Source organism: Bacillus sp. GMa5/1 (assembly GCF_050172015.1).
GTDB lineage: Bacteria > Bacillota > Bacilli > Bacillales > Bacillaceae_G > Bacillus_A > Bacillus_A cereus.
Map to the genome: position 1 here is coordinate 1 of NZ_JBNLYC010000024.1, position 48,104 is coordinate 48,104.

Here is a 48,104-nt window from a genome sequence, read left to right on the forward strand (position 1 = left end):
AAAATCAGTGGTCTTTTAAATGATTAAGCAGCTTTCTGTTCAGTTTGAGGAACAGGTTTTTGAAGCGAGTTATAAACTCCTGTTCCGATAACGTCTAATGCCATTCTCATTCGTTCAGGTGAAATGTTTTCTAATACGTTATCTTGAGGTGTATGGTATACCTTCTCAATATGATAGATTAATGGATTCCAACTATCGATACCCATCCAAATGAATAGAGCAGCAGGAATACCAGCTTCAGCAAATGGAACATGATCACTAGAACCGAATTTACCTTGTAGGATGAGGTTATTATTTAGTTGTTTACCTGCTTGCAAGGCAGCGTCTGTTACAAAGTTTGTAGAGCCATCAGGTGTCATAGCATATAAATTCTTTGCTTTATCATAATTTGTTGCAACCATGTCGGCGTTAAAGACACCTAAAATACGGTCGCGTTCTTTTTGGGATAGACTATTCACGTAATAATCCGAACCAAGTAATCCAGTTTCTTCAGAACCAAAGGTAATAAAGCGAATTTCTTTATCAGTTTCTACATTTTGAAAAGCACGAGCTAGTTCTAATACTAATCCAGTTCCAGAAGCATTATCATTTGCGCCAGGTGCTCCGACAACACTATCATAGTGCGAGCTTACAACGACTGCTTTTTCATTACCTGTACTCTTCTTTGGTTTCTTTTTGGCGATAACATTTAGAGATGTTAATTTAGATTCATGTCTCGCTTTTAGGGAAAGAATTGTTGTCCCTTTTTTAGCGATTTCTTCTTTAAATGCATTTCCTTGCGCATAAGCAAGACCAAAGACAGGGATAGATTGCTTTTTCATTAGGCGGGGATTGAAGGTTTGTCCATAATTTCCGCGTCCGCCAATTAAACTGTATAAAAGAACACCTTTTGCACCTTTGCTAACAGCATTTTCAACTTGTTTATTATAGTCGGTAACTGTCGTTCCTCTTTCAAATAAAACAATTTTACCGTTTACTTCATTTGGAATATCTTCTAATTTTGTCCCACCTTGAACAAAGATAAGGGGAGCTGTAACAGCTTCTGTAGAAATTAGTGCATTAGGAGCAGCACCAGCTTGCCAATTACGTTTTGTTGATAGGGGTGATTCAATGAATCCAACGTATTGATCGGGCACCTGAAATGGTTGATATTCTACTTCATAGCCCATTGATTTAAGCTGCATACCAATGTAACGAGAAGCCCATTCTTCGGATTTTGTTCCACCGGGGCGAGGACCAATTGTTTCAGATAAGAAACGAACATGTTCAATCGCGCGGTTTGGATCAATCTGTTTTGTAATAGATGGAGTTTGTGTAACCTCTGACGTGGAATCCGCTTTTGCTTGCCCAATTGGAGCTAAGCTAACAGCAAGTGATACAGCAAGCAAAGAGCTTACTATTTTTTGTTTCAATGATTTTCTCATTTTTTCCTCTCCTATTCTTCTATTCTCTCTGACTGACAAAAGAAGACGGATAATGACTTTATTTTACCTTCACACCTTTTGTTTTTCAATATTCTGACATTGAGAAATAAAAAAACGATATATGCATATTTGCATATTTTTGAGGGAGATATGTATGCTATCATTTTAAACGAAGGTTCGCTTTCTACTCTGAAAGCTCCTACATTGCATGAATCTAGTGTACCCAAACTTTAGATTATGTAGAGGAATGGAACCACTGTAGGGTTTCATTTCTCATGTTTGAATCAGTTGATGGTAATTATGTTTCCGCATTTCATAATTATTATCAGTGATATATGTAAGGCATCCATATGAAAATAAGAGGCTGTTCAAAGGTTTTCCGTACTTTTGGGCAGCCTCACCCCGTTAAAAGGACGATACTTTATGTATCGTCCTTTTTGTATAAAAAAACATCCAATCAATTGAGAGATTGATTGGATGTGAAAAAATTATTAATAATTTTTTTTGCGTTTTGTAGCTAAAATACTTAATAATCCAGCTAGTAGAAGAACAATACCTACTGTTTGTGTAGGGTCTTCTTTATGACCTGTATTTGGAAGGTGCTTATCCGTATTTCGATCATCTTGCTGTTTGTTATCTGTTTTATTCGATGTTTCTTCGGAAGTTCCGTTTTCGTGTTTCTCAGGTGTTTCATTATTTTGTTCTTCAGAAGTTCCGTTTTCGTGTTTCTCAGATGTTTCATTGCCTTTGTTATCTTCTTTATTTGGAGGAGTAATTGGCTTGTCATCTCCACCTGAAGAAGATTCAATTTTTTTATTTGAAACTGTAATTTGTAGTGGCTTAGCTTGGGCTTTATCAATTGTAAAGTTTATTGGTGATGCATCTAATTGATAGCCTTTAGGAGCCTTTGTTTCTACTAATTGATAATTACCAGGTTTCAAATCATTTACGATTACTTTTCCGTGTTGATCTGTTTTTAAACCTTCTCGGATGACTTTTCCATCTTGGTCTAAAATATTGAAAATGGCACCTTCAAGTGTTCCATGGTGATCAATATCAACTTTAGTTAACTCAATTGAACCTGTTGTTAAACTATTTAAGGCTGTAACAGAGGTAACCTGAGATTGTCCTTTCGTAATTGTGAAAGGAATTGGTTTAACGTTTAAATCATAGCCAGTTGGAGCTTTCGTTTCAATGAACTGATAATCTCCCGGACGTAAATCAGAAACTGAAATCTTCCCATCTTTATCAGTAGTTAAATCAGTGCGAACAATTTTACCTTTCGCATCGATGATGTTAAACACTGCATCAGAAAGTTTTGTATCTGGATTTATATCATCCACTTTTATTAATTCTACAGCACCCTCAGTTAAGCTATTTGTAGCAGTAACTTGGAGCTTTTCTTTTTGGCTTTTCTTAATTGTAAACTTAATAGGTGTACTATCTAATTTATAGTGTTCAGGAGCTTTCGTTTCAATAAACTGATAGTCCCCAGGACGTAAATCAGAAACAGAAATTTTTCCATGTACATCTGTTGTAAGTTCAGTGCGAATGCCGTTACCATTCATATCAGTAATTTTAAATATCGCATCTTTAAGAGCAGTACCATCTACATCATCTACTTTAGAAAGTTCCACAGTGCCTTTCGTTAAGCTATTTGTAGCTGTAACGGAGATAGGATCAGCTTGGCTCTTTGTGATTGTGAATGGAATTGGCTCTTTGTTTAAATCATAGTGTTTCGGAGCCGTTGTCTCGATGAATTGATAATCACCAGGACGTAGGTCAGAAACGCTAATTTTACCTTGTTGATTCGTAACAAGATCTTTGCGAATTACAGTGCCATTCATATCCACAATTTTAAATACTGCGCCTTCAAGAGTAGTGCCATCGACGTCATCCACTTTAGAAAGTTCCACGCCGCCTTTTGTTAAACTATTTTTCATAGTAACGGTAGCAATATCTTTTTGGCTTTTTTCAATTGTAAATATAATTGGTTTTTTGTCTAAATCATAGTGTTCAGGAGCCGTTATTTCAACGAATTGATACGTACCAGGACGTAAGTTTTCGATAACGATTTTACCTTCACTGTTTGTTTTTAAATCTGTTTTAAGTACTTTGCCATCTTGATCTAGTAAATTAAATACCGCATCGGCAAGTTTTGTTTGAGTGTTTAAATCATCAACTTTAAGTAATTCGATACTACCTTGTTTTAAGCTATTTGTAGCAGTTAAAGAAATAACTTTCTTCTGTCCTTTTTCAATAGTGAATTTGATTGGTGTTTCATCTAAAACGTAATGCTTAGGAGCTTTCGTTTCGATGAATTGGTAATCACCAGGACGTAGGTCGTTAATTTCGATTATTCCTTGTTCATTTGTAACAAGGTCTTTATGAACTACATCACCGTTCATATTAACAATTTTAAATACTGCATCTTTAAGAACAGTGCCATCAATATCGTCTACTTTAGAAAGTTTAACTGCACCCTTTGTTAAAGCATTTGTAGCAGTGATATGAAGAGTTTCAGTTTGGCTCTTTTTAATTGTAAATACGATAGGTTTTTTATCTAAATCGTAATGTTCAGGAGCAATTGTTTCAACGAATTGATACGTACCAGGACGTAGATTTTCAACAACAATTTTACCTTCAGCATTTGTTTTTAAGCCTTCTTCAACTAGCTCACCGTCTGCATCTAATAAATTAAATACGGCGTTAGAAAGTTTTGTATTTATATCAATATCGTCAATCTTTGTTAGTTCAACGCTACCTTTTTTCAAAGCATTTTTGCCTGTAACATTGATCTCTTTCGTTTGACTTCTTTCAATTGTAAATGGAATCGTTGTTTCATCTAATACATAGTGCTCAGGAGCTTTTGTTTCAATGAACTGATAGTCTCCAGGGCGTAAATCAGAAACAGAAATTTTTCCGTTTTTATCTGTAACAAGATTCGTATGAACTTCCTTACCATTCATATCCACAATCTTAAAGATTGCACCTTCGAGCATCGTACGATCGATGTCATCAATTTTTGTTAATGTTACTGCGCCTTTCTTTAAACTGTTAGTAGCGGTAACAGTAATATTCTCTTTTTGACTTTTTTCGATAGTGAACGGAATAGGGTCTTTGCTTAAGGTATAGTCTTTTGGAGCTTTTACTTCAATAAATTGATAGTCTCCAGGACGTAAATCAGAAGCAGTAATTTTACCGTTTTTATTAGTCGTTAAACCTTTTCGAATTACCTTTTTAGTATCATGAGCGTCAACGATTATAAATTCTGCACCTTCAAGAGTAGTGCCATCAACATCATCCACTTTTGTTAAAGTGACGCCACCTGTAAGTAAACTATTTTTTACAGTAACAGGGATAGGAAGATCTTCCTTACTACCTTTTTTAATTGTGAACTTAATAGGTGTTTTGTCTAATTTATAATGTTCAGGGGCTTTTGTTTCGATAAATTGATAATCCCCTAGTGCTAAATCAGGAATAACTAATACTCCGTGATCATCTGTTGTTAAATCTTTCATAATTTCTTTGCCAGTTGCGTCTTGCAATGTAAATACAGCGCCGGCAAGAGCTTTACTACTTTCCACATCATCTTCTTTAATAAGTTTAACTTTTCCTTTCGTTAAACTATTTTTAAATGTAAGTGGAAGGAGTTTTTGTTGTCCTTTTTCGATTGTAAATTCAATTGGTTCTACATTTACATCGTAATAAGTTGGAGCCTTTGTTTCGATAAGTTTATAGTTACCAGGACGTAAGTCATCTACAACTAGCCTTCCTTTACTATTCGTAACAAGGTCCGTACGAACATCTTCATTAGTATCTCTATTAACGATTTTAAATACTGCACCTTCAAGTGTTTCCTTTTCATCTGCAGCATTCACTTTTGTTAACTCAATACCGCCTTTTGTTAAGCTGTTTTTAGCGGTAACAGTAGCCTGAGTTGTTTGACTTTCTGTAATCGTAAATTTAATTGGTTTTGTATTTTTGTCGTAATACTTCGGTGCTGTTACTTCGATAAATTTATAATCGCCAGGGCGTAAGCCAGTAGCGATAGCTTTACCATCCGCACCAGTTTTTACATTTTCGCGAATGACTTTCTTTTCATCATTAGCATCAACAATTTTAAATACAGCACCTTCAAGAGCTGTACCATCGATATCATCAACTTTTGTTAATTCAACATCTCCTGGTTTTAAAGTATTTTCAGCTTTCACAAGTAGAGTTTCTTTCTGACTTCTATCGATTGTAAATTCAATAGGTTCTGCTCGTAAAACGTAATGTTCAGGAGCAGCTATTTCAATAAATTTATACGTACCAGGACGTAGGTTACTAACTTTAACTTTACCGTGTTTATCAGTAGTTAAGTTAGTGTAAGGGGAAACGTCATTATTATTTGTATCGACAAGCTTGAATACTGCACCTTCAAGGGGTTTTTTCTCACCAAACTCATCAACTTTTAATAATTCAACTTCGCCCGTTTTTAAGCTGTTATTTGCCGTAACAGTAGCAAGAGCTTGTTGGCTTTTATCAATTGTAAACTCGATAGGGTTTGTACTTAACGTATAATCCTTAGGAGCTTCTGTTTCGATAAATTTATAAACACCAGGCTCTAGATCTTTAATGGTAACTTTTCCATCTGAACCTGTTTTTATATTTTCACGAATTACTTGTTTCTCGTCATTCGCATCGACAATTTTAAATACAGCACCTTCAAGGGCAGTGCCATCGACATCATCGACTTTCGTTAAAGTGACACCACCTTTAATGAGGTGATTTGTCGCGGTAACAGTAAGTGCTTTCTGTTGGCTTTTTTCAATTGTAAATTTAAGCGGTTTTTTATCTATTTCATAATGTTCAGGTGCTTTCTCTTCAACAAACTGGTACTCTCCAGGAAGTAAATTTTTCGCTTCGATTTGTCCGTTACCATTTGTCGTTAATTTGGTATAACCAGGAATTCTTTTGTTATTTTGGTCCCGTACACTAAATACAGCACCTTCTAAAGTATTACCCTCTTTATCAACTTTTGTTAGGATAGCTGAGCCTCTAATTAAGCTGTTTTGGGCCGTTTTATTGATTACTGTTGTTTGATCTTCCTCGATTGTAAATTCAATAAGTCGATCATCTAATTGATAATGCTCAGGAGCCTTTATTTCTTTTAAATAGTAAGTTCCTGGTTTTAAATTATCTACAGTAATTTGTCCTTTATCATTTGTTGTTAATTTTTCGTGTTCTGAAATTATTTTTTTATCTTTATCAAGTAGTGTGAAAACGGCACCTTGCAGTGTGACGTTTTTATTCAGGTCATCAGACTTTGTTAAAACTACTTTACCGACAAACTTCTTATTTGCAAGTTTATATGTTGTAGTCTCTTGTGTACCAAGTTCAACAATTTTTCCTTGTTTTAAATCCCAGCTAATTACATAGCCTTCAGGAGCCTTTGTTTCTTTTAATAAATATTTATCCCGTTTTAAATTATTAAATTTAGCGATACCGTCTTTGTCTGTTGTAATTTTACGGATAACAGTTTTACCTGTACGATCGTATAAAGTAAATTCTGCCCCAGCTAATAGTGCGTTTTTATTGTCGTTATCTACCTTTATAATTTCAAGGTTTCCACGGCCTTTAGTAGCAGATCCTCCGCCTGAACCAGAAGACATTCTCACTTCAATCGTTTCAGTAGTTTCTGTGTTTTTAACTGTCAACTTATTGCCTGTGATTTTCGCTTTATTACTTACTTTTTCTTTATCGTCTGCATTAATAAGTGAGCGATATTCTAAAATATAAGCTCGATCAATTTTTTTCAAGAAGGCAATTTCGAAATGTTGCTTTCCGGTATTATTGTCTGTTGTTATTTTGAGTTTATAGTCTGTTCCTTCTTTTAATTCGTTTACTGTATCTTTTGTTAAATTTCCATATGGATCAACAGTTGTAGGATATAAGTGGAATGAATCTTCCACAATTACCTGATTTTCGGTTGGGTCATCTGTTACAACGGCATCTGCAATGGTTGATTGGCTTTCGTTAATTGCGATACTCCAATTAATATAGTTGTCGTCTTGCACAGCTTTTTTAGTAACGAAGCTGCCACCTTTATTTACTTGAGTGTCACCTGTAAGGGTGTTTACGATTTTAGAGCCATCTTTTAAATCTGCCTCGTTTTTGTAGGTGCCTTGGATAAGTTCACCATCAAGGCTTGTTTTAAAGATAATATAGTAAGGTGAATTAATTGATTGTTTGAAATGAACCTTTAGGGTGTTTTTATTTTCCTCTGTAGGTTCTTCAAGTTCATATTTCTCAGTTGGTACAGCATTACCAGGTTGTGCATTATCAGGATTTCCATTTAAAATCATATCGCGCACTTCAATGGATCCAGGCACTAACTTTTGTTTATCTTGTATGACGTCTATAACATAAGGATCTTTAATCTCAACATTATTATAGTTAAAGCCTATTATCCAAGTGATTTCCTTCGTTTGGGCGTTATAAGAACCGTATTTATAACCATTTGCCTTTGTGAAAGTATCAGGATCAAAATTAGCTTCAACTTTATTTGATTGTGGATTAGAATCCGTATCTATCCAAGAAAGATTACCTGTATTTTTAAATGAAGTTTTACCACTTTCTAGCTTTGTATAATCAAAGTCTGTCGTATATTTTACGACTAATGTCTTTGTCATATTAGACTGATACGTACCTATAAGAGTGATTTTGAAGCCTTTATCTGTTACATCTAAAACATAGTCAGTCCCAGCTTGAAGGGTATAATTTCCGTCTTTAATTTCTAGTTTCTTATCTTTTAATTGTAATCCACCATGATCAAAGGTGTCCGTAATAATCGCGTTGTTTAATGGATAGTTGTTATTATTTACTATAATTGTCCAAGTTGTTGTTTTGTCTTTATAATTTGTTTCAGCTTTATTATTAGATTTAATGATATTTTGCTGCTTGAAGCTAGCTTCATTTTCTTTACTTGAATCATTATCAGCTGTAACTTTATTTTTTACTTTTCCATCTTCTATAACTTTATTAGTTGGCTTGGTTTTATAGGTAATCACATAAGCACTATTAATATCATCATTAAACTGTAAATCGAAGCCATTCTTCTTGTTACTTACAGTGTAATTATTAACAGCGTCTCCTGTTACAAGCGTTCCTTTTTCATTATATGAAGCGTTTTTTACAACAATAGAATTTGCATCTAGTTCGTGTGTATCGTCAAAAATATCTTTTAAAATCGCATCTGCTTTTTTGATCTCTCTTTGATCACCATTGTAAGTAATTGTCCACTCAATTGTTTGCGTCTTTGGATCATATTTACTTGTTTTATTTAAGTGTGTACCACGAGAAACCGTTACAGTAGAGCTTGCGTTTTGTTGCTTTTGATTATCACTCGTTATCGTAACGTTATTTCGGAAACTTTTAATATTTTCATCAGTAATTTTTGTGGCATATTCGATTTGATATGCTTTATTGATAGAATCTTTAAAAGCAATCTCCAATTTTGAGCCATCTGATGAAATAATATTGTAATCTGTTGGCTCAGCTTCTGCACCACGCGTTACATTCCCATTAACATCAACTTCTAAATAATAAACTTTAATAGAATCTTTATTTAAGTTTGTACCTTGTGGAATGTTATCTTTAAAAATAGCGTTTTTAAGGGTGTCTTGCGTTTTGTTCATCTCTACTTTCCAATTAATTTCATTTGTATTAATTGGTCTATCAGGTAATCCTTTTTTATTCGTAGCTGTTTGTACATTAGGCTTAAAGTCAACTGTAATAGAAACATCCTTATCTTTAATCGGGAAAGGAATTTCTTGTGTTGTTGTACCTTTAATTTCAGCTTTATTAAATTCTGTCTTTAATTGTAGGTTACCAGCAACATCTGGATGCTCTTCAACATAATCGTTGAATGTCATCGTGACTTTTCCATCTTTTGTAACAGTAAAATTACCAATTTGATGGTTTTCACTATCATATAAAGGACTGTTAATTGTATTGTAAATCTTAAAATGTTTAGGAAGATCAAAAATATAGTAATCTCCATTTTTCACATTCATTGACTTTAAAAGTTCCCATGTAAACTCAATATTGGCAGGGGAATCTGTACTTGGACGGTTATCCTCTGTAAATGGTTTTTCGTCTTTATCCGTCAACTTTACACCGGTTAAAATGTTTGTTGTTATTTGCTTTGGACCTGAATTTGTATTCTCAGCAGGGTCGCTTGATAGCTTTTGTTCTGGATTGTCAGTAGCAATTTTAGCTGCTAGGTTTTGTTCCGGATTATCAGTGGCAGTTTTAGCTGCTGGGTTTTGTTCCGGATTATCAGTGGCAGTTTTAGCTGCTGGGTTTTGTTCCGGATTATCGGTAACAGTTTTAGTTGCTGGGTTTTGTTCCGGATTATCAGTAACAGTTTTAGTTGCTGGATCTTGCTCCGGATTGTCAGTAACAGGTTTAGCTACTGGATCTTGCGCTTGTTTATTAGTATCCTGTTTGGTGCCATCTTCTTTAGAGTTTTCTACTTGAACAGGAACTGATATAGGCTGAACCATTGTTCCTAAAGGAAAAGCGATTTGAACTGATTTTTCCCCAGTTTTTAAAGTTGAGTTAAACACGGTATCAACTTTAATTTTTCCTTTAGCGTCTTTCAAATTTTCTACTTGATCATTAAATATTAATTTTAGTTTATTATCTTTAGCTGTTATAAAATATTGACCAATATTTTTTTGATCTGTTACTAAATCCCCTTGCAAATCTTTAGATACTTTTAATGCAAGTGGTATTTGAACTACTGCTGTATCATTTGCGTGTGCAACTTGTTGATCCTTTATTGACCAAGCGTATTCTACTTGAATGGTTGATCCTATCTTTATTAAATTGTTAGGATTTTTTGCTTCGTCAATAATATGATTCGTCGCATCTTTCATTTCAACAGTGTCAAATAAGGAATCTCCTGTTAAGGTTTCCGCTTTTACTTGATTGTATGGAAAACTAGCAAGTTGCGAAAATAGTACGAATACAATTAAACATACATTAAAAAGTTTTTTCATTTTTCCTCCTCTGAACATTCATTTGTCCATTGGGGACTTATTCCACATGAACAAATGGAATATTAAAAGTATTTGTTATAAGCTATTTATTTTTGTTATCCCTCCGTTTCTATACGCGTTCTCAGACAAACAGAATTATGTTCAAAGCAATATTATTTAACGTAAAACAAAATGTATATTTACACAGTTCTATGGAAATATACACAATTCGACAAAAAATGTCGAAAAAAATACTGATATAAATAATGATATCAGACCTTTATATGTGAGATAGTTTTCATGTATATCTAGTAAAAAAGAATGGTTATAAAGGTAAGTTTTACGATACATACTAACCAATGTAGTGTATCCCTTTGTGAAGGCTTATTTTTGCCTTAAAGTTATGTGGAAATAAAAATCTAGATAGGGTTGGTTTTGGTCAGAATGAAGACAATATGTACTTTGAAAATAGTCATTTATTTTGTCTAAAGAGAGTTGTGCGATTAGTGGACCGAAGTTGAAAGGTGATAGTTTCTTACATTGTTAGAGAAATATAAGGATTACAGAATATTCGACTAACACGTTACTACGGTCATTTTTGAGCCTGTTTAAACAATAGGAAAGAAGGTGTTTTACTCCTTAGTTACAATATCTTTTTAGTAAAGATAAGCTTAAGTAACCTCCGCTAAAGATTATATACTTAAATGATAAAGAGTTCAACACTAGTTCACATATTTTCCCAAAAATAAAAAACGGCTGTTTTATGTGGAATAAATCTACAAAACAGCCGTTTTTGGTATTAGATTTCTGTTAAGATTATTGGTTCACCGCGTGTTACGACAACGGTATGTTCACATTGTGCAACAAGACTTTTATCTGGTGTAACGAATGTCCAACCATCGTCACCACGTTCAATAATATGATCAGCTTTCATAGAGATGAACGGTTCTACAGCGATAACAAGACCGTCTTTTAGAAGCGCATTATCCATTGGGTCATAGTAACTTAAAATGTGATTTGGTGCTTCATGTAAGCTAAGACCAATGCCGTGACCAGTTAAGTTTTGGATAACATTGTATCCACTTTTATGTGCGAAGTTTGAAACAGCACGACCAATTTGATTTTGTTTTGAGCCAGCTCTAACCTTTTTCATTGCTGCCCAAAATGCATCAACCGCTGCTTGGCAAAGTTTTTCTTTTGCCTCGTCTTCTCCAAGAACAAATGAAATGCCTGTATCTGCATAATAGCCATCAAGTGCAGCGGATACATCGACGTTTACTAAGTCGCCTTCTTTTAATACACGATCTCCTGGAATACCATGAGCAACTTCTTCATTTACACTAATGCAAGTTACACCTGGAAAATCATATTCTTTTTCAGGTGCAGAAATAGCACCATGCTCATCTAATACTTTTTTACCGATCAAATCAAGCTCTTTCGTTGTCATACCTGGCTTCGCTTGTTTTTTCATTTCTTCACGTGCAAGCGCAACGATGCGGCCGATTTTTCGTAAGCCTTCTAAATCTTGTTCATTACGAATAATCATGAAAACCACTGTCCTTCCTCGAATATATATCTTATCCGATTGTATCATGTTTATTTTCGTCCTGCTACTCGCTTGCGGTATGGGGGCTGATTCCTCTCATAAAGAATACATGACAATTGTCATATCGATGTCATGACGCATCATACTGTTTCCTAAGTTTTCCAAGGAATACAATGTAAATATAAGAAACAGCGGGGGTGGAGAGATGGAAAAGATTATTGAAGTAAATGATGTTTCTAAAACATTTAAACATAAAAACGCAGTAAATAATGTTTCATTTCATGTAAATAAAGGGGAAATAGTAGCGTTGCTTGGTCCAAATGGTGCGGGGAAAACAACGACGATGTCGATGATGCTTGGATTAAAGGAACCAACGGAAGGTAAGGTCTCTATATTTGGAAAGAGTCCAAAGCATAGAGATGTTCGTAATAGCCTCGGTGCGATGCTGCAAGAAGTAAGTGTCATTGATAGTATTACGGTGGAAGAGGCAATTGAGTTATTCCGTAGTTATTATACGAATCCTATAGAGAAAGAAACGTTACTGCAGTTAGCAAATTTAGAATCAGAGCGAAAGCAAAGATGTGAGAAATTATCAGGTGGGCAAAAAAGAAGGTTAAACTTTGCGCTTGCACTTGCGGGAAATCCGGATTTGTTATTTTTAGATGAGCCGACAGTCGGAATGGATATTACGTCTCGAAGAACGTTTTGGGAAACGATTCGAAAGTTAGCAAGTGAAGGGAAAACGATTATTTTAACGACGCATTATTTAGAAGAAGCAGATGCTTTAGCAAATCGTATCTTATTATTTGCGAACGGAAAGATTATCTCAGATGGTACACCAGACGAAATGAAAGCAACGATTTCGAGAAAAACAATCACATTTTACTCAAAGGAAAGCATTCCTACAAAATTACTAAAGGAATTACCAAATGTAATAGAAGTAAAGTCAAACGAAGGCCGCTTCATTTTAACAACGGAGGATACGGATGCAACTTTAAAAGCCATTTATCAAAGGAGTTTACCTGTAACAGATGTTTCAGTTGAACGTGGAAGCCTTGATGAGGCATTTGAACAGTTTGTCGCAAATCAGAAGGAGGAAATCGCATGAGAGCGTTATGGATGCAGTGCAAAATAGAAATTTTACGTACATTCCGCAATAAATTATTTATCTTTTTCTCATTATTAATGCCTGTTATGTTTTACTACATTTTTACAAATGTTGTTCAAGTACCACAAAACGGAGATGCGTGGAAAGCACATTATTTAATTTCGATGGCAACTTTCAGTATTGTAGGGACTGCACTCTTTAGTTTCGGTGTGAGACTTTCTCAGGAAAAAGGGCAAGGATGGACACATCTTTTAAAAATTACACCGCTTCCAGAGGGAGCATATTTAACAGCGAAAATTATCGCTCAAACAGTAGTAAATGCTTTTTCAATATTAGTTATCTTTATTGCAGGGATACTAATTAATCATGTTGAGTTAACGGTAGGGCAATGGATTGGTGCGGGGTTATGGTTATTGTTAGGGGTAACACCATTTTTAGCGTTAGGAACAGTAATAGGTTCCATTAAGAAGGCGGACGCAGCTGCTGGCTTAGCAAATATTTTAAATATGAGTTTAGCTATAGTTGGCGGGTTATGGATGCCGATTGAAGTATTCCCCAAAATATTAAGAACGATTGGTGAATGGACACCAACATACCATTTCGGAAGTGGTGCGTGGGATATTGTAGCTGGAAAATCAATTGGATGGGAAAATATCGCGGTATTAGGAGGTTATTTCCTTATATTTGTTGTAGTATCAATATATATAAGAAAAAGACAGGAAGCGGTATAAATGATAGAGAAGAAGAGGATTGAGATTTTTCCGAAACATATGGGATTTTTTCCGTACATGTGGCTTGTGTATTTATTATTTCCAATTTACCATTTAGCACAAGCATCAGGATGGAAGCTTGTGCTAGGAAGCGGTATGTTGATACTTTTTATTATCACATACCGTCAGCTATATTTTGTTCAGAAGACGTTTATTTTATGGGCATGCATTCAAATGATACTCATCTTTTTATTTGCTTTATTTTATAATCCCTTCATGATATTCTTTGGCTTTTTCACGGCAAGTGCGATGGGATTTGCACCAAGTAAGAAAGTATTTCGGGTATTACTCTGTTTGTTAGCTGTAATGCTTGGAGCATTTGTATTTGTAAATATGAATCAACTAACACCAACAAGTTTAGTAAATATCGTCCCGATGTTTATTTTAATGCTTCTTACGCCATTTGGTATGCGTAATTTTAATCAGAAAAAGATGTTAAGAAATCAATTAGATGAGGCGAACGAGCAAATTAAAGACTTAGTAAAACGTGAAGAACGGCAGCGGATTGCAAGAGATCTTCATGACACATTAGGGCATACGTTATCTCTTATTACTTTGAAAAGCCAGCTTGTAGAGAAGTTAATTGTGAAAAATCCGGAGCGTGCAAGTGCGGAAGCGAAGGAAATTACACAAACGTCTCGTACAGCCTTAAAACAGCTGAGAGAATTAATTTCTGATATGCGTATGATTACGGTAGAAGAAGAGCTAGAGCAAATAAAAGCAATCTTACAAGCAGCTAATATTGAATTAGAAGTGAGGCAAGAAGCAAGATCGAGCTCGTTATCACCAATTGAACAAAATATTGTCGGGATGTGTTTACGTGAGGCCGTTACAAATGTTGTAAAACATAGTAAGGCGACGCGGTGCGCAGTTTCTGTATTAGAATCACAAGGTGAACTAATTTTGAAAGTAGAAGATAACGGAATTGGTTTAACAGATCAAAATCATGATGGAAATGGTATTCGCGGCATGAAAGAACGAATTGCTCTTATTGATGGATTTGTTGAACTAGGTACAATCAATCCAGGGACGTTGTTAACAGTAAAAGTTCCAGTTGTTATTAGAACAGGAAAAGATGAGGTGAGGGCATGATCCGAATTATTATTGCAGAAGATCAGCGGATGCTTCGTGGTGCGTTAGGGGCTCTGCTTGATCTAGAAGATGATATCGAAGTAATTGGACAAGCGGCAAACGGGGAAGAGGCGCTAAAATTAATTGAATCGTTAAAACCGGATATAAGTATTATGGATATTGAAATGCCGATTCAAAGTGGATTAGATGTTGCTGAAGCGTTAAAGAAAGAAAAATCATCATGCAAAGTAATGATTTTAACAACATTTGCACGGCCGGGATATTTTGAAAGAGCAATGAAAGCTGGTGTGCACGGCTATTTATTAAAGGATAGCCCAAGTGAAGATTTAGCGGCAGCAATTCGTAATGTAATGAAGGGAAAACGAGAGGTCTCCCAAGATTTAATGTTCGGCCTATGGCAGGAGCAAAATCCGTTGTCAGATCGCGAAAAGGAAGTATTGTTGCTTGCGAAAGAAGGAAAGACGGCAAACGAAATTGCGAAGGCACTTTATCTTTCGCCGGGTACAGTGCGTAATTATATTTCTGAAGTATTAACGAAGCTCGATGCGAAAAATAGAATTGAGGCAATTACAATTGCGGAAGAAAAGGGTTGGATATGAAAAGAAGTTTACCTATGATTGGTAAACTTCTTTTTTATTATTGTACCGCTATTACTTTATTTATTTTTTGTAACGGTTTGTAACCGTGTGCTTCAAATGCCTTTGCAAATTCATTTGATACGGCAGTGCCATATAAATCTTTTGCAGCTTGTACAATATGAGATTGAAGTGATTCAAAGTCTTCAGCGGAAGTTGCATAATTTTGCAATGTACGCATAACAACTTTACTTACTTTTTCATTTCCTTGCTTTTGAACAGCAACACCGTTATATGTTTTACCTTCAGCTAATTGATATAATACGTGACTGATAATACCAGAATTCACGTGTGATTCTTGATTATTACCATCGTTATAGAAATCTTGTAAATTTGTATATAATTTATGACCGCCGTCACCAATTTCCCTTGGGATATCACGAATTGTTAGGCCACCTAATGTATCGCCCATAATCCAGTTTCCTTTATCTTTCTTTACGTAATATTCGATTTGTGTACCCCAGAAATCCGCTAATCCCTCGTTTAGTGCAGATGTTTCAGCGCTTGGATATCTCACGACTTTATTTTTCGTCGTGCCACTAAATACAGCATGTCCAAATTCATGAGCTGTTACATCAAGAGCGGATGTTAGTTTTCCGTCTAAACCATCACCAAATACCATTTGGTTCCAAGCGGGATGCCAAAATGCATTTACATAGTCTTCTTTTACACCATCACTAACTTCAGTAGAATCAAAACCGTGTACACTAGCGACAACTTTTGAATCTTTATTGTCGTAACTTTTTAGATTATGTTCTTTCTTAAAGTAATCGTAAATATCACTCATGTTCTTCATAGCGCCCGCGGCTTCTTTATCTGCAAAATTAGGAGTACTACTTGAAATTAGTGTCCCTGGATAACCAGCTTGACTATATCCCCCGAGGGAATCGGCGTAGTTTGCATTATAAATATAAATACCATTTCCGCGTGATAAATCCGCTAAATAAAATTTTCCATCAGTTCCTTTGGCAATATTGAAAGAGATGTTTTCTTGAAGTGCATTTTTCCCAGTTCCTTGCTCACTTGCGGGGGATAATCTAGGTGATGTTACTTGATTTATAGTCTTATTCTCTTTGTTTTTAATGAATTTTTCTTGGAAAAGTACTTCGCCAGTTTTTAAATCAACTATAGCATTGCCGTTTATAATTTGTTCATTGTTTTCATAAGTAAATGTAATAACAGTTGCGAATGTATAATAGCCATCTTTTTTCTTATAAACAACGGTTTCGCTAGAGAATTCTGTCTCAACTGCATCACTTGGAATTTGAACTATATCGCGTAATTTAGATTTTACTTCATTTTTCGACAAAAAATTTGTTATAGTAAGATTAGGTTGTTGATTTAAATTTTGAACAACTTTACCACTAACAGTTGTGATTACTCCATTTTTATCTACTTTTACAATGAGATCTTGGCCATATACTTTATAGTTTTTATATGTTTGTGCAAGGCGAACTTCGGTTTGATTTTCTTTGGTTTCTTTATTTGTAGGTTGGAAATCTACATTTTTTTCAGTAGTGACTTGTTCTTGTTGAGCTTTCGCCCCATTTACCTCACCTTTTAAATACTTTTTAGCAATATTTTCTTTCGTATCATTTTGAGGTTGTGTTAATTTACCGATTGTTAAACCAGGCTGAGCAATTTCAACTTTGACTGCACCTTTGTCTAATTCTTGAGCATGAATAGCTTCTGTTGATAAAGGGCAAAGAAGACCGAATGTAACGAAAGCACTAGCAAGTTTTCTATAATTCATCTATAACACTCCTAATCTATTATTGTATGTGAGATGAATTGTATGAAAAATTTGCCGAATTTTATATATATTATGCATTATTTCATATCAAAAATTGTCGAATTCACATTATTGTAGTGGTATGACAACTCAAAAAATTAGATTGTTCTAATGGGATGGTGAGTAAGTATGCACGCAGAAAAATTAGGAAGTGAAATTAAGAAAATTAGGGTGATGAGAGGATTAACACAGAAACAGTTATCCGAGAACATATGTCATCAATCGGAAGTGAGCAGGATTGAATCGGGCGCGGTATACCCAAGTATGGATATATTGCAAGGTATCGCAGCAAAATTACAAGTTCCCATTATTCATTTTTATGAGGTACTCATTTATTCTGATATTGAAAGAAAAAAACAGTTTAAAGATCAAATCATTATGCTTTGTAAGCAAAAAAGATATAAAGAAATTTATAATAAAGTATGGAATGAGCTGAAAAAGGAAGAATATCATCCTGAATTTCAGCAGTTTCTTCAATGGCAATATCATGTAGCAGCTTACATATTAAAGAAAATCGATTACGAATATTGTATTTTAGAATTGAAAAAATTGTTAAATCAACAGTTAGCTGGAATAGACGTATACCAAAATCTTTATATAGAAAATGCGATTGCAAATATTTATGCTGAAAATAGCTATTTTAAGAAGAGTATTGAGTTATTTGAAGATATATTAAAACAATTAGATGTATTGCATGATAATGAAGAATTTGAAGTGAAGGTAAGATATAATCATGCAAAAGCATTATATTTAGATAATCAATATGAAGAGTCACTTTATCAAGTAAATAAAGCGATTGAAATATCATGCCGAATTAATAGTATGGCATTAATTGGACAGCTATATTATCAAAGAGGTGAATGCCTAGGGAAGTTGGAGTACGATGAGGCAGAGGTTGAAGATGCATATAAAAAGGCAAGTTTCTTTTTTGATATATTAGAAATGCATGCATATAAAGAAGCGCTCGTAAATAAAATCAGTAGATAAATATCCTAAAAAATGGGTATGCATAATTGCATATAATAGGGATAAATTTTCATGATATATTAAAATAAAAAATGTGGGTGATGGAATATGAAGAAATTACTTATTGGTAGTTTATTAACGTTAGCGATGGCATGGGGTATTTCATTAGGCGATACGGCATTAGAGAAAAGCCATATAATTTCTCATAACGATCAAGAGGTACAATTAGCTAAAGATTTACCTTTTGAATATTAAAAAACAACCGTCTTACTTAGGCGGTTGTTTTTTTATGGAGTAACATCCAAACGTCTTTACTAGAAACAGGTTTGCTAATAAAGAATCCTTGAATGTGATCACAATTTTGTTTATGTAAAAATTCCCATTCTTCTGCTGTTTCTACACCTTCTGCAATCACTTTTAAATTTAGTTCTTTTGATAGTGTAATAATGGAAGAGACAATTGCTTCTTCTAAAGGACTAGTTGTAATTCCACAAATAAACTCTCGAGCGATTTTTAATGTGTTGATTGGATATTTTGTTAAATAAGCTAAAGAACTATAACCAGTACCAAAGTCGTCGATTGAAATTTGAATACCGAGATTTTGAAGTTGTTCTAGTTTTGCAACTACAGATTGATTTTGATTAATTGCGATGCTTTCCGTAATTTCAATATCTAGTGCTTCTGGTTTCAGTTCTGTCTCTTCCAACACCTTTGAAATAGTTGGGATTAAATCTGCATGGTTAAATTGAACAACAGATAAATTCACACCAACCTTTAAGTGAGAAAAACCTTGATTATGCCATCTTTTTGCTTCTAAACAGGCAGTACGTAAAATCCAATTGCCAAGTTCAATAATAAAACCAGTTTCCTCTGCTAGAGGGATAAATTGGGCAGGAGATACGATACCGAGTTTTGGATGCTTCCAACGTATTAATGCTTCAAAACCGATAATTTGCTTTGTTTTTGTGCTTACTTGTGGCTGGTATTCAAGGAAAAATTCATTTTGTTGTAATGCTTTTGAAAGTTCACCTTCTAAGAATTGAATTTCATTTTGAGCGATACTCATTTCTTTTGAGAAGAAAACAAATCTGTTTTTTCCATTTGCTTTCGCACGATACATAGCCATATCAGCATTTTTCATTAACTCATTTACATCAGTTCCATAATCAGGGTACATCGCAATTCCGATACTTGGTGTAATAGAGAGTTCTTCGCCTTGAATGAAGAATGGTTTGTTTAAAATAGTTAAAATCTGTTCAGCTATAAAAATTGCACTTTTTTCTGAGTACATTTCTGGTAATAGAATTGTAAACTCATCTCCACCTTGACGAGCGACGATATCTTTTGAACGCAAGCAACCGCGTAATCTTTTTGCTACTTCAATTAATAATAAATCTCCGACGTCATGACCAAGTCTATCGTTAATTTTTTTAAATCGATCTAAATCAAGGAATATGACGGCGACATCATTTGCGTTAGTTTGAGCTGTATTTAAAATGGCTTTTAAATCTTTTTCGAACTTTCGGCGATTTGGTAATCCAGTAAGTGCATCGTGAAAGGCTAAATGTTCTACTTGTTTTTGTTTTTCATATAAGGTGGTAATATCACGTGCTATCCCAAACATTCCGACCACTTCTTTGTTTATAAAAGTAGGGATAAGTGTAATATGAAGATAATAATAATAGCCTTCTTGTTCTTTTGTCCGAACTTCTAACGTTTGTGGCCTACCTTCCTTTGTAATTTGTAAAGCCTTCTTTAGTAGTTCGTGGTCTTTTGAATCAATGAAGTGTACCAGAGAATAGCTTGCCACTTGGCAATAATAGGCAGTAAATAAGCTTTCGCAAGCCTTATTAGATTGTTGAAAAATGCCATTCATATTTAAAGAGAAAACGGCATCGGGATGATCTTCGAATAAAGACTTATAGCGTTGTTCACTTTTTGATAATGCAAATGCACCTTCTTCAACTTCATCCTCTAGTTGTGTAGTCAACTGTTCATATGTAAGGATTAGTGCTTGATTATCTTTCCACATGTAAAGTTGCCGCAAGAATAACAAAATAAGTGATAATACGAGACCAATTAACATAAATTTATCATCCCAAGGTTGAATGATAATAAAGGAAAAAGTAATAATTATACTAAAATAAGGTAGTATAAAACGTACATAATCGAATCGATAATATTTTGCTTTCGTTTCATGTTGCATTGGTTTATCCAAGATATATAGTATGGAAGAAAGTCCAATTAATAAAATAGAAGCAGTGTGTATTAAATAATTAAATTCAGGAGAAGTTTTCATCCCAAAATTTAATTGAAACAGATGAATGTAACCGTATACGAGTATAATAGTGAAACCGATAATTAATGCGATTCTACTAGAAGAATATTGTTCTCTTCTATAAAGACTAATAACGGCGTAAATTACTAATGATTGTGCAATAAAATAGCCAATTAAAATCCAAGTTTCCTTTGTTAACATACGGAAGCTTGAAAGGTCCAAGATAAAAGTTAAAGTGAAATAAATGTTCATAATAACAATAAAGATGCTATCGAATGAAAATTGAGCAAGACCCTTAATAGAGTAAATTTTTATAAACTTTATAGCAAATCCAACAAAGAGTAAAACATATTGTATGATAAAAAAAGGTAATGCTTTATATGAGAATATAACTTGCTTATGAATAGAAAGTGAAGGAAGAAATAAAGTTATCTCCATAGCTAACCCGCATAGACAAGTACATAATAATAAAATCCAAAATAATTTATCACCATGCGTCATTTTTCTAATCGCTTTACATAAGCAATAGCAAGAAAAAAGTGCAGCGAAACAGAATAAGAAAAGAATCCCGATTTCTTTTATATTCGACTCATTTGGTATAAGGAATATCCAAAGAGCAAATATAAATATGTATATTATGACAGATTGTATATACTTTTGTTGATTAATCATATTGTGACTCCGTTTCAATAAAGTTGAATCTCGGGGAGAAAATGCTAATTTAAATAATAGCATATAAAATAGAGTATTTTTTACTATAAAAATTACTTTTTTGAAAAAATGGTGCAAAGTTACAATTTACCACTGTAACTTTGCACCACCTATTCTTTTCATTCCTCTTATAGCAGAAAGTTCATCTATTAATTGGAATAGTGCTAAGTCTTTTTGTTTACTTTCAATCATAATATCGAAATTATGATTGTTTTTTTTCGCAATGTGTAAGAAGGGCTTAATAAACTCTAAATCGATATATTCAGCATGGGCCCTAAATTCTTTTTCCGATCTCGGGGAGGAAATGTGAACTTTAGGAGAGATATTTGTATGTGACCAAGTTTCAAAAATTGCAGGAAGCAACTCTTCTAGTGGTTCTTCGCAAAGATTGGCCATATGATGATGATAATCAAATACAAATGGGATATTTTCTTTTTGGCAAATTGATAAAGTTTCAGCGGTTGTATAGGTTTTATCATCGTTTTCAAGAGTCATTTGTTTTTTTATATGTGTAGGAAGTTTTTTTATGTTTTCATGGAAGCGCTCAATTGCCTTTTCTTTATTTCCATAGGCTCCACCTACATGAATATTAATGTAAGAAGAATCTGCAATGCCTATAGCATCCAATATTTTATAATGATAAGTCATATCCGTAATAGCGTTAGTAGTAATATGTGGTTTGTCGCTTGTAAATAGCGTAAATTGATTCGGATGAAAACTTATTCGTAAATTGTGTTCTTTAATTAAAGCCCCTATTTTATGCCAAAGTGGTGTGAATACCCCAATATAGTCAAACTCGACTTCGGGATGTGTTGCAAGTGGGACGATGGAAGACGATAGGCGATATAGTGGGATTTCATGTGCTATATTGTAATGAAGGATACGTATTGTGTGCTCTAAATTTTGCCTTATAACATGGTACAGTTTGTCTTCTCGTTCTTGCTTGCTAAGTTTCTTAAAGCTTGTAAACGTCATTGTTTTGGCAGGAGAACAGTCCCAGAGTGCCATTGCATGTGAGACATATCCAAACCGTATAATCATATGAGATACACCTCTTTTATTCATTGTCTTTCCTATAAAAAGAAAGCAAACATTGTTCCAATCCATTCCTTTCCTCTATCGATAAGAGAAGGCGGGTTTACATCGCTATAGGAAAGTACGGATGCATTCTCTAGATCTTCATGGAATTTATTTTTTACTGTTTGAATGAAATGTTTATTATATAACAGGCAGTTTATTTCATGATTAATATATAAACTTCTCATATCAAAGTTTGCCGTTCCGATATCACAAATATCATCGTCTACTATAATAATTTTGGCGTGAAAAAACCCTTGTTGAAATGCATAAATATTGCAACCAGCCTGTATTAATTTTCGGCAGTACGGGAATTTTGCTTCCCGAACGAGAGGGTGATCAGCTTTTTCTGGAACAAGAATTGTGATTTGAACCCCTCTTTCTCTTGCTTTTAATAAGGCATTCATAATTTTTTTTCCAGGAATGAAATATGGTGTACCGATACAGATTTCTTTTTTTGCCGCGTTAATTAAATGTAAAAAAGTATGCTGTAAATAAGCACCATCAGTCGGAATAAATTGATGCAGGATGGTACCTGGTTGTTGTTTTGGAAAATAAAGAGAAGCATCCAATAAATTCTGTTTCGTATCATCAAACCAATCATGCAAAAATTGCTTTTGTAAATCTTGAACCCCTTCTCCTGTAAGACGTAAATGATAGTCTCGCCATAATCCTAAGTGTTCATTATGCCCTAGATACTCTTCGCCAATATTAAATCCCCCGATATAGCCGGTTTTCCCATCAATCACTGTAATTTTTCTATGATTTCTCTGATTAGCAGAAAAGAAAGGCAGAGGAAATTTTACCTTATGACAAAATGAAAAAGATATACCATGTTTTTGCAGGGAGCGAATAGCTTCGTTTGATAAAGAATGGCTGCCAAATCGATCAAGTAAAAGTCGTACTTCAATTCCTTCCTGAGCCTTATCAATCAGCAATTTTAAAAATTCACGACTGATTTTATCATTTTTTACAATGAAGAATAAAATATGAATGTGATGCTGTGCTTGTTTTATATCAGTAAATAAAGCGTCATATAAATCTTTCCCGTATGTATAAAGGTGAAAATCACTTTGACGTAAAGGGAAAGTGCGAGAGCTTACTCGTTTTAAATGAAGAAGTCGCCCGTATGAAAGGTCAATTGTAATCCAAAGAGCAACGGATATTAACAAAAGAGATAAGTAGAGCATCAGTGAATTCCCTCCTTTGCATTCTTTTCACCTTCAGTGTGTTACAAATGATATGGGTAGTACGGCTGTTATTATAAATTTCATTAGAGGATAGTATGTTGCACTGATTAAAGTTTCACTTTATCCCGCTTTAACGGGCAGTAAGCTTCCCACCTCAAAAACTGTTGGATAAGTAGAAGTTAGTTTGGAAATCAACTGCCCGTAAAAGCCCGATTGGTTCAACTAATAATCAGCGGGGGAACAACCGCCCCTACTGATTAAAGTTTCACTTTATAGTTTCACCGAAATAAACAGCTTTATGAAAAAATGTGTTGTTCTATAACAAAAAACTGTTGACTGAATGCTCACTCATTATATAATGGGGATAGGGGATATAATTCAGAAAATTATATATTTTTGAAGATTCAAAAAGAAAGAGGGCTTACAAAGAGAGGGGTAGCATAAAAATGAATAGCTTACTGATTATTAATTGGCTGGCTGCCATTGCTGTTATTGCTTATGCAGGATATTTGTTTGTATATCTTATACGGACGAGAATGGCCTACATACAATTAGGAAAAAAAATTGAGTTTGACCGTCGTTTTAAAGAGCGTTGGGATCTCCTTAAGGTCAATGTTTTCGGTCAGAAAAAGCTGCTGAAAGATAAGAAAAGCGGCATCATTCACGTTATGTTCTTTTACGGGTTTATTCTTGTCCAATTTGGAGCAATTGACTTCGTTTGGAAAGGACTCGCACCAGGATCACATCTTCCACTTGGACCACTATACCCTGCATTTACATTCTTCCAGGAAATTGTCACACTTGTTATTTTAATTGCAGTATTTTGGGCTTTTCATAGACGTTATGTAGAAAAGCTTGTTCGTTTAAAACGTAACTTCAAATCAGGTCTTGTTCTTATTTTTATCGGTGGTTTAATGATTTCTGTGCTACTTGGTAACGGTATGGGACTTATATGGCATGGCGAGGAGCTTTCATGGAGTGAACCAATTGCTTCTGCAATCGCTTACGTTTTTAGCGGGATAAATGAAACCGTAGCCATTTCAGTGTTCTATTTTTCTTGGTGGGTGCATTTACTAATTTTGTTAACGTTTTTAGTGTATGTTCCACAATCTAAACATGCGCATTTAATTGCAGGACCAGCTAATGTATTCTTCGGTCGTCTTTCAAACCCAGGGAAGCTTGAAAAGATTGATTTTGAAGATGAAACGCAAGAAACATTTGGTGTTGGTAAAATTGAAGACTTTAGACAAAATCAACTTATTGACTTATACGCTTGTGTAGAGTGTGGCCGTTGTACAAATATGTGTCCGGCAACAGGAACAGGAAAAATGTTATCACCGATGGACTTAATTTTAAAACTTCGCGATCATTTAACTGATAAAGGAGCTGCGGTAACATCAAAAGCACCTTGGGTTCCAGTAGTTGCCTTCAATAATACACAAGGAAATCAGTTAGCGATGATGGCAGCTGGAAAAGGGCAACAAGAATCAGCGTCTACAACGCTCGCTTACGATCCGAGTTTAATCGGAGATGTTATTACAGAAGAAGAGATTTGGGCATGTACAACGTGTCGTAACTGTGAAGATCAATGCCCAGTTATGAATGAGCATGTTGACAAAATTATTGACTTACGTCGATATCTCGTTTTGACTGAAGGGAAAATGGACGCGGAAGCACAACGCGCGATGACAAATATCGAGCGTCAAGGAAATCCGTGGGGGCTGAACCGTAAAGAGCGTGAAACATGGCGCCAAGGTGATGACGAAGTAACAGTTCCAACTGTAAAAGAAAAATCAAAAGCTGGGGAGGAATTCGAGTATTTATTCTGGGTTGGTTCAATGGGATCATACGACAATCGTAGTCAGAAGATTGCGATATCGTTTGCGAAGTTAATGAACGAAGCAGGCATTTCATTCGCAATTCTCGGTAATAAAGAAAAGAATTCTGGAGATACACCACGCCGCCTTGGAAATGAATTTGTATTCCAAGAGATGGCGACAAAGAATATCGAAGAATTTGAAAAGGCAGGAGTGAAGAAAATCGTTACGATTGATCCTCATGCTTATAACACATTTAAAAATGAGTATCCGGACTTTGGCTTGCAAGCAGAAGTCTATCATCATACAGAATTGTTAGCTCAGTGGGTGAAAGAAGGGCGCTTAAAGCCTGTTCACGCTATTGAAGAAACAGTTACGTACCATGATTCCTGTTATTTAGGAAGATACAACGAAGTGTATGAAGCGCCACGTGACATTTTGAAAGCGATTCCTGGAGTGAATCTTGTAGAAATGGCACGTAACCGTGAAACGGGAATGTGCTGTGGCGCAGGTGGTGGCTTAATGTGGATGGAAGAAACAACAGGTTCACGTATTAACGTTGCTCGTACAGAACAAGCATTAGCTGTACAGCCATCCATTATCGGTACAGGTTGTCCATATTGCTTAACGATGATCAGTGATGGAACGAAAGCGAAAGAGGTAGAAGAGAAGGTTCAAACTCTTGATGTGACAGAGATTTTAGAACGATCTGTTATCGGACAGAAAAAAGAAGCGATGTAGTTTGTAAGAATGTATACAACTTTAGAAAGAGGTGCAATGATTGCACCTCTTCTCAACGTAGGGATACCGAGCGAGCGCTCAGTGTTAAAAAATGAAATGGGGGAAAGAAACATGAGTAAAACAGTTATTTTAAGTGCTGCAAGAACACCAGTTGGAAAATTTGGAGGATCTTTAAAAGATGTAAAAGCGGCGGAACTTGGAGGAATTGCAATTAAAGCAGCGCTTGAAAGAGCAAATGTTGCGGCTAGTGATGTTGAAGAAGTTATATTTGGAACGGTTATTCAAGGTGGACAGGGGCAAATTCCATCGCGCCAAGCTGCAAGGGCTGCTGGAATCCCATGGGAAGTGCAGACGGAAACAGTGAATAAAGTTTGTGCATCAGGACTTCGTGCGGTTACGTTGGCGGATCAGATTATTCGTACTGGCGATCAATCACTAATTGTAGCTGGCGGTATGGAGTCGATGAGTAACAGTCCTTACATTTTACGCGGAGCAAGATGGGGATACAGAATGGGCAATAACGAAGTTGTTGATTTAAACGTTGCTGACGGTTTAACATGTGCATTTTCAGGTACACACATGGGCGTTTATGGCGGAGAAGTTGCGAAGGAAGATGGAATTTCTCGCGAAGCGCAAGATGAATGGGCATATCGTAGCCATCAGCGTGCGGTTTCAGCGCATAAAGAAGGGCGTTTTGAAGAGGAAATCGTGCCAGTAACGATTCCGCAAAGAAAAGGCGATCCTATTGTCGTTGCAAAGGATGAGGCGCCACGTGAAGATACAACGATTGAAAAGTTAGCAAAGTTAAAACCTGTATTTGATAAGACAGCGACGGTGACAGCTGGTAATGCGCCGGGACTAAATGATGGTGGTGCCGCACTTGTATTAATGAGCGAAGACAGAGCGAAGCAAGAAGGAAGAAAGCCATTAGCGACAATTTTGGCGCATACAGCAATTGCAGTGGAATCTAAAGATTTCCCAAGAACGCCAGGTTATGCAATTAACGCATTGCTTGAAAAAACAGGCAAGAAAATTGAAGACATCGATTTATTCGAGATTAATGAAGCATTTGCAGCGGTAGCAATTGCAAGTACAGAAATCGCAGGAATTGATCCGGAAAAATTGAATGTAAATGGCGGCGCGGTAGCGATGGGACATCCAATTGGAGCAAGCGGAGCGCGCATTATCGTTACACTAATCCATGCACTTAAGCAGCGCGGCGGCGGAATTGGAATTGCTTCGATTTGTAGCGGTGGCGGTCAAGGGGACGCAGTGATGATTGAAGTCCACTAATTAAAGTTCGAGGGTATAAAATTTATTAACAATTAAGGGGGAAGAAAAAATGGGTGTACAAAACATTGTTGTAATTGGTGCAGGGCAAATGGGATCAGGAATTGCACAAGTATGTGCAATGGCAGGATATGACGTGAAGGTACAAGATTTAAAGCAAGAGCAATTAGATAGAGGAATGGCTATCATTACGAAAAACTTAGCGCGCCAAGTAGAAAAAGGACGCATGAAGGAAGAAGAGAACGAAGCGACATTAAATCGTCTTACAGTAACGCTTGATTTAGATTGTGTGAAAGAAGCGGATCTTATTATTGAAGCAGCTGTTGAGAAAATGGATATTAAAAAGAAAATCTTTGCGAATCTAGATGAAATTGCTCCAGAACACGCAATTTTAGCGACGAATACGTCATCTCTGCCAATTACAGAAATTGCAGCGGTAACGAAGCGTCCGGAAAAAGTAATCGGTATGCACTTTATGAATCCAGTTCCAGTTATGAAGCTTGTTGAGATTATTCGTGGTTTGGCTACCGATGATGCGGTATATGAAGCAATTGAAGATATTACGAAAAAAATTGGGAAAGTACCAGTTGAAGTGAATGATTTCCCAGGTTTTGTATCAAACCGCATTTTACTACCGATGATTAACGAAGCAATTTATACGTTATATGAAGGTGTAGCGACGAAAGAAGCAATTGATGAAGTCATGAAGCTTGGTATGAACCATCCGATGGGGCCTTTGACACTCGCTGATTTTATCGGTTTAGATACGTGTTTATACATTATGGAAGTGTTGCATGAAGGATTAGGAGATAGTAAATATCGCCCATGTCCATTATTACGTAAGTATGTGAATGCAGGATGGTTAGGGCGTAAAACAGGTCGTGGATTCTACGTTTACGAATAAATGCCCCCTTTGTTACAACATAGTGGTCTTACCAAATTATTTAAAGGATATATAGCAAATGGAGGCGGAATATATGAACTTTCGTTTTAATGAAGAGCAGCAAATGATGAGGAAAATGGTTCGGGATTTTGCACAGAAGGAAATAGCTCCCTTTGTTCCTAGTATGGAACAAGGGGTGTTCCCGAAAGAGATTTTGCAAAAGATGGGTGAGCTTGGATTAATGGGTATTCCAGCGCCTGCAAAATACGGCGGGGCAGAAATGGACTTTATTTCTTACATTCTAGCAATTGAGGAAATCTCAAAGGTAAGTGCAACAGTTGGTGTAATTTTAGCTGTACATACGTCAGTTGGAATGAATCCGATTTTATATTTTGGAACAGAAGAACAGAAGAAAAAATATGTTTCTAAACTTGCAACCGGGGAATATTTAGGTGCATTTGCTTTAACAGAGCCAAATGCAGGATCAGATGCAGGGAGTTTGAAATCAAGAGCTGTGAAAAAAGGTGATCATTATATTATTAATGGATCGAAAGTGTTTATTACAAATGGTGGTGAAGCAAGTACATACATTGTATTCGCTTCTACAAATCCAGAGGCAGGAAAAAGTGGTATTTCTGCATTTATAGTAGAGAAAGATACACCTGGTTTAATCATTGGAAAAGATGAACATAAGATGGGACTTCTCGGTTCTCGTACAGTACAACTTACTTTTGAAGATATGAAAGTGCCAGCTGAGAATTTACTTGGGGAAGAAGGACAAGGATTCAAAGTGGCGATGGCGAATTTAGATGTTGGGCGAATTGGAATCGGTGCGCAGGCTTTAGGAATTGCTGAAGCGGCGCTTGGCTGTGCAATTGATTATGCAAAAGAAAGAGAGCAATTCGGGAAGCCAATTGCGGCGCAGCAAGGGATTGGCTTCAAGCTTGCAGATATGGCAACAAGTGTCGAGGCAGCAAGGTTACTCGTATATAGAGCGGCATCTCTTAGGGCACAAGAATTACCATGCGGTAAAGAAGCATCTATTGCGAAATTATTTGCTTCTAAGACAGCGGTTGAAGTCGCGATTGAGGCGGTGCAAGTATTTGGTGGTTACGGTTATACGAAAGACTATCCAGTAGAACGATTTTTCCGTGATGCGAAAATTACGCAAATATATGAAGGAACAAGTGAAATACAGAAACTTGTTATTAGCCGTGCTTTATAAAAGGGCGAGGGGGAGACGGAGATGCATTTTAAACTATCAGAAGAACATGAAATGATAAGAAAAATGGTTCGAGATTTTGCTAAAAATGAAGTGGCACCAACAGCAGCTGAGCGTGATGAAGAAGAGCGATTTGATCGAGAGTTATTTGATCAAATGGCAGAGCTTGGTTTAACTGGTATTCCATGGCCTGAAGAGTACGGTGGAATTGGAAGCGATTACTTAGCATACGTAATCGCTATTGAAGAATTATCTCGCGTTTGTGCTTCAACAGGTGTAACACTGTCTGCGCATACTTCACTTGCGGGATGGCCAATTTTTAAATTTGGGACGGAAGAGCAAAAGCAAAAGTTTTTACGGCCGATGGCTGAAGGGAAGAAAATTGGTGCATACGGCTTAACGGAACCAGGATCTGGATCGGATGCTGGTGGAATGAAGACAATCGCAAAGAGAGATGGCGATCATTATATTTTAAATGGATCAAAAATTTTCATTACAAATGGCGGTATTGCTGATATTTATGTTGTTTTTGCGCTAACTGATCTTGAATCGAAGCAGCGCGGTACGAGTGCATTTATTGTAGAAAGTGATACACCGGGATTTTCAGTTGGGAAGAAGGAGAGCAAGCTAGGGATTCGCTCTTCACCAACGACTGAAATTATGTTTGAAGATTGCCGTATTCCTGTAGAGAATCTACTTGGAGGAGAGGGGCAAGGGTTTAAAGTTGCGATGCAAACATTAGATGGAGGTCGTAACGGTATTGCGGCGCAAGCTGTTGGGATTGCACAAGGGGCTTTAGATGCTTCTGTAGAATATGCAAGGGAGCGCCATCAGTTTGGAAAACCAATTGCGGCGCAGCAAGGGATTGGCTTTAAACTTGCGGATATGGCAACAGATGTAGAAGCAGCACGCCTTTTAACATATCAAGCGGCTTGGCTTGAATCAGAAGGGCTTCCGTATGGAAAAGAATCAGCGATGTCAAAAGTATTTGCAGGCGATGCAGCGATGAAGGTGACGACTGAAGCGGTGCAAGTATTTGGTGGTTACGGTTATACGAAAGATTATCCAGTAGAGCGTTATATGCGAGATGCAAAGATTACACAAATATATGAAGGAACACAAGAGATTCAGAGGCTTGTAATTTCTCGTATGTTAACGAAGTAGGAACGAAAGCGTAGGTATTTTCCTACGCTTTTTCCTTCCAAAAAATAATAGAGAGAGGTGAAGGGAATGGTTAAACATAATGTGCATGCATCGGTGAAAGATGAAAAATTAGTTGCGTTAAGACGTGAACAAATGATTAAAGGTGCGGTGCAACTGTTTAAACAAAAAGGATTTCCGCGTACAACAACGAGAGAGATTGCAAAAGCGGCTGGGTTTAGTATAGGGACACTTTATGAGTACATTCGTACCAAAGATGATGTTTTATATTTAGTTTGTGATAGTATATATGAACATGTAAAAGAAAGATTAGAGGAAGTAGTGTGTACAGAAAAAGGGAGTATAGAAAGTTTAAAGATAGCAATAACGAATTACTTTAAAGTGATGGACGAATTACAGGAAGAAGTATTGATAATGTATCAAGAGGTACGCTTTTTACCGAAAGAATCACTTCCGTATGTATTAGAAAAGGAGTTTCAAATGGTAGGAATGTTCGAGAATATTTTAGAACAGTGTACGGAAAATGGAACATTTACATTAAATAAAAAAGAAATACAGCTTCTTGCGCATAATATTTTTATACAAGGACAGATGTGGGGATTTAGACGCTGGGCGCTGCAAAAACTGTATACGCTCGAAGAATATACAGAAATGCAAATTAGGTATGTATTGCAAGGGGCCCATATGCTTCCGAAATAAGGAACAGACAAATTATAATTTTACTACCCTATAAAAGTTTCCCGTTTTTTTTGTAGCATATTTGTGCGACTTTTGTTTATAATGAATAGTATGGATTTTTTTAAGCAGGCCGTTATATATAAGGTTATATTTGATGAAAGGAAGTGCCGCATAAGTGGATTTTAAGCAATATTCACCAGAAGAGCTAAAAGAATGTTCAATGATTGAAGTTGTACATAGCGTTTTAGGGGATAAAAAACAAGCAACGACATTCAACGAGTTGGTTCAAGAAATCGCTCAAGTGCTGGGACTATCTCAAGAGCAAGTTAATGCGAAAATCGCACAATTTTATACAGACTTAAACATCGATGGACGTTTCATTAATTTAGGAGAAAATCGTTGGGGACTACGCAGCTGGTACCCATATGAGCAAATTGATGAAGAAATCTTGCCTCAACCAAAACCGAAGAAGAAACGTAAAGTTGAAGAAGACGGTTTTGACGACTACATTGAAGAAGACGAAGATGACTTCGACGATGCAGACGTAAGTGAAGATGAAGACGATGTAGAAGATTTGGACAAGGTTCTTGAAGAAGAAGACGGAGATGACGACGATCTTGATGATTTAGACGAAGATGACGACGACTTCGCTGAAGAAGAACTTGAGTATGATGAAACTGAAGAAGAAGAAGAGGAAGAACTGTAGTTCTTGACTTTTCATTATCGTCCATGTAGAATCATTTTTGGGCTCTTTAAAAAAGGACGATAATGCTTTTAAAGTGTAAATATAAAAGAAAATTGCTCCCTACTTATTACTTTTTGTGATGAGGGGAGCAATTTTCTTTTTTGTTTTTTGTTTAGAAAATAAAAAGAGTCTAACAATAAGATGGATACAGTGTTATCTACATACGTTGCGCTTTGCAACGGTGATTATATAACAACAGAGTAGAAGGGAGCTTTTTCATGACTAAGTATATTTTTGTAACAGGCGGTGTAGTATCGTCTTTAGGAAAAGGTATTACAGCAGCATCTCTTGGAAGACTTTTAAAAAATCGTGGTTTAAACGTAACGATTCAAAAGTTTGATCCATACATTAACGTAGACCCAGGGACTATGAGCCCATACCAACACGGTGAGGTATTCGTAACAGATGATGGCGCAGAAACTGACTTAGACCTTGGTCACTATGAGCGTTTCATCGACATTAACTTAAACAAATACAGCAACGTAACAACAGGTAAAATTTACTCTTCAGTTCTTCAAAAAGAGCGTCGCGGTGAATATTTAGGAGGAACAGTTCAAGTTATTCCTCATATTACTAACGAAATTAAAGAACGCGTATATCGTTCTGGTCGTGAAACAAATGCGGATGTTGTTATTACAGAAATCGGTGGAACTGTTGGTGACATCGAGTCTCTACCATTCTTAGAAGCAATCCGTCAAATTAAGAGCGACATCGGTCGTGACAATGTAATGTACATTCACTGTACGTTAATCCCGTACTTAAAAGCAGCGGGTGAAATGAAGACAAAACCAACACAACATAGTGTTAAAGAACTTCGTAGCTTAGGTATTCAACCAAACATTATCGTTGTTCGTACAGAAATGCCTGTTTCTCAAGATATGAAAGACAAGCTTGCATTATTCTGTGACATCGATACAAAAGCAGTTATCGAAGCTCGCGATGCAGATACTTTATATGCGGTTCCATTATCTCTTCAAGAACAAAACATGGACCAAATCGTTTGTGACCACTTAAAATTAGACAATCCAGCTGCAGATATGACAGAGTGGACCGCGCTAGTTAACAAAGTGCGTAATCTTTCTAAGAAAACAAAAATCGCTCTTGTTGGTAAATATGTAGAACTTCAAGATGCTTATATTTCTGTTGTAGAAGCACTTCGTCATGCTGGTTACTCATTCGACACAGATGTAGAAGTAAAATGGGTAAATGCTGAGCACGTAACAGCAGAAAACGTAAAAGAATTAGTTGGCGATACAGATGGTATCCTTGTACCAGGTGGCTTCGGCGATCGTGGTGTAGAAGGTAAAATCGTTGCGATTCAATATGCTCGTGAAAACAAAGTTCCATTCTTAGGAATTTGCTTAGGTATGCAACTTGCATCAATCGAATTCGCACGTAATGTATTAGGTTTAGAAGGTGCTAACTCTTCTGAAATCAACCCTGACACACCATATGCAATCATCGACTTATTACCAGAACAAAAAGATGTAGAGGACCTAGGTGGTACACTTCGTCTTGGTCTATACCCATGTAAGCTTGCTGAAGAAACAAATGCTTACAATGCTTATAATGAGCCGGTTGTATATGAGCGTCATCGTCATCGTTATGAGTTCAACAACCAGTTCCGTCCTGATATGGAAAAAGAAGGATTTGTATTCTCTGGTACAAGCCCAGACGGCCGTCTAGTTGAAATCATTGAATTAAAAGACCACCCTTGGTTCGTGGCAGCACAGTTCCACCCAGAACTTGTTTCTCGTCCAAACCGTCCACAACCATTGTTCCATGACTTCGTAAGAGCTTCTATTACGAATAAAGAGAGCAAGTAATAAAAAAAGCGCCTGAAATAAGGCGCTTTTTTTTAATATTCATTTAACATTTCATCGATTGTAAATTTGATTCCGTGATAAGCAAATAAAGCTACTATTAAACTTGGGAATCCGTAGCGATTACCTTCATCGTCTGGAATAAGACCTTTTAACAGTTTTGTATCAATATGTACGTCTGTATATCGTTCGAGTGATTCCGTACCTTCTTGAAGAGCAGAAATGCCGACAATAGAGTGTCCCTCTTCTTGTAGTTTTTTTGCAATTTCTACAACCGCTTCATCTGTTGAAAAACGGCTAATAAGAAGTACACGATCCGCAGAGGTTACTTCTGCTTCTTTACCATTTTCAAATAAGCGTTTTGCTTGCTTCATTGGTTCAGCACCGAATAGTGCCTCGGCAACAACGCCTTCCATTTCATTTGTACCATGTAAATAAATGAAACCATCGCCAACTAGTGCTTGAGCAAGTAAACGAGCACTATCTTCTATATTCATTTCTTCTTTTTGAGAAACTCTGGAGAAATAACCACTTAATTGAGTTGAAAAAATTTTTAACATAATGTTACTCCCTTCGTACGTGTTTGCCGGCTTTCATTATAGTTTATTTTTTTAGAAAGGTGAAATCGTAGGGTAGCATAACAAAATAGGAAACGGTAAAATAAGAAAGAATAGGAAGGAATTTGCCAAAGAATAGCGAAAATAAATCGTTAAGATATAAGAAGCTTTAAATCTTGTACTTACACAGAAAGGTTGGGAATTATGGAAGGTAAAATTTTAATCGTTGATGATCAATATGGGATTCGTGTGCTATTACATGAAGTGTTCCAAAAAGAAGGTTATCAGACATTCCAAGCAGCAAATGGATTTCAAGCTTTAGATATCGTGAAAAAAGATAATCCAGATTTAGTAGTGTTAGATATGAAAATTCCAGGCATGGATGGTATAGAGATTTTAAAGCATGTAAAAGAAATTGATGAGAGTATTAAAGTAATTTTAATGACTGCTTATGGAGAGCTTGATATGATCCAAGAAGCAAAAGATTTAGGTGCTTTAATGCATTTTGCTAAACCATTTGATATTGATGAAATTCGTCAAGCTGTGAGAAATGAGCTCGCTGTAGAGGCGTAAAAATGAATTTTTTATAAAAAATATGGAAAAAAGCGTTTACATGGACTATTGTGCAGGTGAATACGGTTGAGTTTTTGAGTACAAGTTGTTATCCTATTGAGTGTAGAAAAAAGTCCGGTATGTAGATATACATATTTTACCTTATTCTGGTCATACTACCAGCGATAAGAACTTATCGGATACAAAAAACGTTTTTTAGGAGGATTCACCATGCCTTTAGTTTCTATGAAAGAAATGCTAAACAAAGCACTAGAAGGAAAATACGCAGTTGGTCAATTCAACATGAACAACTTAGAGTGGACTCAAGCTATCTTAGCTGCTGCGGAAGAAGAAAAATCTCCTGTAATCCTAGGTGTATCTGAGGGTGCAGCTCGTCATATGACTGGTTTCAAAACAGTTGTAGCTATGGTTAAAGCTTTAATCGAAGAAATGAACATCACTGTTCCTGTAGCGATTCACCTTGATCATGGTTCAAGCTTCGAAAAATGTAAAGAAGCAATCGATGCAGGTTTCACATCTGTAATGATCGACGCTTCTCACCACCCATTCGAAGAAAACGTTGAAACTACTAAACAAGTAGTAGAATACGCACACGCTCGTAACGTATCTGTTGAAGCTGAGCTTGGAACAGTTGGCGGACAAGAAGACGACGTAATCGCTGAAGGCGTAATTTACGCTGACCCAGCAGAGTGTAAGCACCTTGTTGAAGCAACAGGTATCGATTGCCTAGCTCCAGCTTTAGGTTCTGTACACGGTCCTTACAAAGGTGAGCCTAACTTAGGATTCGCTGAAATGGAACAAGTTCGTGACTTCACTGGCGTACCTTTAGTATTACATGGTGGTACTGGTATCCCAACTGCTGATATCGAAAAAGCTATCTCTTTAGGTACTTCAAAAATCAACGTAAACACTGAGAACCAAATCGAGTTTACAAAAGCTGTTCGTGAAGTATTAAACAAAGACCAAGAAGTTTACGATCCTCGTAAATTTATCGGACCTGGCCGCGACGCTATCAAAGCAACTGTTATTGGTAAAATTCGCGAATTCGGTTCTAACGGTAAAGCGTAAGAATAAAATTCCGTTTTGGAAACCGTCTAGTCTTTTAGACGGTTTCCTTTCGTTGTATAATGAAAGCGTGAACAAGTCTAAAGATTTTATCATTTTTGTCTTTAAATAGAAAATAATGTGCATAGTCCTATTAATAAATGTGATAACGTATCTAAATTGATAAAGTACATTCGATGAATAGTTGATCTTTATCTATTCGTGCTACAGGAGAAATGAAGATAATGGTTTCCTATTTATTGAGTTTTGGGATGGAAAGAGTAATTGAGATTCTTAAGGGGAGCTTTCTATAAAAAGATAGAAAGTAAATACATTCACAAGAAGGGAGCTCAATATGGAAAAATTGCTAATTGAAGGCGGAAGAGCTTTAAATGGAACAATTCGAGTAAGTGGTGCAAAGAACAGTGCCGTTGCATTAATTCCAGCGACAATTTTAGCAGATACTCCAGTAACTATTGGTGGTGTCCCTAATATTTCGGACGTGAAAATGTTAGGAGACTTACTAGAGGAAATTGGAGGGAAAGTAACTTATGGACAGGAGGAGGAGATGGTAGTCGATCCTTCTAACATGGTTGCAATGCCTTTGCCAAATGGAAAAGTGAAAAAATTGCGCGCTTCTTATTATTTAATGGGTGCAATGCTTGGCCGTTTTAAAAAAGCTGTTATTGGGCTTCCGGGTGGATGTCATTTAGGACCGAGGCCGATTGATCAGCATATTAAAGGGTTTGAAGCGCTAGGTGCACATGTTACGAATGAACAAGGTGCCATCTATTTAAGAGCAGATGAGCTACGCGGGGCACGTATTTATTTAGATGTTGTTAGTGTAGGAGCTACGATTAATATTATGCTAGCAGCTGTACGAGCAAAAGGTAGAACTGTTATTGAAAATGCAGCGAAAGAGCCCGAGATTATTGATGTAGCTACATTGTTAACAAGCATGGGGGCACGTATTAAAGGTGCTGGTACAGATGTAATCCGAATAGATGGTGTGGACTCTTTACATGGTTGTCACCATACTATCATCCCAGATCGTATTGAAGCTGGTACGTATATGATTCTAGGAGCTGCATCAGGAGGAGAAGTAACGGTTGATAACGTTATTCCTCAGCATTTAGAATCAGTTACTGCAAAGCTAAGAGAAGCTGGTGTTCAAGTTGAAACGAACGATGATCAAATTACGGTGAACGGTAATAGAAAGTTAAAAGTAGTTGATATCAAAACGCTTGTATATCCAGGTTTTCCAACGGATTTACAACAGCCGTTTACGACGCTTTTAACAAAGGCGCACGGGACGGGAGTTGTAACAGATACAATTTACGGTGCCCGTTTCAAACACATTGATGAATTACGTCGTATGAATGCTCAAATTAAAGTAGAGGGTCGTTCGGCAATTGTAACTGGTCCTGTGTTACTGCAAGGTGCAAAAGTGAAGGCGAGTGATTTACGAGCGGGAGCGGCACTTGTTATTGCAGGTTTAATGGCAGATGGAATTACAGAAGTAACAGGACTTGAGCATATTGATCGAGGTTATGAGAATATAGTGGACAAGCTTAAAGGGCTTGGAGCAAACATTTGGCGAGAACAAATGACAAAGCAAGAAATTGAAGAAATGAAGAACGCATAAGTGATACTTCCGCAAGGGGGAAGCGAAGCATCACTACTTGCGGAAGTACACTTTATAGAAAAACACGGTTCACAAAATACGGCAGAAATATAAAGACTTAAAGGAGAGGGATTATCGTGGAAAGAAGTTTATCTATGGAGTTAGTACGTGTAACAGAGGCTGCAGCTTTATCATCAGCGCGTTGGATGGGGCGCGGGAAAAAGGATGAGGCAGACGGTGCAGCAACATCAGCTATGCGTGATGTATTTGATACAATTCCGATGAAAGGTACAGTTGTAATTGGTGAAGGTGAGATGGATGAAGCACCAATGCTATATATCGGAGAGAAATTAGGTACAGGATATGGACCACGTGTAGACGTTGCGGTTGATCCTTTAGAAGGGACAAACATCGTAGCAGCTGGTGGCTGGAATGCTCTTGCTGTTATTGCAATTGCAGACCACGGTAATTTGTTACATGCCCCTGACATGTACATGGATAAAATCGCGGTTGGCCCAGAAGCAGTCGGGGCGGTCGACATTGATGCGCCTATTATTGATAACTTACGTGCAGTTGCGAAAGCAAAAAATAAAGATATTGAAGATGTTGTAGCGACAGTTTTAAATCGTCCACGTCATCAAGAAATTATCGAAGAAATTCGTAAAGCTGGTGCTCGCATTAAATTAATTAATGATGGAGATGTAGCTGGAGCGATTAATACAGCGTTTGATCGTACAGGTGTAGATATTTTATTTGGATCTGGTGGAGCACCTGAAGGTGTATTAGCAGCAGTTGCTTTAAAATGTTTAGGTGGAGAAATTCACGGAAAACTATTGCCACAAAACGAAGCTGAATTAGCACGTTGTAAAAAAATGGGCATAGAAGACATTAATCGTATCCTTCGTATGGAGGACTTAGTAAAAGGTGACGATGCAATCTTTGCAGCAACAGGCGTAACAGATGGAGAACTATTACGCGGTGTTCAATTTAAAGGTAGCGTAGGAACAACGCAATCCCTTGTTATGCGCGCAAAATCAGGCACAGTTCGCTTCGTGGATGGACGTCATAGCTTGAATAAAAAACCAAACTTGGTTATTAAATAAAAAGCGTAAGCAGCTCGTTCAGAATGGGAGGGGGATGGAGCTTCTGACATAGAGGCGCTTTTTGCCTCGTAGGAAGAAGTGAAGCCACCGACCATTCTAGCTGCTGAAGCTGGATTAAGTAAAAAGCGGAGGTGGCTCGCTCAGAAAGGTTAAAATGGTCGACTTTTCTAACTATCGGAGCTGGAACTAAATTAAATAAGAAGCGAAGACAAATTTTCTTGTCTTCGCTTCTTGTATTTGTGTTCCAACGTATTGATTAAAACTAGATAAAAGGGTTACAATAGTGAATATTACCCTACTTGAACTTATTGCCTTTCATTATTAATTATTTGCCTTCCGTATTTTTTCCCTTTACCCATGAAAAAAGAGAATAACGTTAAAGTGTGGTGTCTGAATGAATTTGTCAATTGCAGCATTAGAAAACATGAAATTAAAAGAGTTATACGAGCTTGCGAAAGAATTTAAGATTTCGTATTATAGCAAATTAACGAAAAAAGAGTTAATTTTTTCTATTTTGAAAGCTCGAGCAGAAAAAGAAGGTTTCTTTTTCATGGAAGGCGTATTAGAAATTATTCAATCAGAAGGATTTGGATTCCTACGTCCTATCAACTATTCTCCAAGCTCAGAAGATATTTATATCTCAGCTTCGCAAATTCGTCGTTTCGATTTACGTAATGGAGATAAGGTTTCTGGTAAAGTACGACCTCCGAAAGAAAATGAACGCTATTTTGGGTTATTACAAGTTGAAGCTGTAAACGGAGATGATCCAGATTCAGCAAAAGAGCGTGTGCATTTCCCTGCATTAACACCATTATACCCAGATCGCCAAATGAAATTGGAAACGGAACCTAAAAAGTTACCGACACGCATCATGGATTTAATCGCACCAGTTGGATTTGGACAACGTGGTTTAATTGTTGCGCCTCCAAAGGCTGGTAAAACAAGTCTATTAAAAGAAATCGCGCATAGTGTTACAACAAATCATCCGGAAGCAGAATTAATTGTACTTTTAATTGATGAGCGTCCAGAGGAAGTAACAGACATTGAACGTTCTGTTAAAGGAGATGTTGTAAGTTCTACTTTTGATGAAGTGCCAGAAAATCATATTAAAGTAGCTGAGCTTGTGTTAGAACGTGCGATGCGTCTTGTAGAGCACAAGAAAGATGTTATCATTTTAATGGATAGTATTACCCGTTTAGCTCGAGCTTACAACCTCGTTATTCCACCAAGTGGTAGAACATTATCAGGTGGTATCGATCCAGCTGCCTTCCATAGACCGAAGCGTTTCTTTGGAGCTGCGCGTAATATTGAAGAAGGCGGTAGCTTAACAATTTTAGCGACAGCCCTTGTTGATACAGGATCACGTATGGACGATGTTATTTACGAGGAATTTAAAGGAACTGGAAATATGGAACTTCACTTAGATCGTTCATTAGCTGAACGTCGTATCTTCCCGGCGATCGATATTCGTCGTTCTGGTACACGTAAAGAAGATCTATTAATTCCAAAAGAACATTTAGACAAGTTATGGGGCATTCGTAAAACAATGCGTGATACACCAGACTTCGTTGAAAGTTTCTTACGTAAGCTTCGTCAAACGAAGACAAATGAAGAGTTTTTACAAAACATTGTTGCAGACTCAAAAAGGTATGTAACAACTAAGTAAAGGGAAAAAATCAGGACTCGCTTATTTTATAGTAAGCGAGTTTTTTATGCTGTTTAGGTGATATTAAAGAGAGAAATAAGTGAGAGAACCTTAGCCAGTCAGAGCTAAACGAGCCGTCTCCACTTTAAGATAATATCCAGTTCCGGTGGCTAGCTCTTCGCATCTAAGAACCTTCCGCCCGAAAGGTAAAAAGCACCTTTTGGGCGAAAGAACCTTAGCTGGTCAGAGCTGAGCGAGCCACCTCCACTTTCAATTTAATATCCAGCTCCAGCGGCTAGAATGGTCGGTGGCTTCGCGTCTTCCTACGAGGCAAAAAGCGCCTCTACGTCAGAAACTCCATCCCCCTCCCATTCTGAACGAGCCGCTTGCGCTTTTAAAATTAAAAAGACAAAAACAGGTAGTTGCAAAATGAAGTTAGCCTTGTTATAATTTCATCATATGTGTTTCATCAATATAGTTGTGTATGCAGCTGAAGATGAAAAACTCTGTTTCGAAAATGATTCAGGGCGGAAGGAGATGAAAAGAATGAAAGCAGGAATTCACCCAGATTACAAGAAAGTTGTATTCATGGACACAAACACAGGCTTCAAATTCTTAAGCGGATCTACTAAAGGATCTAACGAAACTGTTGAGTGGGAAGATGGTAACACTTATCCATTACTAAAAGTTGAGATCAGTTCTGATTCTCACCCATTCTACACTGGACGTCAGAAGTTTGCTACTGCAGACGGACGCGTTGACCGCTTCAATAAGAAATACGGTCTTAAGTAATAAAAACATAAAACAGGCAAGTGTATGTATTCGCTTGTCTGTTTTTTTTGCGAAAATATTATACCTTTACCCTACTTTTAACTGAAAAGTAGATGAAAGGAGAGCTTCATGTACTTAATAAATCAAAATGGCTGGATTGAAGTGATTTGCGGTAGTATGTTTTCTGGCAAGTCAGAAGAGCTAATCCGCCGTGTGCGCCGTACGCAATTTGCAAAACAACATGCAATTGTATTTAAACCATGTATTGATAATCGATATAGTGAAGAAGATGTAGTATCACATAACGGATTAAAGGTAAAAGCAGTTCCTGTTTCAGCTTCAAAGGATATATTTGAACATATTACAGAAGAGCTGGATGTTATTGCAATCGATGAGGTGCAATTTTTTGATGGGGACATTGTGGAAGTGGTGCAAGTATTGGCAAATCGTGGCTATCGTGTCATTGTAGCTGGTTTAGACCAAGATTTCCGTGGTCTACCATTTGGACAAGTTCCTCAGCTGATGGCGATTGCTGAACATGTGACAAAACTACAAGCAGTATGTTCTGTATGTGGATCTCCAGCAAGTCGTACACAACGATTAATTGATGGAGAACCAGCGGCATTTGATGATCCAATTATTTTAGTTGGAGCTTCAGAAACGTATGAACCGCGTTGTCGTCATTGTCATGCAGTACCTGCAAACAAAGATAAGTAAAACTCGCTGCGCAAGGCGGGTTTTTTTCAAAATAGAGAGAATGAGCGGTGTGAGCCGCTTACGCTTTTAAATATATCTAGTTCTGGTGGCTAGCTCTTCGCATCTAAGAACCTTCCGCCCAAAAGGTAAAAAGCACCTTTAGGTCGAAAGAACCTTAGCTGGTCAGAGCTGAAAGAGCCACCGCCACTTTTAAATATAATTTGCGTTTTTTTGAGTAAGTACCATATACTATTTGTATTAGATACTAGGATGTAGAGGTGAATGATGTGTTAGATCGTTTGCAAGCTGTAGAAAATCGTTATGAGAAGTTAAATGAATTGTTAAGTGATCCAGCGATTATTAGTGATTCAAATAAGCTTCGTGAATATTCAAAGGAACAGTCTGATATACAGGAAACGGTAGAGGTGTATCGTGAGTATAAGGATGTTCGTGAGCAATTAAAAGATGCGAAAGCAATGTTAGAAGATAAGTTAGACGCAGAAATGCGTGAAATGGTAAAAGAAGAAGTTTCTGAGTTAGAATCACAAGATAAAACATTATCAGAGCGTCTGAAAATTTTACTTGTTCCAAAAGACCCTAATGATGATAAGAACGTTATCGTTGAGGTTCGTGGAGCTGCTGGTGGAGACGAGGCAGCTTTATTTGCTGGTGACTTATACCGTATGTATAGCCGTTACGCTGAGGTACAGGGCTGGAAAACGGAGATTATTGAGGCTAGCTATACAGAGTTAGGTGGATATAAAGAGATTATCTTTATGATTAATGGTAAAGGTGCTTTCGCGAAGCTGAAATTCGAGAATGGTGCTCACCGTGTACAACGTGTTCCTGAAACGGAATCTGGTGGACGTATTCATACATCTACAGCAACTGTAGCTGTATTACCAGAGGCAGAAGAAGTAGAAATTGATATTCACGAGAAAGATGTTCGTGTTGATACATTCGCTTCTAGTGGACCTGGTGGACAGAGCGTTAATACAACGATGTCAGCGGTGCGTTTAACGCATTTACCGACTGGTGTAGTTGTATCTTGTCAGGATGAGAAATCACAGATCAAGAATAAAGAAAAAGCGATGAAAGTATTACGCGCACGTGTTTATGATAAGTTTAGACAAGAAGCGCAAGCTGAGTATGATCAAAACCGTAAACAAGCTGTTGGTACGGGAGATCGTTCAGAGCGTATTCGTACGTATAACTTCCCGCAAAACCGTGTTACAGACCATCGAATCGGTTTAACGATTCAAAAGCTAGATCAAATCTTACAAGGTAAGTTAGATGATTTCATCAATGCCTTAGTGATGGAAGATCAGGCTCAAAAGATGGAGGCAGCTGAGTAATGCGTGTCTATGAAGCCCTGAAATGGGCTTCTTCTTTTTTACAGGAAAATGGACGAGATAAAAATGCGGGAGAAATTGTCCTTTGTCATGTATTAAAGGTGAACAGAACAGGATTACTTATGAATATGCGTGAAGAAATAACTGAGGATCAAGAGAAAAGCTTTACGGAGTTTATCCACAAGCATGTAGAAGGTATTCCTATTCAATATATGATTGGTTATGAAATGTTTTATGGACGGTCTTTCTTTGTGAATGAAGAAGTATTAATACCAAGACCGGAAACAGAAGAGCTTATAGTGGGAGTATTAGAAAGAATCGAGCGCCATTTTGGTGATGAGAAACTACATGTAGCAGATATAGGTACAGGTAGTGGAGCGATTTCTATTACGCTTGCTTTAGAAAATGAAAATCTTCATGTTTATACAGTAGATATTGCACAAGAGTCGATTGAAGTTGCAAAAGAAAATGCAAAAGCTTTAGGTGCAGAAGTAACGTTCTATCACGGTGATTTATTGTCACCATTTCATAAAACGGGTCAAAAGCTAGATGTTGTTGTTTCAAATCCTCCATATATACCGGAAGAGGATTGGCGTGGTCTTTCTCCTGTTGTGAAAGAGCATGAGCCGAAGAGAGCACTTGTTGGTGGTGAAGACGGATTAGATTTCTATCGCCGTTTTATGGAAGAATTGCCGAATGTGTTGCAGAAGAAAGCGATTGTGGCGTTTGAAATTGGAGTAGGACAAGGTGAGGATGTAAAAAGATTGTTACAACAAGCTTTTCCACATGCTCATGTTGAGGTTGTTTTCGATATTAACGGAAAAGATCGTATGGTATTTGCAGAGATGGAGTAAGGTTCACACCTTACTCTATTTTTTTGTGGAAAAATTCATATAGATTTTGAATTTAATAGTTTAGAAAGATGAAAGTCTGTCCACACTGTTTGTAGAAGGGACGGTGGAGGAAATGAAAAAACAAGTTATTGCTTATCTTCTTATACTATTAATTGGTGCACAGTTACTTGTGCAGTTTGGATATATGAAAGCTGATGCGAAAGGGCCTTCAGTTATTCCGAAAGAGGCCGTTCGATTACGAATTTTAGCAAATAGTGATTCAGATAAAGACCAGGCATTAAAGCGTAAAGTGCGTGATGAAGTAAAAGCACAAATTGATGGGTGGGTAGCGGATTTAACTTCATTTGAAGAGGCACGCAAAGTAATTCAAAGTCATATTCCAGAAATCGAGAAAACGGTGGAAAATACGTTAAAAAGAGAAGGAAGTAAAGATTCATTTCAAGTGAAATTTAGTAAGAATGTAAAGTTTCCTACAAAGGTATACGGGAATTTTATTTATCCAGCAGGAGAATATGAAGCAGTATTAATCACAATTGGAGAAGGTGAAGGGGCGAACTGGTGGTGTGTATTATTTCCACCAATGTGTTTCTTAGATTTTTCGAGCGGGACAGCTGTAAGAAAAGAAGAGCACGTTGTGAAGGCGGAATCTCCTGAAGAGGAGCAGGTGAAACAACTAGATGAGGAAGTAATAGATAAAGAAGAGAAGAAAGTAGATAAGGTAAAAGAAACGAAAGCTGTAAAGCAGGAAGTAGTAAAAAAAGTAACAGCTTCTGAAAAGAAAGTAGTAAAAAATGAAACAAAAGTCGAAGAGCAGCCTGTAAGTAAAGAAGAAATAAAAACTGTGGAAAAAGTGGAGAAACCTGTGGAGAAAAAACAAGAAAAGCAAAATGAGTATGTAAAAGTAGAAGAGGAAGAAGAAAAGCCAGAAGTTAAATTGTTTATTGTAGAAGCTTTTACATCTTTATTCTCTAAATAGTACTATTAATAAATCCCTCTTCATATATAAAAATGAGGAGGGATTTATTATGAAGAAAGTGTATTTTGCTACGAAAGCAGATGTGGAAAGATTACATTCTTTTTTCGGACAAGCTAATAAAAAAGATGATAAAATAAATGAGTTGTACGCACAATTTATGATTTTGGAAGAGGCGGAAGAAATACGAGCTGTAATTGGTTATGAACAAAGTGGGGAAGATGTGCTTATTCGTTCTTGTTTATTCACACCTCATGTGGATAAACAGACTTTCTTATATTTTTTTGAAATGTTTTTGCAGTATATGAAAGAAAAAAGTGTTCAACAATTGTACTTACTAACAAATCATCCACAATCTGTACCGATCTTTCAGTTTTTTGACTTTTTTACTATAGAAAAGGATGAGGTTCCAGAGGGAATTCACCAACTAGAACATTTTTGTAAAAATATAAAAGAGCAGAATGCAATAATACTAAATTGTCAGCTATTCACAAAGTTATCCACGGATTAATTAGGTTTATCCACATTTTGTGGATAAACCTTGTTTGTCTTTTGGATAAATCTCATAGTAAACTAAAAATATACAAGTATTTAAGGGTAGAAAAGGACGTGGAAAAAAATGCATACAAACATGTGGGTTGTGGATAATGTTGTGGAAAGAAAAAAATATTATCCACAGTTACAAGAAGCAGCAAAATTATTAAGAGAAAATGAGGCGGTTGCTTTCCCTACGGAAACAGTATATGGGTTAGGTGCAAATGCGATGGATGATGAAGCAATCGCGAAAATTTTCGAAGCGAAAGGAAGACCGAGTGATAATCCACTCATTGTCCATATAGGTACAAAATCTCAGTTAGATGGGATTGTGAAAGAAATTCCACCAGTTGCAGAGAAGTTAATGGCGCATTTTTGGCCAGGACCATTAACAATTATTTTGCCGAGAAAAGAAGGGATTTCAGAGAAGGTGACGGCAGGACTTAATACGGTTGGAGTAAGAATGCCTGATCATCCAATTGCACTTGCTCTTATTGAAGAGGCGAATGTACCTGTTGCAGCACCAAGTGCGAATCGTTCAGGGCGTCCAAGTCCAACATTAGCTTCTCACGTATATGAAGATTTGAATGGGAAGATTGCAGGTATTGTTGATGGTGGTGCAACTGGAGTAGGCGTTGAATCAACTGTAATTGATTGTACAAGCGCGGTTCCAACAATATTACGTCCAGGTGGGATTACGAAAGAACAATTAGAAGCGGTGATAGGTACTGTTTCTTTAGATCCAGCTTTAAAGGATGAGAAGGAAAAACCGAAATCGCCTGGAATGAAATACACACATTATGCCCCGAAAGCACCACTTAGTATTGTTGAGGGCTCACGTGAGTTTATTCAGCATCTTGTGGATGAGAAAAAGGAAGAAGGATTTAAAGTAGGCGTATTAACGACAGAAGAGTATCAGCATGTATATAGTGCAGATGTTATATTATCTTGTGGTGTTAGAAGTGACTTAGCTAGTGTTGCGACTAAATTATATGATGTACTTAGAACATTTGATGCAAGTGAAGTGGATGTTATTTTTAGTGAGTCATTCCCTAATGAAGGAATAGGGAATGCAATTATGAATCGTTTAACAAAAGCGGCAGGACATCATATTATTATTGAATGATAAGGTAAGATTAGCAAACAGAATATTTCTCCTTGGATAAGCATATTGTGAAGTAGCACGTCCAAGGAGGGGCATGAATGACGTTTGAACAGCTAATACCTTTAATAATTATGGCATTCGCCTTAGGGATGGATGCGTTCTCGGTGAGTCTTGGTATGGGGATGATACCCCTAAAGTTAAGACAAATCCTGTATATTGGTATGACGATAGGGATATTTCATATTATTATGCCGTTTATAGGAATGGTACTAGGTCGTTTTTTATCAGAGAAGTATGGAGATATCGCACATTTTGCGGGTGCTATTTTATTAATCGGACTAGGGTTTTATATCGTATATTCGAGCATTTTACAAAATGAAGAGACTAGAACAGCCCCTATTGGAATTAGTTTATTCGTATTTGCATTTGGCGTCAGTATAGATAGTTTCTCAGTAGGACTTAGTCTTGGTATTTATGGAGCACAAACAATTATTACGATTTTACTTTTTGGATTTGTTAGCATGTTATTAGCGTGGATGGGTTTATTAATTGGGAGACATGCGAAAGATATGCTCGGTACATATGGTGAGATAGTAGGTGGGATCATTTTGGTTGGGTTTGGATTATATATCCTTTTTCCTATATAATTTTATGTAGGAGGGAATTATGAACAAGCTATTGGAATGGTATGTTAAATTTTTAACCTTCTATCCTCGATGGCTAAGAAGACTTATAATTTGGGGTATTATTTTGCAAATTTCGATGTTAGGTTGGATTAAGTTAATTCGTGAATGGTGAGATAGTTCCTTTCTGTGAATATTTTGTTTGTACTATATTTATTGCGCTAAAAATTACAGATATAGAAAGGATGAGATGAATGACGAGATTGAAGCAAGTTTTTGGTATTATTATTAGTTTTTTTGTTTTTTGGTTTAGTATGCTCGGTGTACAAATGTTTGCTGAGTTTTTAGATATTGAGTCATTGAAATTTGTTGCGGGAAAGACTGAGGCGGCGCGTGCCTTTTACTCTCCGTACCCGTTTTTAATTGTTTTTCTTATCACATTGCTTTCCCTATACTTCTTCGTAATTAAGCTAGGGAAGCCGAAAAAAGAGAAAATGCCTACTTTAGAGGAAAAGAAGGAAGAATTACAATGATAAAATCCCCTGCTAAAAAGCAGGGGATTTTATATTTGAGTGATGGGAGGAATCTAGCCGCCTTGCTTTTAAATATATCCAGTTCCAGCGGCTAGAATGGTCGGTGGCTTCGCGTCTTCCTGCGAGGCAAAAAGCGCCT

37 protein-coding genes are annotated in these 48,104 nt (G+C 36.6%); 29 read left to right on the forward strand and 8 right to left on the reverse strand.

What is annotated here, in order from left to right:
• Positions 1-23: 23 nt before the first annotated feature.
• From ACQGSG_RS08730 to map, 3 genes are all read right to left on the reverse strand, one after another.
• A complete protein-coding gene (locus ACQGSG_RS08730) occupies positions 24-1,424 on the reverse strand; it encodes a M28 family metallopeptidase (protein WP_098218309.1) in 1,401 nt (466 codons plus the stop codon).
• A 491-nt stretch (positions 1,425-1,915) separates the two neighbouring features.
• Positions 1,916-10,474 (reverse strand): SpaA isopeptide-forming pilin-related protein, encoded by an 8,559-nt coding sequence (locus ACQGSG_RS08735; protein ID WP_426947230.1) that lies wholly within the window; start codon positions 10,472-10,474, stop codon positions 1,916-1,918.
• Positions 10,475-11,252: 778 nt separating this feature from the next.
• Positions 11,253-12,047, reverse strand: coding sequence for a type I methionyl aminopeptidase (gene map / locus ACQGSG_RS08740; protein WP_003313889.1), 795 nt, complete (start codon positions 12,045-12,047; stop codon positions 11,253-11,255).
• Between the two features lie 157 nt (positions 12,048-12,204).
• Between map and ACQGSG_RS08745 the strand changes: the two genes are divergently transcribed.
• From ACQGSG_RS08745 to ACQGSG_RS08760, 4 genes are read left to right on the forward strand one after another with little or no spacing between them, the layout of a single operon-like run.
• A complete protein-coding gene (locus ACQGSG_RS08745) occupies positions 12,205-13,107 on the forward strand; it encodes an ABC transporter ATP-binding protein (RefSeq protein WP_000411111.1) in 903 nt (300 codons plus the stop codon).
• A complete protein-coding gene (locus tag ACQGSG_RS08750; RefSeq protein ID WP_001202427.1) occupies positions 13,104-13,838 on the forward strand; it encodes an ABC transporter permease in 735 nt (244 codons plus the stop codon). The genes ACQGSG_RS08745 and ACQGSG_RS08750 overlap by 4 nt, the downstream gene beginning before the upstream one ends.
• Positions 13,839-14,969 (forward strand): sensor histidine kinase, encoded by a 1,131-nt coding sequence (locus tag ACQGSG_RS08755; protein WP_000570626.1) that lies wholly within the window; start codon positions 13,839-13,841, stop codon positions 14,967-14,969.
• Entirely contained in the window at positions 14,966-15,568 is a 603-nt protein-coding gene (locus ACQGSG_RS08760; protein WP_000619245.1) for a response regulator transcription factor, read from the forward strand. Before ACQGSG_RS08755 ends, ACQGSG_RS08760 begins: the two co-directional genes overlap by 4 nt.
• Before the next feature lie 37 nt (positions 15,569-15,605).
• Here the strand turns inward: ACQGSG_RS08760 and ACQGSG_RS08765 are convergent, their stop codons facing one another.
• Positions 15,606-17,357 carry a M4 family metallopeptidase gene (locus ACQGSG_RS08765; RefSeq protein ID WP_001109501.1) on the reverse strand — a complete coding sequence of 584 codons (1,752 nt, stop codon included), beginning with the start codon at positions 17,355-17,357 and terminating at the stop codon, positions 15,606-15,608.
• 168 nt (positions 17,358-17,525) lie between these two features.
• Here ACQGSG_RS08765 and plcR point away from each other — a divergent pair, with 168 nt between their 5' ends.
• Together plcR and ACQGSG_RS08775 are read left to right on the forward strand one after the other, a co-directional pair.
• Positions 17,526-18,383, forward strand: coding sequence for a transcriptional regulator PlcR (gene plcR, locus ACQGSG_RS08770; protein WP_000542919.1), 858 nt, complete (start codon positions 17,526-17,528; stop codon positions 18,381-18,383).
• An 87-nt stretch (positions 18,384-18,470) separates the two neighbouring features.
• Positions 18,471-18,617 carry a quorum-sensing peptide PapR gene (locus ACQGSG_RS08775; RefSeq protein ID WP_000734730.1) on the forward strand — a complete coding sequence of 49 codons (147 nt, stop codon included), beginning with the start codon at positions 18,471-18,473 and terminating at the stop codon, positions 18,615-18,617.
• 16 nt (positions 18,618-18,633) lie between these two features.
• Here the strand turns inward: ACQGSG_RS08775 and ACQGSG_RS08780 are convergent, their stop codons facing one another.
• The 3 genes from ACQGSG_RS08780 to cls form a co-directional block, all read right to left on the reverse strand.
• Positions 18,634-21,312: a DUF4084 domain-containing protein gene (locus ACQGSG_RS08780; protein ID WP_426947232.1), complete on the reverse strand. Its 2,679-nt coding sequence runs from the start codon at positions 21,310-21,312 to the stop codon at positions 18,634-18,636.
• Between the two features lie 126 nt (positions 21,313-21,438).
• Positions 21,439-22,392 carry a UV DNA damage repair endonuclease UvsE gene (gene uvsE, locus ACQGSG_RS08785; RefSeq protein ID WP_086408453.1) on the reverse strand — a complete coding sequence of 318 codons (954 nt, stop codon included), beginning with the start codon at positions 22,390-22,392 and terminating at the stop codon, positions 21,439-21,441.
• A 32-nt stretch (positions 22,393-22,424) separates the two neighbouring features.
• The gene (gene cls / locus ACQGSG_RS08790) at positions 22,425-23,618 is read right to left on the reverse strand and encodes a cardiolipin synthase (protein ID WP_097863087.1); all 1,194 of its coding nucleotides are present in this window, start codon (positions 23,616-23,618) and stop codon (positions 22,425-22,427) included.
• A 446-nt stretch (positions 23,619-24,064) separates the two neighbouring features.
• Between cls and ACQGSG_RS08795 the strand changes: the two genes are divergently transcribed.
• From ACQGSG_RS08795 to pyrG, 8 genes are all read left to right on the forward strand, one after another.
• Positions 24,065-26,176, forward strand: coding sequence for a heterodisulfide reductase-related iron-sulfur binding cluster (locus ACQGSG_RS08795; RefSeq protein ID WP_001086776.1), 2,112 nt, complete (start codon positions 24,065-24,067; stop codon positions 26,174-26,176).
• A 9-nt stretch (positions 26,177-26,185) separates the two neighbouring features.
• Complete coding sequence (locus ACQGSG_RS08800) at positions 26,186-27,469, forward strand: acetyl-CoA C-acetyltransferase (RefSeq protein WP_002025101.1); 1,284 nt, start codon at positions 26,186-26,188, stop codon at positions 27,467-27,469.
• Between the two features lie 49 nt (positions 27,470-27,518).
• Positions 27,519-28,370, forward strand: a complete 852-nt coding sequence (locus tag ACQGSG_RS08805; RefSeq protein WP_325842419.1) for a 3-hydroxybutyryl-CoA dehydrogenase — start codon at positions 27,519-27,521, stop codon at positions 28,368-28,370.
• Between the two features lie 73 nt (positions 28,371-28,443).
• The gene (locus ACQGSG_RS08810; RefSeq protein ID WP_001011177.1) at positions 28,444-29,574 is read left to right on the forward strand and encodes an acyl-CoA dehydrogenase; all 1,131 of its coding nucleotides are present in this window, start codon (positions 28,444-28,446) and stop codon (positions 29,572-29,574) included.
• A gap of 21 nt (positions 29,575-29,595) precedes the next feature.
• Positions 29,596-30,735 (forward strand): acyl-CoA dehydrogenase AcdA, encoded by a 1,140-nt coding sequence (gene acdA / locus ACQGSG_RS08815; protein WP_098605583.1) that lies wholly within the window; start codon positions 29,596-29,598, stop codon positions 30,733-30,735.
• Between the two features lie 66 nt (positions 30,736-30,801).
• Positions 30,802-31,431, forward strand: coding sequence for a TetR/AcrR family transcriptional regulator (locus ACQGSG_RS08820; protein WP_000238599.1), 630 nt, complete (start codon positions 30,802-30,804; stop codon positions 31,429-31,431).
• 154 nt (positions 31,432-31,585) lie between these two features.
• Entirely contained in the window at positions 31,586-32,116 is a 531-nt protein-coding gene (gene rpoE, locus ACQGSG_RS08825) for a DNA-directed RNA polymerase subunit delta (protein ID WP_000346280.1), read from the forward strand.
• A 257-nt stretch (positions 32,117-32,373) separates the two neighbouring features.
• Complete coding sequence (pyrG, locus tag ACQGSG_RS08830; RefSeq protein WP_000170460.1) at positions 32,374-33,981, forward strand: CTP synthase; 1,608 nt, start codon at positions 32,374-32,376, stop codon at positions 33,979-33,981.
• Positions 33,982-34,013: 32 nt separating this feature from the next.
• On the opposite strand, the gene ACQGSG_RS08835 is transcribed toward pyrG, so the two are convergent.
• Positions 34,014-34,538 (reverse strand): DUF2529 domain-containing protein, encoded by a 525-nt coding sequence (locus ACQGSG_RS08835; RefSeq protein ID WP_000912402.1) that lies wholly within the window; start codon positions 34,536-34,538, stop codon positions 34,014-34,016.
• 201 nt (positions 34,539-34,739) lie between these two features.
• Here ACQGSG_RS08835 and spo0F point away from each other — a divergent pair, with 201 nt between their 5' ends.
• The 15 genes from spo0F (at position 34,740) to ACQGSG_RS08910 (ending at position 47,965) form a co-directional block, all read left to right on the forward strand.
• Positions 34,740-35,108 (forward strand): sporulation initiation phosphotransferase Spo0F, encoded by a 369-nt coding sequence (spo0F, locus tag ACQGSG_RS08840; protein ID WP_000398594.1) that lies wholly within the window; start codon positions 34,740-34,742, stop codon positions 35,106-35,108.
• Between the two features lie 210 nt (positions 35,109-35,318).
• Entirely contained in the window at positions 35,319-36,176 is an 858-nt protein-coding gene (locus ACQGSG_RS08845) for a class II fructose-bisphosphate aldolase (RefSeq protein ID WP_001131855.1), read from the forward strand.
• 331 nt (positions 36,177-36,507) lie between these two features.
• Entirely contained in the window at positions 36,508-37,797 is a 1,290-nt protein-coding gene (murA, locus tag ACQGSG_RS08850) for a UDP-N-acetylglucosamine 1-carboxyvinyltransferase (RefSeq protein WP_000413254.1), read from the forward strand.
• Between the two features lie 116 nt (positions 37,798-37,913).
• The gene (gene glpX / locus ACQGSG_RS08855; protein ID WP_000442340.1) at positions 37,914-38,879 is read left to right on the forward strand and encodes a class II fructose-bisphosphatase; all 966 of its coding nucleotides are present in this window, start codon (positions 37,914-37,916) and stop codon (positions 38,877-38,879) included.
• Positions 38,880-39,273: 394 nt separating this feature from the next.
• Entirely contained in the window at positions 39,274-40,545 is a 1,272-nt protein-coding gene (gene rho / locus ACQGSG_RS08860) for a transcription termination factor Rho (RefSeq protein ID WP_001053903.1), read from the forward strand.
• 525 nt (positions 40,546-41,070) lie between these two features.
• Positions 41,071-41,316, forward strand: coding sequence for a type B 50S ribosomal protein L31 (locus tag ACQGSG_RS08865; protein ID WP_000643433.1), 246 nt, complete (start codon positions 41,071-41,073; stop codon positions 41,314-41,316).
• Positions 41,317-41,424: 108 nt separating this feature from the next.
• The gene (locus tag ACQGSG_RS08870; RefSeq protein ID WP_000280860.1) at positions 41,425-42,012 is read left to right on the forward strand and encodes a thymidine kinase; all 588 of its coding nucleotides are present in this window, start codon (positions 41,425-41,427) and stop codon (positions 42,010-42,012) included.
• 266 nt (positions 42,013-42,278) lie between these two features.
• Positions 42,279-43,346 (forward strand): peptide chain release factor 1, encoded by a 1,068-nt coding sequence (gene prfA / locus ACQGSG_RS08875; protein ID WP_000887064.1) that lies wholly within the window; start codon positions 42,279-42,281, stop codon positions 43,344-43,346.
• On the forward strand, positions 43,346-44,197 hold the full coding sequence (gene prmC / locus ACQGSG_RS08880) for a peptide chain release factor N(5)-glutamine methyltransferase (protein WP_426947236.1): 852 nt from the start codon (positions 43,346-43,348) through the stop codon (positions 44,195-44,197). The genes prfA and prmC overlap by 1 nt, the downstream gene beginning before the upstream one ends.
• Before the next feature lie 112 nt (positions 44,198-44,309).
• Positions 44,310-45,173 (forward strand): stage II sporulation protein R, encoded by an 864-nt coding sequence (gene spoIIR, locus ACQGSG_RS08885; RefSeq protein ID WP_000745063.1) that lies wholly within the window; start codon positions 44,310-44,312, stop codon positions 45,171-45,173.
• Positions 45,174-45,222: 49 nt separating this feature from the next.
• A complete protein-coding gene (locus ACQGSG_RS08890) occupies positions 45,223-45,681 on the forward strand; it encodes a mechanosensitive ion channel protein (protein ID WP_325842420.1) in 459 nt (152 codons plus the stop codon).
• Between the two features lie 108 nt (positions 45,682-45,789).
• On the forward strand, positions 45,790-46,830 hold the full coding sequence (locus tag ACQGSG_RS08895; protein WP_000557351.1) for an L-threonylcarbamoyladenylate synthase: 1,041 nt from the start codon (positions 45,790-45,792) through the stop codon (positions 46,828-46,830).
• Between the two features lie 77 nt (positions 46,831-46,907).
• Positions 46,908-47,456 (forward strand): manganese efflux pump MntP family protein, encoded by a 549-nt coding sequence (locus tag ACQGSG_RS08900; protein ID WP_000142463.1) that lies wholly within the window; start codon positions 46,908-46,910, stop codon positions 47,454-47,456.
• 19 nt (positions 47,457-47,475) lie between these two features.
• Positions 47,476-47,607 (forward strand): hypothetical protein, encoded by a 132-nt coding sequence (locus tag ACQGSG_RS08905; RefSeq protein ID WP_001037636.1) that lies wholly within the window; start codon positions 47,476-47,478, stop codon positions 47,605-47,607.
• Between the two features lie 79 nt (positions 47,608-47,686).
• Positions 47,687-47,965 (forward strand): DUF3935 domain-containing protein, encoded by a 279-nt coding sequence (locus ACQGSG_RS08910; RefSeq protein WP_000197472.1) that lies wholly within the window; start codon positions 47,687-47,689, stop codon positions 47,963-47,965.
• Positions 47,966-48,104: the final 139 nt, after the last annotated feature.

What these genes read in the sequence shown, in the direction of transcription:
- plcR (WP_000542919.1), top strand. Translation starts at nt 17,526, where the DNA reads ATGCACGCAGAAAAATTAGGAAGTGAAATTAAGAAAATTAGGGTGATG.
- ACQGSG_RS08750 (WP_001202427.1), top strand. Translation starts at nt 13,104, where the DNA reads ATGAGAGCGTTATGGATGCAGTGCAAAATAGAAATTTTACGTACATTC.
- ACQGSG_RS08805 (WP_325842419.1), top strand. Translation starts at nt 27,519, where the DNA reads ATGGGTGTACAAAACATTGTTGTAATTGGTGCAGGGCAAATGGGATCA.
- ACQGSG_RS08735 (WP_426947230.1), bottom strand. Translation starts at nt 10,474, where the DNA reads ATGAAAAAACTTTTTAATGTATGTTTAATTGTATTCGTACTATTTTCG.
- ACQGSG_RS08800 (WP_002025101.1), top strand. Translation starts at nt 26,186, where the DNA reads ATGTATACAACTTTAGAAAGAGGTGCAATGATTGCACCTCTTCTCAAC.
- spoIIR (WP_000745063.1), top strand. Translation starts at nt 44,310, where the DNA reads ATGAAAAAACAAGTTATTGCTTATCTTCTTATACTATTAATTGGTGCA.
- ACQGSG_RS08775 (WP_000734730.1), top strand. Translation starts at nt 18,471, where the DNA reads ATGAAGAAATTACTTATTGGTAGTTTATTAACGTTAGCGATGGCATGG.
- acdA (WP_098605583.1), top strand. Translation starts at nt 29,596, where the DNA reads ATGCATTTTAAACTATCAGAAGAACATGAAATGATAAGAAAAATGGTT.
- ACQGSG_RS08845 (WP_001131855.1), top strand. Translation starts at nt 35,319, where the DNA reads ATGCCTTTAGTTTCTATGAAAGAAATGCTAAACAAAGCACTAGAAGGA.
- map (WP_003313889.1), bottom strand. Translation starts at nt 12,047, where the DNA reads ATGATACAATCGGATAAGATATATATTCGAGGAAGGACAGTGGTTTTC.
- ACQGSG_RS08755 (WP_000570626.1), top strand. Translation starts at nt 13,839, where the DNA reads ATGATAGAGAAGAAGAGGATTGAGATTTTTCCGAAACATATGGGATTT.
- rho (WP_001053903.1), top strand. Translation starts at nt 39,274, where the DNA reads ATGAATTTGTCAATTGCAGCATTAGAAAACATGAAATTAAAAGAGTTA.
- ACQGSG_RS08810 (WP_001011177.1), top strand. Translation starts at nt 28,444, where the DNA reads ATGAACTTTCGTTTTAATGAAGAGCAGCAAATGATGAGGAAAATGGTT.
- cls (WP_097863087.1), bottom strand. Translation starts at nt 23,618, where the DNA reads ATGCTCTACTTATCTCTTTTGTTAATATCCGTTGCTCTTTGGATTACA.
- spo0F (WP_000398594.1), top strand. Translation starts at nt 34,740, where the DNA reads ATGGAAGGTAAAATTTTAATCGTTGATGATCAATATGGGATTCGTGTG.
- ACQGSG_RS08865 (WP_000643433.1), top strand. Translation starts at nt 41,071, where the DNA reads ATGAAAGCAGGAATTCACCCAGATTACAAGAAAGTTGTATTCATGGAC.
- murA (WP_000413254.1), top strand. Translation starts at nt 36,508, where the DNA reads ATGGAAAAATTGCTAATTGAAGGCGGAAGAGCTTTAAATGGAACAATT.
- prmC (WP_426947236.1), top strand. Translation starts at nt 43,346, where the DNA reads ATGCGTGTCTATGAAGCCCTGAAATGGGCTTCTTCTTTTTTACAGGAA.
- ACQGSG_RS08895 (WP_000557351.1), top strand. Translation starts at nt 45,790, where the DNA reads ATGCATACAAACATGTGGGTTGTGGATAATGTTGTGGAAAGAAAAAAA.
- ACQGSG_RS08910 (WP_000197472.1), top strand. Translation starts at nt 47,687, where the DNA reads ATGACGAGATTGAAGCAAGTTTTTGGTATTATTATTAGTTTTTTTGTT.
- ACQGSG_RS08820 (WP_000238599.1), top strand. Translation starts at nt 30,802, where the DNA reads ATGGTTAAACATAATGTGCATGCATCGGTGAAAGATGAAAAATTAGTT.
- ACQGSG_RS08835 (WP_000912402.1), bottom strand. Translation starts at nt 34,538, where the DNA reads ATGTTAAAAATTTTTTCAACTCAATTAAGTGGTTATTTCTCCAGAGTT.
- ACQGSG_RS08730 (WP_098218309.1), bottom strand. Translation starts at nt 1,424, where the DNA reads ATGAGAAAATCATTGAAACAAAAAATAGTAAGCTCTTTGCTTGCTGTA.
- ACQGSG_RS08870 (WP_000280860.1), top strand. Translation starts at nt 41,425, where the DNA reads ATGTACTTAATAAATCAAAATGGCTGGATTGAAGTGATTTGCGGTAGT.
- ACQGSG_RS08745 (WP_000411111.1), top strand. Translation starts at nt 12,205, where the DNA reads ATGGAAAAGATTATTGAAGTAAATGATGTTTCTAAAACATTTAAACAT.
- ACQGSG_RS08890 (WP_325842420.1), top strand. Translation starts at nt 45,223, where the DNA reads ATGAAGAAAGTGTATTTTGCTACGAAAGCAGATGTGGAAAGATTACAT.
- ACQGSG_RS08765 (WP_001109501.1), bottom strand. Translation starts at nt 17,357, where the DNA reads ATGAATTATAGAAAACTTGCTAGTGCTTTCGTTACATTCGGTCTTCTT.
- ACQGSG_RS08795 (WP_001086776.1), top strand. Translation starts at nt 24,065, where the DNA reads ATGAATAGCTTACTGATTATTAATTGGCTGGCTGCCATTGCTGTTATT.
- uvsE (WP_086408453.1), bottom strand. Translation starts at nt 22,392, where the DNA reads ATGATTATACGGTTTGGATATGTCTCACATGCAATGGCACTCTGGGAC.
- ACQGSG_RS08905 (WP_001037636.1), top strand. Translation starts at nt 47,476, where the DNA reads ATGAACAAGCTATTGGAATGGTATGTTAAATTTTTAACCTTCTATCCT.
- ACQGSG_RS08900 (WP_000142463.1), top strand. Translation starts at nt 46,908, where the DNA reads ATGACGTTTGAACAGCTAATACCTTTAATAATTATGGCATTCGCCTTA.
- pyrG (WP_000170460.1), top strand. Translation starts at nt 32,374, where the DNA reads ATGACTAAGTATATTTTTGTAACAGGCGGTGTAGTATCGTCTTTAGGA.
- ACQGSG_RS08760 (WP_000619245.1), top strand. Translation starts at nt 14,966, where the DNA reads ATGATCCGAATTATTATTGCAGAAGATCAGCGGATGCTTCGTGGTGCG.
- ACQGSG_RS08780 (WP_426947232.1), bottom strand. Translation starts at nt 21,312, where the DNA reads ATGATTAATCAACAAAAGTATATACAATCTGTCATAATATACATATTT.